The 57671-nt window shown below is 62.7% G+C and carries 51 protein-coding genes (2 of these 51 running past the window's edge); 12 read left to right on the forward strand and 39 right to left on the reverse strand.

What is annotated here, in order from left to right; genetic code table 11:
• Positions 1-2657 carry the 5' portion of a cation-transporting P-type ATPase gene (locus JMJ54_RS01040; RefSeq protein WP_203536093.1) on the reverse strand. 70 nt of this gene lie to the left of the window's left edge, so the window shows 2657 of its 2727 coding nt (coding positions 1-2657); it begins with the start codon at positions 2655-2657; its stop codon lies off the left edge, out of view.
• Between the two features lie 396 nt (positions 2658-3053).
• Between JMJ54_RS01040 and JMJ54_RS01045 the strand changes: the two genes are divergently transcribed.
• Positions 3054-3446 carry a hypothetical protein gene (locus JMJ54_RS01045; RefSeq protein ID WP_203536094.1) on the forward strand — a complete coding sequence of 131 codons (393 nt, stop codon included), beginning with the start codon at positions 3054-3056 and terminating at the stop codon, positions 3444-3446.
• Positions 3447-3458: 12 nt separating this feature from the next.
• Here the strand turns inward: JMJ54_RS01045 and JMJ54_RS01050 are convergent, their stop codons facing one another.
• The 6 genes from JMJ54_RS01050 to JMJ54_RS01075 all read right to left on the reverse strand — a co-directional run bounded on the left by JMJ54_RS01050 (position 3459) and on the right by JMJ54_RS01075 (position 10436).
• A complete protein-coding gene (locus JMJ54_RS01050; protein ID WP_203536095.1) occupies positions 3459-3734 on the reverse strand; it encodes a hypothetical protein in 276 nt (91 codons plus the stop codon).
• Between the two features lie 190 nt (positions 3735-3924).
• Positions 3925-5301: a cysteine--tRNA ligase gene (gene cysS / locus JMJ54_RS01055; protein ID WP_203536096.1), complete on the reverse strand. Its 1377-nt coding sequence runs from the start codon at positions 5299-5301 to the stop codon at positions 3925-3927.
• 133 nt (positions 5302-5434) lie between these two features.
• A complete protein-coding gene (locus JMJ54_RS01060; RefSeq protein ID WP_203536097.1) occupies positions 5435-7201 on the reverse strand; it encodes a glycoside hydrolase family 18 protein in 1767 nt (588 codons plus the stop codon).
• 145 nt (positions 7202-7346) lie between these two features.
• On the reverse strand, positions 7347-7865 hold the full coding sequence (gene tadA / locus JMJ54_RS01065; RefSeq protein WP_203536098.1) for a tRNA adenosine(34) deaminase TadA: 519 nt from the start codon (positions 7863-7865) through the stop codon (positions 7347-7349).
• The gene (recN, locus tag JMJ54_RS01070; protein ID WP_203536099.1) at positions 7862-9529 is read right to left on the reverse strand and encodes a DNA repair protein RecN; all 1668 of its coding nucleotides are present in this window, start codon (positions 9527-9529) and stop codon (positions 7862-7864) included. Before recN ends, tadA begins: the two co-directional genes overlap by 4 nt.
• A gap of 31 nt (positions 9530-9560) precedes the next feature.
• Positions 9561-10436, reverse strand: a complete 876-nt coding sequence (locus JMJ54_RS01075; RefSeq protein WP_203536100.1) for an NAD kinase — start codon at positions 10434-10436, stop codon at positions 9561-9563.
• Between the two features lie 109 nt (positions 10437-10545).
• On the opposite strand from JMJ54_RS01075, the gene hrcA reads away from it, so the two are divergent.
• Positions 10546-11562 carry a heat-inducible transcriptional repressor HrcA gene (gene hrcA / locus JMJ54_RS01080; protein ID WP_203536101.1) on the forward strand — a complete coding sequence of 339 codons (1017 nt, stop codon included), beginning with the start codon at positions 10546-10548 and terminating at the stop codon, positions 11560-11562.
• 41 nt (positions 11563-11603) lie between these two features.
• Entirely contained in the window at positions 11604-12662 is a 1059-nt protein-coding gene (gene mltB, locus JMJ54_RS01085) for a lytic murein transglycosylase B (protein ID WP_203536102.1), read from the forward strand.
• Between the two features lie 74 nt (positions 12663-12736).
• On the opposite strand, the gene JMJ54_RS01090 is transcribed toward mltB, so the two are convergent.
• The 5 genes from JMJ54_RS01090 to apaG form a co-directional block, all read right to left on the reverse strand.
• Positions 12737-14356: a methyl-accepting chemotaxis protein gene (locus tag JMJ54_RS01090; RefSeq protein WP_203536103.1), complete on the reverse strand. Its 1620-nt coding sequence runs from the start codon at positions 14354-14356 to the stop codon at positions 12737-12739.
• Between the two features lie 185 nt (positions 14357-14541).
• Entirely contained in the window at positions 14542-15912 is a 1371-nt protein-coding gene (locus JMJ54_RS01095) for an L-serine ammonia-lyase (protein ID WP_203536104.1), read from the reverse strand.
• Between the two features lie 89 nt (positions 15913-16001).
• Complete coding sequence (locus JMJ54_RS01100; protein ID WP_203536105.1) at positions 16002-17237, reverse strand: amino acid permease; 1236 nt, start codon at positions 17235-17237, stop codon at positions 16002-16004.
• Between the two features lie 198 nt (positions 17238-17435).
• Positions 17436-19217, reverse strand: coding sequence for an ABCB family ABC transporter ATP-binding protein/permease (locus JMJ54_RS01105; protein ID WP_203536106.1), 1782 nt, complete (start codon positions 19215-19217; stop codon positions 17436-17438).
• 86 nt (positions 19218-19303) lie between these two features.
• The gene (apaG, locus tag JMJ54_RS01110) at positions 19304-19687 is read right to left on the reverse strand and encodes a Co2+/Mg2+ efflux facilitator ApaG/CorD (RefSeq protein ID WP_203536107.1); all 384 of its coding nucleotides are present in this window, start codon (positions 19685-19687) and stop codon (positions 19304-19306) included.
• A 100-nt stretch (positions 19688-19787) separates the two neighbouring features.
• Here apaG and rpe point away from each other — a divergent pair, with 100 nt between their 5' ends.
• The 9 genes from rpe (at position 19788) to JMJ54_RS01155 (ending at position 27681) form a co-directional block, all read left to right on the forward strand.
• A complete protein-coding gene (gene rpe, locus JMJ54_RS01115; RefSeq protein ID WP_203536108.1) occupies positions 19788-20474 on the forward strand; it encodes a ribulose-phosphate 3-epimerase in 687 nt (228 codons plus the stop codon).
• 127 nt (positions 20475-20601) lie between these two features.
• Entirely contained in the window at positions 20602-21201 is a 600-nt protein-coding gene (locus tag JMJ54_RS01120) for a CDP-alcohol phosphatidyltransferase family protein (RefSeq protein ID WP_203536109.1), read from the forward strand.
• A complete protein-coding gene (locus JMJ54_RS01125; protein WP_203536110.1) occupies positions 21198-22145 on the forward strand; it encodes a phosphatidate cytidylyltransferase in 948 nt (315 codons plus the stop codon). Before JMJ54_RS01120 ends, JMJ54_RS01125 begins: the two co-directional genes overlap by 4 nt.
• A 2-nt stretch (positions 22146-22147) precedes the next feature.
• The gene (locus JMJ54_RS01130) at positions 22148-22843 is read left to right on the forward strand and encodes a lysophospholipid acyltransferase family protein (RefSeq protein ID WP_308437950.1); all 696 of its coding nucleotides are present in this window, start codon (positions 22148-22150) and stop codon (positions 22841-22843) included.
• Positions 22830-24677 (forward strand): bifunctional alpha/beta hydrolase/class I SAM-dependent methyltransferase, encoded by a 1848-nt coding sequence (locus tag JMJ54_RS01135; protein WP_203536111.1) that lies wholly within the window; start codon positions 22830-22832, stop codon positions 24675-24677. Before JMJ54_RS01130 ends, JMJ54_RS01135 begins: the two co-directional genes overlap by 14 nt.
• Positions 24649-25149 carry a hypothetical protein gene (locus tag JMJ54_RS01140; RefSeq protein ID WP_203536112.1) on the forward strand — a complete coding sequence of 167 codons (501 nt, stop codon included), beginning with the start codon at positions 24649-24651 and terminating at the stop codon, positions 25147-25149. The genes JMJ54_RS01135 and JMJ54_RS01140 overlap by 29 nt, the downstream gene beginning before the upstream one ends.
• A gap of 32 nt (positions 25150-25181) precedes the next feature.
• Complete coding sequence (locus tag JMJ54_RS01145) at positions 25182-26519, forward strand: phosphatase PAP2/dual specificity phosphatase family protein (RefSeq protein ID WP_203536113.1); 1338 nt, start codon at positions 25182-25184, stop codon at positions 26517-26519.
• Entirely contained in the window at positions 26510-26944 is a 435-nt protein-coding gene (locus tag JMJ54_RS01150) for a hypothetical protein (protein ID WP_203536114.1), read from the forward strand. The genes JMJ54_RS01145 and JMJ54_RS01150 overlap by 10 nt, the downstream gene beginning before the upstream one ends.
• 74 nt (positions 26945-27018) lie before the next feature.
• On the forward strand, positions 27019-27681 hold the full coding sequence (locus JMJ54_RS01155) for a phosphoglycolate phosphatase (RefSeq protein WP_203536115.1): 663 nt from the start codon (positions 27019-27021) through the stop codon (positions 27679-27681).
• A gap of 57 nt (positions 27682-27738) precedes the next feature.
• Here JMJ54_RS01155 and JMJ54_RS01160 read toward each other — a convergent pair whose 3' ends face one another.
• The 27 genes from JMJ54_RS01160 to JMJ54_RS01290 all read right to left on the reverse strand — a co-directional run.
• Positions 27739-28218, reverse strand: a complete 480-nt coding sequence (locus JMJ54_RS01160; RefSeq protein ID WP_203536116.1) for a dihydrofolate reductase — start codon at positions 28216-28218, stop codon at positions 27739-27741.
• Complete coding sequence (locus JMJ54_RS01165) at positions 28218-29012, reverse strand: thymidylate synthase (protein ID WP_203536117.1); 795 nt, start codon at positions 29010-29012, stop codon at positions 28218-28220. The genes JMJ54_RS01160 and JMJ54_RS01165 overlap by 1 nt, the downstream gene beginning before the upstream one ends.
• Before the next feature lie 45 nt (positions 29013-29057).
• Complete coding sequence (locus tag JMJ54_RS01170) at positions 29058-31133, reverse strand: sensor histidine kinase (RefSeq protein ID WP_203536118.1); 2076 nt, start codon at positions 31131-31133, stop codon at positions 29058-29060.
• Between the two features lie 102 nt (positions 31134-31235).
• Positions 31236-31805: a transcription elongation factor GreB gene (gene greB, locus JMJ54_RS01175; protein WP_203536119.1), complete on the reverse strand. Its 570-nt coding sequence runs from the start codon at positions 31803-31805 to the stop codon at positions 31236-31238.
• Between the two features lie 7 nt (positions 31806-31812).
• A complete protein-coding gene (gene rluB / locus JMJ54_RS01180) occupies positions 31813-32910 on the reverse strand; it encodes a 23S rRNA pseudouridine(2605) synthase RluB (RefSeq protein ID WP_203536120.1) in 1098 nt (365 codons plus the stop codon).
• Positions 32911-33027: 117 nt separating this feature from the next.
• Positions 33028-33483: a hypothetical protein gene (locus JMJ54_RS01185; protein ID WP_203536121.1), complete on the reverse strand. Its 456-nt coding sequence runs from the start codon at positions 33481-33483 to the stop codon at positions 33028-33030.
• 100 nt (positions 33484-33583) lie between these two features.
• Entirely contained in the window at positions 33584-36103 is a 2520-nt protein-coding gene (mutS, locus tag JMJ54_RS01190; RefSeq protein ID WP_203536122.1) for a DNA mismatch repair protein MutS, read from the reverse strand.
• Between the two features lie 272 nt (positions 36104-36375).
• Positions 36376-36591, reverse strand: coding sequence for a hypothetical protein (locus JMJ54_RS01195; RefSeq protein ID WP_203536123.1), 216 nt, complete (start codon positions 36589-36591; stop codon positions 36376-36378).
• Positions 36592-36668: 77 nt separating this feature from the next.
• Positions 36669-37226: an SMC-Scp complex subunit ScpB gene (scpB, locus tag JMJ54_RS01200; protein ID WP_203536124.1), complete on the reverse strand. Its 558-nt coding sequence runs from the start codon at positions 37224-37226 to the stop codon at positions 36669-36671.
• Positions 37216-38049 carry a segregation and condensation protein A gene (locus tag JMJ54_RS01205; RefSeq protein ID WP_308437951.1) on the reverse strand — a complete coding sequence of 278 codons (834 nt, stop codon included), beginning with the start codon at positions 38047-38049 and terminating at the stop codon, positions 37216-37218. Before JMJ54_RS01205 ends, scpB begins: the two co-directional genes overlap by 11 nt.
• On the reverse strand, positions 38046-38552 hold the full coding sequence (locus JMJ54_RS01210; RefSeq protein ID WP_203536125.1) for a GNAT family N-acetyltransferase: 507 nt from the start codon (positions 38550-38552) through the stop codon (positions 38046-38048). Before JMJ54_RS01210 ends, JMJ54_RS01205 begins: the two co-directional genes overlap by 4 nt.
• A gap of 9 nt (positions 38553-38561) precedes the next feature.
• Positions 38562-39764 carry a tryptophan--tRNA ligase gene (locus JMJ54_RS01215; RefSeq protein ID WP_203536126.1) on the reverse strand — a complete coding sequence of 401 codons (1203 nt, stop codon included), beginning with the start codon at positions 39762-39764 and terminating at the stop codon, positions 38562-38564.
• A 26-nt stretch (positions 39765-39790) separates the two neighbouring features.
• Entirely contained in the window at positions 39791-40444 is a 654-nt protein-coding gene (locus tag JMJ54_RS01220; RefSeq protein WP_203536127.1) for a site-2 protease family protein, read from the reverse strand.
• A gap of 23 nt (positions 40445-40467) precedes the next feature.
• The gene (locus JMJ54_RS01225) at positions 40468-41097 is read right to left on the reverse strand and encodes an L-threonylcarbamoyladenylate synthase (protein WP_203536128.1); all 630 of its coding nucleotides are present in this window, start codon (positions 41095-41097) and stop codon (positions 40468-40470) included.
• A 52-nt stretch (positions 41098-41149) separates the two neighbouring features.
• Positions 41150-42007, reverse strand: a complete 858-nt coding sequence (locus JMJ54_RS01230; RefSeq protein ID WP_203536129.1) for a 3',5'-nucleoside bisphosphate phosphatase — start codon at positions 42005-42007, stop codon at positions 41150-41152.
• Complete coding sequence (locus tag JMJ54_RS01235; protein WP_203536130.1) at positions 42004-42273, reverse strand: SemiSWEET transporter; 270 nt, start codon at positions 42271-42273, stop codon at positions 42004-42006. Before JMJ54_RS01235 ends, JMJ54_RS01230 begins: the two co-directional genes overlap by 4 nt.
• Positions 42270-43160 carry a cysteine synthase CysM gene (gene cysM / locus JMJ54_RS01240; RefSeq protein WP_203536131.1) on the reverse strand — a complete coding sequence of 297 codons (891 nt, stop codon included), beginning with the start codon at positions 43158-43160 and terminating at the stop codon, positions 42270-42272. Before cysM ends, JMJ54_RS01235 begins: the two co-directional genes overlap by 4 nt.
• A 67-nt stretch (positions 43161-43227) precedes the next feature.
• Positions 43228-43797: a hypothetical protein gene (locus tag JMJ54_RS01245; protein ID WP_203536132.1), complete on the reverse strand. Its 570-nt coding sequence runs from the start codon at positions 43795-43797 to the stop codon at positions 43228-43230.
• 99 nt (positions 43798-43896) lie between these two features.
• Positions 43897-46032 (reverse strand): penicillin-binding protein 1C, encoded by a 2136-nt coding sequence (gene pbpC, locus JMJ54_RS01250; RefSeq protein ID WP_238999824.1) that lies wholly within the window; start codon positions 46030-46032, stop codon positions 43897-43899.
• Positions 46022-51709 (reverse strand): alpha-2-macroglobulin family protein, encoded by a 5688-nt coding sequence (locus tag JMJ54_RS01255; protein ID WP_203536134.1) that lies wholly within the window; start codon positions 51707-51709, stop codon positions 46022-46024. Before JMJ54_RS01255 ends, pbpC begins: the two co-directional genes overlap by 11 nt.
• A gap of 116 nt (positions 51710-51825) precedes the next feature.
• On the reverse strand, positions 51826-52821 hold the full coding sequence (gene rfaD, locus JMJ54_RS01260; RefSeq protein ID WP_203536135.1) for an ADP-glyceromanno-heptose 6-epimerase: 996 nt from the start codon (positions 52819-52821) through the stop codon (positions 51826-51828).
• A 1-nt stretch (position 52822) separates the two neighbouring features.
• Complete coding sequence (locus JMJ54_RS01265) at positions 52823-54514, reverse strand: glycoside hydrolase family 9 protein (RefSeq protein ID WP_203536136.1); 1692 nt, start codon at positions 54512-54514, stop codon at positions 52823-52825.
• A gap of 31 nt (positions 54515-54545) precedes the next feature.
• Positions 54546-55433 carry an ROK family protein gene (locus JMJ54_RS01270; RefSeq protein ID WP_203536137.1) on the reverse strand — a complete coding sequence of 296 codons (888 nt, stop codon included), beginning with the start codon at positions 55431-55433 and terminating at the stop codon, positions 54546-54548.
• The gene (gene ung, locus JMJ54_RS01275) at positions 55430-56119 is read right to left on the reverse strand and encodes a uracil-DNA glycosylase (RefSeq protein ID WP_203536138.1); all 690 of its coding nucleotides are present in this window, start codon (positions 56117-56119) and stop codon (positions 55430-55432) included. Before ung ends, JMJ54_RS01270 begins: the two co-directional genes overlap by 4 nt.
• On the reverse strand, positions 56116-56652 hold the full coding sequence (locus JMJ54_RS01280; RefSeq protein ID WP_308437972.1) for a PilZ domain-containing protein: 537 nt from the start codon (positions 56650-56652) through the stop codon (positions 56116-56118). The genes ung and JMJ54_RS01280 overlap by 4 nt, the downstream gene beginning before the upstream one ends.
• Positions 56636-57430 carry a TrmH family RNA methyltransferase gene (locus tag JMJ54_RS01285; protein ID WP_238999825.1) on the reverse strand — a complete coding sequence of 265 codons (795 nt, stop codon included), beginning with the start codon at positions 57428-57430 and terminating at the stop codon, positions 56636-56638. Before JMJ54_RS01285 ends, JMJ54_RS01280 begins: the two co-directional genes overlap by 17 nt.
• Positions 57427-57671, reverse strand: partial view of an HDOD domain-containing protein gene (locus JMJ54_RS01290; RefSeq protein ID WP_203536140.1) — the 3' portion only. Its footprint extends 1066 nt past the window's final position; the window shows 245 of its 1311 coding nt (coding positions 1067-1311); the start codon falls outside the window, past its right edge; its stop codon occupies positions 57427-57429. Before JMJ54_RS01290 ends, JMJ54_RS01285 begins: the two co-directional genes overlap by 4 nt.

Consider the following 57671-nt stretch of genomic DNA (forward strand, 5'->3'; position numbering starts at 1 on the left):
ACGAACACGGCCAAACCGATCATCAGGGCAATGCCCCAGTACGCCAGCGGCAACGGTTCGGTGCCGAAAATCCGGTTCATCGCCGGCACATAGCAGATCGCCAGTTGCAGCAGCAGCAAGGTTGCACTTGCCAGCCACAGGCCGGCGTTACGGAACATCGTGGCATTCAGCGAGAACCGGTCCTGAATGCGGCAATTGAACATGTAGACCCACTGCGCGGTGACCAGCGTTTGCAGCAGCACCGTACGGATGAAGTCTTCGCCATAACCGCGGCCGAGCAGGTACGCCTCGAGCCAGAAGGCGCTGCCGGCGATCAGCACGCCGACAAGCCCGATGCGCCACAAGGCATGCAGATCGAGGATGGATTTGCCCGGCACACGCGGCTTGCGCTGCATCATGCCCGCCTCTGCCGGCTCGAACGCCAGACCGAAGGCCAGCGTGGTCGACGTCGCCATGTTCATCCAGAGGATCTGCAGCGGCGTCAGTGGAATCGTCGTGCCGGCCAGCAGTGCGATGACGACCAGCAGGCCTTGCGCCAGGTTGGTCGGCAACGCGAACAGGATGGTCTTTTTCAGGTTGTCGTAGACGCGACGTCCTTCGGTGACCGCGCGGGCGATCGACGCGAAGTTGTCGTCGGCCAGCACCATGTCGGCGGCCTCCTTGGTGACCTCGGTGCCCTTGATGCCCATGGCGATACCGACGTCGGCCTGTTTCAGCGCCGGTGCATCGTTCACGCCGTCACCGGTCATGCCGACGACTTCGCCACTGGCCTGCAGCGCCCGGACCAGCCGCAATTTGTGCTCCGGGCTGGTGCGCGCAAAGATGTCGTGATTCGCGGCCGCCTTGCCCAGCTCTGCGTCGCTCATGTGCTCGAGCTGCGCGCCGGTGATGGCATCCTGCCAGTCGCGCATGCCGAGCATCTTGCCAATCGCCATCGCCGTTTCCGGGTGGTCGCCGGTAATCACCTTCACCCGGATGCCGGCCTGCTGGCAGACCGCAATCGCCTCGATGGCCTCGGGACGGGGTGGGTCCATCATCGCTGCAATGCCGAGGAAGACCACGCCGCCGGGCAGGCCGGCATGATCGATCCGGTGTGCATCATCGGCTGCCGGCTTGCAGGCGGCAGCCACCATGCGCAGGCCGAGTCGGGCGTAGCGGGCCATTTCTGCTTCCCAGAATGCCCGGCGGAACGGTTGCGCCCCGCCCTCGCCCAGCTCGGACTCCGCCATCGCAAACAGCACGTCAGGTGCGCCGGTGATGAACACGGTGTTGCCCTGATCGATGCGATGCAGCGTGGCCTGATACTTGTAGGCCGAATCGAACGGAATCTTGTCGATCAGTTCGGCATCCTCGAAGCGCAGGCCGGTCTTGGCGGCCAGCACCTGCAGTGCGCCGGCCGTCGGCGCACCGACGATCTGCCAGCGGCCGTCGTCACCACGTCGCAGCTGCGCGTCGTTGCACAGATGAATGGCCGCGATGAACTGCTTCAGCGCGGATCGACTGGCTGGCTGGACCGGCTGGCCGGTTGCTTCATCGGACAGCGTGCCAACCGGATCGTAGCTCTCGCCTTCGACCAGATAGCCCCCGTCGGACTGAAGCACGGCCTTGACGGTCATCTCGTTCATTGTCAGCGTGCCGGTCTTGTCGGAGCAGATCACCGTCATCGCACCGAGTGTCTCGACCGTGGGCAGTTTGCGGATGATGGCGTTTTTCCTTGCCATGCTGCGCACGCCCATCGACAGGATGATCGAGATGATGGCCGGCAAGCCCTCAGGCACGGCGGCAACGGCCAGGCTGATCAGCGCGAGCAGCAGCTCGCCAATGGGCAGATCGTGTAGCACGACGCTGAACACGAACAGCAGTGCCATCACGACAAGAATCAGGTAAAGGATGCCCTTGCCCAGTCGCTGCATCTGCAGCAGGAGCGGCGTCTGCTGCGGCTCGACCGCGGCCAGCATGCCGTTGATGTGGCCCAGCTCGGTCTGTTCGCCGCTCGCAATCACCACGCCGGTTGCGGTGCCGGCGCTGACGGTGGTGCCTGAATACGCCAGATTGGTGCGATCGCCGATCATGACTTCGCGGTCGATCGCATCGACCTGTTTGGCCACAACGGTCGACTCGCCGGTCAGGATGGCCTCTTCGACGCGCAGGTTGTGGACTTCGATCAGCCGTAAATCGGCAGGAATCTTGTCGCCGGGGCGCAGGGTGACGATGTCGCCCGGGACCAGCTCCTCGGCATCGATATCGCGTTTTTCGCCGTTCCGGATGACGTAAGCTCGGCTCGACAGCATGCCGCGGATCCCCTGAAGGGATTTCTCGGCGCTGCTCTCCTGATAGAAACCGATCAGCGCGTTGATCACCACCACGCCGAGGATGACTGCCGTATCGACCCAGTGCCCCATGACGCCGGTCAGCACCGCGGCGGCGAGCAGGATGTAGATCAGGACATCGTTGAAATGGGCGATGAACTTGAGCCAGACCGGGCGTCCTGCCCGTTCCGGCAGCCGGTTCGGGCCGTGCCGTTCGTATCGCGCAAGCGCGTCAGCGTCATTCAGCCCGCGCTCGCCGCTTTGCAGCTGTTCCAGAACGGCGCCGGCATCCTGCCGATACCACGTTGCGGTCGTTTCCCCTCTCTGCTGTTTGTCATGACCCTGCATGCGCACGTCCTCCTTGGCTGCCGAAGCGCGGAGGACGCAGGACGAGTTCGAATCAATTCAAAGGACGAGGGGCGACACCCGGGCAACGGAAAAATTAAACGGATGCCGAAGTCTAATTGACGCCTGCTATCGGAGGGCTTGACCCAGCTCAAGCTGCGGACAGCGTCATATGCCGCAGGCAACAATTACCACGGCGAACACCGGTTTCTGATGAAAGCTCGCGTCGCGAGTGCCGACTTACTCCGTCAGGCACGTCCCATCCGCCCCGCAGAATCGAAGGCCAGCCGCTATCGGCACCGGTGAATTCTTTGCTCCGACCCCGATAACGCGACCAGGATCGCACACCCGGTCGACTATCCATTCACAGCCGATCGTTGCTGACGTTATGCTTCGCCCATGAAAAACCGAACCATTCTCAAGGCAGCGGCGGCGCTCGTTGCCACCCAGCTGACTACGCTGGCATTCGCCGCCACGGTGCAGACCTCGGAAGGTCCGCTGACGCAGGCGTTCGTGACCTGCTTGCGGACCATTCCCGCCAACCTCGATCCGGCTGGCAGCGAGTACGCCCGCAAGGCCATCCCTTGTTATCGTGCCGCCAAGCAGGATGCCATTGCCTACGGGCGCCAGCACAAGCTGAGCGAAAAACAGCTGGCCGAGTTCTGGATGAAAGCATCCGCCGACAACAGCACGATGGAAGACGCCTGGACGCTGGGGGATGACTCGGTCGAGCCGGCACAGTTCTTCATCTCGTATGTCGAGCTGGCCGTTCAGCCGTCGCAGCCGGAGTAACTTCGTCCCGGCTTAGCGACGCACCGGTGGTGCGCTGGGCGGAACAAGCTCGAACGCGGGGCGTTTGGCTTCCTCCTGCCGGTGACGCTCGGCAGCGACCATCTGGTCGATCAGTCGGCCTACGGTGGTGTTCTGTTCACGCGCTGCAGTCACGAGGTAACGACGGGTGGACTCGTCGACTACCGCATTCAGTTGGGCCGGAATCTGTGTATTGGCGACGTCCTTGCTTTGCAGGGCACGTTGCAGCTGATTGAAGCGGCTGCGGCGCTTGCGCTCGGCCGGCGTCATGGCTTTGGCGCCGATCGAGGGGCGGCCGCGTTTTTTGGTGACAGGAAGCCCCGGTAATTCGGCGGTTTGGCGGTCGTCTGGGTGGCGCATGGCTGGATGAGTCGCTAGTCACAAAATGCCCGGCGTCATTGTAGTCGAGCACGGGCAGGAAAGAAAACGGCCTCATCGAGGCCGTTTTCACGAGAACACTTTACTGGCGGCGCCAGCTGGTTCCCTGTGGACCATCCTCGATCACGATGCCTGCCGCAGCCAACTCATCGCGCAGCCGATCGGATTCGGCCCAGTTTTTTGCGACTCTCGCCGCCTTGCGCGCAGCAATCGCGGCCTCGACTTTTTCAGCCGTCCACTCCCCTGCATCGCCCCCCTGCAGGAAGGCTTGCGGATCGCGCTCCAGCAGACCCAGCACGGCGGCCAGTGCCTTCAGCTCGCCCGACAACTGTGCCGATTGCTGCCGGTTGGCCTCGTGTGCCAGCTCGAACAGTACGGCCATGGCTTCGACGGTATTGAAATCGTCATCCATCGCGGCCTTGAAGCGCGCCGCGTAGCCCTGCTGCCAGTCCAGGGTGACGGCGGCCGGCGGCACGCTCTTCAGCGCGGTATAAAGCCGGGTCAGCGCGTTCTTTGCATCGTTCAGATGCACGTCCGAATAGTTGAGCGGGCTGCGGTAGTGGGCACGAAGGATGAAAAAGCGCACCACTTCGGCGTCGAATTTCTGCAGAACCTCGCGAATGGTGAAGAAGTTGCCCAGACTCTTGGACATCTTTTCGTTGTCGACGCGGATGAAGCCGTTGTGCATCCAGTAGTTGACGTAGGCGTGGCCGCTGGCACCTTCGGACTGGGCAATTTCGTTTTCGTGATGCGGGAACTGCAGGTCTGCGCCGCCACCATGAATGTCGAAATGACTGCCGAGATGATGGCAGCTCATGGCCGAGCACTCGATATGCCAGCCCGGGCGGCCTTCACCCCACGGCGATGCCCACTTGGCGTCCTGCGGCTCATCCGCCTTGGCGGCCTTCCACAGCACGAAGTCGAGCGGGTCCTGCTTGTTGACGTCGACATCGACGCGCTCGCCGGCGCGCAGGTCCTCGAGACTCTTGCCCGAGAGCTTGCCGTAGCCGTCGAACTTGCGCACTGCGTAGTACACGTCGCCATTCGGTGCCGGGTAGGCCAGGCCGTTCTCGATCAGCTTGCCGATCAGCTGGTGCATCTCGCCGACAAACTCGGTCGCACGCGGCTCGTGGCTGGGTTTTTGCACGCCCAGAGCAGCGGCGTCCTCGTCCATGGCCGCGATGAAGCGTGCGGTCAGGGCGTTGATCGACTCGCCGTTTTCCAGTGCGCGCTTGATGATCTTGTCGTCGATGTCGGTAATGTTGCGGACGTAGTTGACCTCGTAACCCGATGCGCGCAGCCAGCGCGCCACCATGTCGAACACCACCATCACCCGCGCATGCCCGAGATGACAGTAGTCGTACACCGTCATGCCGCAGACGTACATGTCAACCTTGCCGTCGTGGATGGGGGTGAAGACCTGTTTCTCGCGCGCGAGCGTGTTGTAGAGGCTGAGCATGTTTGGGTGCGTAAGGTGGAACGAACCTGTGATTCTAACAGACTGCACGCCGCTGTTCTAAGGCACCCGAAATCCGGCCGGGCGTAAAAAAGGGCGCCACACGGGCGCCCTTTCAATCCAGCGGGATGCGTTCTTACTTTTTCAGCGCATCGGAAAGCGTCTTGCTCAGCTCGCCATCGGCGGTGTCGTTCGACAGCTCCCAGAACATCACGCCACCGAGCTTGTTCTTCTTCACGAACTCGACCTTTTCCTGCAGCGCCTGCGGATCGTCGTAGTTCCAGACTTCGTTGCCGTTGAGCTTCCAGACGGCACGGGTCTTGTCGTCACGGAACACCTTGCCCGGCGCGGTCTTGATCTGCGCATACGGCTTGCTGCCCTGCTCCACCGGTCCCTTGGCAGGGCCACTGCTTGGCTGGTACATGCCGTTGTTGTCGCTGCTCTTGACCAGCCAGCCGTAGCCGTAGAACGGCACACCCAGCACCAGTTTCTGCGACGGCACTTTTTCGAGGTAATCCTTGACCGTGTAATCGATCGCGAACTGATCCTTCTTGCCGCCGTACAGGTTGGCGTGCGGCTGGCTCTGGTTGGCCCAGCCATTGCTGAAGTCGTAGGTCATGATGTTGATGAAATCGAGCGACGGATGGATTTTGTCCAGCTCCATCATCGACGACTTGTCGCTGGCCGCGGGGCTGGCGATCGTCAGCAGCAGACCGGGCTTGACGGCGTCGAGCTGCTTGCGGAATTCGGCGAGCAAGGCGGTGTAGTTCTTCGTGTCTTCCTTGCGGACGACATTGCCCTTCTCGCCTTCGGCCGCCGGGTATTCCCAGTCGATGTCGATACCGTCAAAGACGCCGGCAGCCAGAGCCGGGGCGACCTTGCCCTGCCTGTCCGGCACGTTGCCCTTGATGTAGGCGTCGACGCAGGATTTGACAAAGGCTTCGCGGTTTTGCGGCAGCGCGGCGTCGGAGAAGTACTTCGACCAGCTCCAGCCGCCAAGGCTGATTACGACCTTGAGGTTCGGATTGGCCTTCTTCAGTTGCTTGAGCTGATTCCAGTGGCCGAACAGACCCTTGTCACCCTTGTCATCCTTGCCGTCGAGGGTGTGTTCCTTCGGCACCGGATCCCAGTAGTCATCTGCCGCGGCGCCGACGCCCTTGGCTTCGACCCCGACCACACACTTGTTGTCCTTGACGTTGCCGAAGGCGTAGTTGATCACCGTCAGGCGCTTGGCCGTGCCCGACGTCTCGATATCCTTCACCCAGTAGTTGCTGTTGTGCTTGGCCCACGCCGGGAAATAACCGACCACTTGCGGCGTTTTCGGTGCCGGTACGCCGGTGACGGCAACGGCTGCAACGGCCTTGGCGCCGGCCGACACCGCGGCGTCGCCCTTCTGCACCAGCTTGATGTTGTCGAAATAGATATCCTTGCCTGCGCCGGCCGAGCTGGTCCACTGTTCCAGCGCCAGATGGAAGTCGAAACGCCCCTTGAAATCGAGGTCGTAGTGCTCCCACTTGCCGGTGTCCTTGATCCGGTCCGGGAAGCCCGAGTTGGCCGTACCGGCCAGCCACTGGTCGCGGCCCGGGAATTCGGCGGTCACGCCGATGACGCCGCCGCAATTGCCGCCGCAGGTGCCGAGGTAGTCGAACGAAAGGACGTACTTGCCTTCGGGGAATTGCTGCTTGGTGAAGATGTCGCCGCCGTATACCGGCTTGTCGAAACGCGCGACCTTGTTGCCGGGCTTGAGCGGATCTTCAATCAGCGTGACGTTCATCGGCACGGTGCCGTCGCCGCGCTGGCCGACCCACTTGGCCAGATCGCCTTCGAAGTTTTCCTCGAATACCACGCTGTCCGCGTGCGCAAACGCCGCTGCGAGCAAGAGCGGCAATACCAGACGTTTCATTTTCGACCCCCACCTTCGTTTTTGTGAATACTGGTGCGGCAGCTTGCGCCGCCGCGGATGGCGGGGTCAGTGTAGCGTCGGAATGGTTGACTACAGGCGATGCCGTATTGCAATGACGTGCAAATGTCACACGTTGCGCGGACGGTCAGTTTGCTGCGGCCCGGCGCGCCTTTTCGGCTTCGCGGCGCTCGCGGAAAAACGCCCGCAATTGCGCCGCGGCTTCGTCGGCCAGCAACCCGCCGACGACGTCGGTCTGGTGGTTGAGGCGCCGGTCCGGAAACGGATTGATTACACTGCCGGCAGCGCCGGTTTTCGGGTCGGTGGTCGCGTAGACGATGCGTGCCAATCGGGCGTGCAGCATGGCGCCGGCACACATCAGGCACGGCTCCAGCGTCACATAGAGTGTGGCGCCGGGGAGCCGGTAATTGCCGAGCCGGCTTGCCGCATCGCGCAGCGCCAGCATTTCGGCGTGCGCACTCGGATCGTGCAGCGTGATCGGCTGGTTGCAGCCCCGTCCGACGATTTCACCATCGACCACGACAACGGCGCCGACCGGCACTTCGCCGAGCGCGTAGGCCCGTCCCGCTTCGGTCAGCGCCTCGCGCATGAATGCGGCATCGGCGTCGGTCCAGTCCGGCGCCGGCGAAATGACTGCATCACTCATGCCGACTGGACCAGCCCGAGCAGCTCGGCCGCATGACGGCGCGTGGTTTCGGTGATTTCCACGCCGCCAAGCATGCGGGCGATTTCCTCGATGCGCTCGTTGCTCGCCAGCGGGCGTACCGCGCTGACGATGCCGGCAGGTGTATTGGCCTTGCTGACCTGCAGGTGCTGGTGTCCGCAGGCCGCCACTTGCGGCAGATGGGTAATGCAAAGCACCTGGCGGTTGGCGCCAAGATCGGCCAGCAGACGGCCGACGATTTCGGCGACCCGTCCGCCGATGCCGACATCGACTTCGTCGAACACGAAAGTCGAAATGCCGCCCTGGGTCGCGGCGATGACCTGCAGCGCCAGGCTGATCCGCGACAACTCGCCACCGGAAACGATCTTGGCCATCGGTTTTGCAGGCGCATCGCCATGGCCGACAAGAAACTCGATGCTTTCAGCACCATGTGCCGTGAGTTTGTCGAGTGGCGCCAGCGCGATTTCGAAACGGCTGTCGGCCAGCGCCAGCGGCCGCATTTCCTTCGTCACGGCCTCGGCCAGCTTCGTTGCCACCGCCCCGCGCTTGGTGCTCAGTGTCTTTGCCAGCGCACGCGTCGCTTTCTCGGCACGGGCAACGTCGGCTTCGAGCCGGGCCAGACCATCGCGCCCGCCCAGTGTATCGAGCCGGGCCTGCCAATCGGCCAGCAACCCCACGAGCTGATCGGGCTCGCAACGGTACTTGCGCGCGGCACGCCAGATCGCATCCATACGGGCTTCGACATCGGCCAGCCGTTGCGGGTCAAGTTCGAGTCCGTCGGCGTAGCGGCGCAACGTATTCACCGCCTCGGTCAGTTGTGCATCGGTCGACGCCAGCAATTCGCGCGCCTCGGTCAGTCCGTCGTCGTAGCCGGCCAGTTCGTCGACCCTGTGCTGCGCACCGCCCAGCCAGCCCTGGCAATTTTCGTCACCGTCCGCGAGCGCAAGCAAGGCCGCCTGTACGCCATCGATCAGGCTGGCTGCATGGTGCAAGCGCTTGTGTTCCGACTGCAGTGCTGCCCACTCGTCTTCGCCAAGCGACAGTGATGAAACTTCATCGATTTGCCACTGCAAGCGTTCGCGCTCGGCCTCGAAGGTCGCCGCATTGCGGTGCGCGGCGTCGAGTTCATCGGCCAGTCTGCGCCAGCCACGCCAGGCGTCGGCCAGTTCGGATGCCAGCGTTTCGGCGCCCGCGTAGGCGTCGAGCACCTGCCGTTGCACTTCGGCACGCAGCAGGCGCTGGTGCGCGTGCTGACCATGGATGTCGACCAGCAGTTCGCCGACGGCCTTGAGCTGTGCCAGCGTCGCCGGACTGCCGTTGATGAACGCGCGGTTCTTGCCGTGGATGTCGATGGCCCGCCGCAGCACCAGCCGTGCCGGATCGGCATCGACCAGATCCGCGTCGACCAGCCACTCGCTCGCGGCCGGCACGTCGCCCAGCTCGAATTCGGCAGCCAGTTCGGCGCGTTCGCAGCCATGACGGATGATGCCGCTTTCGGCCCGATCGCCCAGCAAAAGGCCGAGTGCGTCGAGCACGATCGATTTCCCGGCACCGGTCTCGCCGGTCAGCACCGTGAGCCCGGCCGTAAAGTCGAGCGCGAGCTCGTCGACAATGACGAAGTTCTTGAGCCTGAGCGAAAGCAGCATGCGTTCTGGACGTCCCGAGTCGTTGTAGCGGTTATTGCAGCTTGTGGCCCCAGTGCAGCTTGGCCCGGAGCATGTCGTAATAGTTGTATCCCACCGGATGCAGGATGCGCAGTGTATTGCGGTAGCGGCGGATGCGGACGCGATCGTGTTCGCGCAGCTCGAAGTCCGACTGGTTGTCGAAATACACCCGCGCGTCGTTGGCGCGCGTCAGCAGGAATTCGACCTCGGCATCGTCGCTGACGACGATCGGCCGGTTGGACAGCGACTGCGGGCAGATCGGCACCAGCGTCACCGCCGGTAGGCTCGGATGCAGGATCGGTCCGCCCGACGCCAGCGCATACGCGGTGGAACCGGTCGGCGTGCTGACAATCAGCCCGTCCGAACGCTGGCTGTAGACGAACTGGCGATCGATGATGATCTCGAACTCGATCATCGAGCCGGTCGAGCCACGGCTGAACACCACGTCGTTGAACGCCAGTGACGGGCCGAACTCCTCGTCGCCACGACAGATCGTCGTTTCGAGCAGGATGCGCTCTTCGGGCACGAAGGCGCCGGCGAGCATGTCACCGATCACCTTTTCCATTTCGCCCAGCGGCACGTCGGTCATGAAACCCAGTCGCCCCTGGTTCACGCCGATCAGCGGAATCCGGTACGGTGCCACGAGCCGGGCCACGCCGAGCATGGTGCCATCGCCGCCCATCACGATCACGAGGTCGGCCAGCCGGCCGATCATGTCGCGTGCAACGGTCGGGTGATCGGCAATGCCGTGTTCGGCAGCGGCTTCTTCGTCAATCAATACACTGGCGCCACGTTCGGCAAGCATTGCAGCCAGGCGGGCCATCGGCTCGGCGATGGTCGGGGTGTTGCGACGACCGACCAGCGCCACGGTCTTGAACAGAGTTGTCATGGCTTTTCCATCTGGGCAGCCGGATACAAGACGCCGGCCGCCACGCATGCCCGGAATTAAACCATAGCCACCCCGGGCACGCACACGGCAACAGCGTTAGAATCCGAGCATGCTCAGCGAACGCGCCCAACTCCTGCTTACCACGCTTGTCGAACGGTATATTGCCGATGGCCAACCGGTCGGCTCGAAGACCCTTTCGCAGGCCAGCGGCCTCGTCGTTAGTCCGGCGACGATCCGCAACGTCATGGCCGAACTCGAGGATCTCGGATTCATTGCCAGCCCGCACACGTCGGCCGGCCGGATTCCGACCGCGCGCGGTTACCGGTTTTTCGTCGATTCGCTGATGGTCATGCAGTCGCTGGACCGGCTCGAACGGCATGCGCCACCCGAGGTCGGCGGCCTGCCCAAGGGCAATCCGCAACGCTCGATCGCCGCCGCGTCGCAGCTGGTGTCACAGCTGACCCACTTCGCCGGCGTCGTCATGCTGCCCAAACGGCAGGAAGCCATCCTGACGCACATCGAGTTCCTGCAGCTCGGTGAAAACCGCGTCCTGCTGATTCTGGTCACCGCCGACGGCGACGTGCAGAACCGCATCCTGACCACGCAAACCGCCTATTCGCCCGCGCAGCTGACCGAAGCCGCCAACTTCCTCAACGCGCATTGCGCCGGCAAGACCTTCGGCCATTTGCGCGGCGTGGTCGAGGCCGAAGTGCATGCGCTGAAAGGCGAACTCGTCACCCTGCTCAACGCAGCAGCGCAAGACGCAATGGCCTCGCCCGGCAACGAGACGGTGCTGATCTCCGGCGAGCGCAACCTGCTCGACAGCGATGATCTGGCGTCCAATATGGGTCGGCTGCGTCAGTTGTTCGAGTTGTTCGATCGCAAGACTGCACTGCTGCAGCTGCTCGACGTCGGCAATCGCGCCGACGGCGTGCAGATCTACATCGGCGGCGAATCCGGGCTCGAGCCACTGGGCGACTGCTCGGTCATTACCGCACCGTACCGCACCAACGGCGAAATCGTCGGCACGCTGGGCGTCATCGGCCCGACCCGGATGGCGTACGAACGCGTCATCCCGATCGTCAATGTCACCGCCAAACTTTTGTCGAGTGCACTGTCACAATAATTCCAGCACCCCCCTAGCCCGGCCCGCCGGTTGAGGACCTCATGCGCATTACCCTGCTCAGCACCCTGCTCTCCTTCGCCCTTGTCGCACCGGCGGTTGCCGACGACGCCCTGATCACCCGTCCCGACGTCAAGCAGTACCTCGACGAAGTGGCTGCCAGCGAAAACCTGTCGCGCGACAAGCTCGACACCCTGTTTGCCAACGTTCAGCTCAAGCCGAACATCATCTCCATCCTCGATCGCCCGTCGACCAGCCGGCCGTGGTACCAGTTTCGCGGCAACTTCGTGAATCCGACGCGAATCAAGGCTGGCGCGAAGTTCTGGCGCGCGCATGCCGATACGCTCGCTGCGGTATCGGCGCGCTATGGTGTTTCGCCCGAGGTGATCGTCGCCATTCTTGGCGCTGAAACCAATTACGGCAGCAATACCGGCAGTTTCCGGGTCATCGACGCACTGTCGACCGTTGCCTTCGACTATCCGCGCCGCGCCGACTTCTTCAGGAAGGAGCTGACGCAGTTCCTGCTGCTGGCACGCGAGGAAGGCGAGGATCCGCTGTCGTTCAAGGGCTCGTACGCCGGCGCGATGGGCTGGCCGCAGTTCATGCCGTCGAGCTTCCGCCAGTACGCGGTCGACTGGAACGGCGATCACCATCGCGACATCTGGAACAACGCCGACGACGCAATCGCCAGCGTCGGCAACTACCTGGCCGCGCACGGCTGGGAGAAAGGCGGCCCGACGATGGATGCCGTCAACGTGGACAGCGATCAGGTCGAAGCCTTGCTGGCGGACAAATTCAACCTGCACTACACCGTAGCCGAAATGCTGGCCAAGGGCATCGCACCGCTGACCGAGGTCGATCCGCAGCGCAAGGCGGTGCTGTTCGCACTCGATACCGAGCCGGACTTCACCCGCTACTACCTCGGCTATACCAACTTCTACGTCATCACCCGCTACAACAAGAGCACGCTGTACGCGAGCGCGGTGCTCGAGCTGGCCGACGGAATCAAGTCGGCCTATCTGAGTGGCGACGATGCAGGCGCGGCGCCGAAAAAGGCCGCGCCGGTCAAAAGCAGCGGCAGCTGGGGCAAGCCCAAGCCTTAGTCTCGACAGTGAATCAGCCAATAAAAAATCGGCCCTGGATCGGGCCGATTTTCATTCATGCCTGCTGCCGGCACTCAGATTCGGTACTGCGCCGTCTCGCGCTGCATGTTCGAAGCCAGTTCGCCCAGCTGCTTGGCCGAGCTGTTGGTCTGCTCGGCAATCGCGCTGTTTTCCTCGGTCATCTGCGCAATACGTTCGACCTGCTGGGCAATATTCGCGCTGGCCAAAGACTGTTCGCGCAGGGCGGCCGAGATGTCGTTGACCATCTGCACCGTCTGCCCCGCCTTGTCGCCGATCTGGCCGATCACGTCACGCGCGACATCGGCTTGCGCCACGCCGGTCTTGACCAGATCGACGGCCTGATTCATCCCGGCGACCGAGCGCTGCGCGCGCTCGCCCACTGCCTCAATGATTTGCGAGATTTCCGCTGTCGAATTGGCTGTCCGCTCTGCCAGTTTGCGCACTTCGTCGGCGACGACGGCAAAGCCGCGTCCTTGCTCGCCGGCACGCGCTGCCTCGATGGCGGCGTTCAGCGCTAGCAGGTTGGTCTGGTCGGCGACATCGCGGATCACGCCAATGACCGACGAAATCCGCTGCGTCTGCTCTTCCAGCTCGGACAGCCGTGTCGCCGCTTCACCGACGCCCTGGGCGATCTGTTTGATTTCATCGACAGTGCGGCCGATCACCTCGCGTCCCTGCTGAACCAGCTGGCCCGATTCGCGCGCCAGATTGTGTGCTTCGCTGGCGCGATCGGAGACGTGGCTGATGCTCACCGTCATCTGCTCGACCGACGATGCCATGCTCGCGGTCGCATCACTCTGGTAGTTGGCACTCTTGGCGACCTGACCCGATGCATCGGACAACTCGCCCGCCGAACCGGAGACGTCACCGGCTGCGCGCTGCAGCTGGCCCAGACTGCCATGGACACGATCCATCAGCCGGTTGAAGGCGGTGATGGCCTCGCCGACCTCGCCCTTGCCATCGGTCTTGGCGCGACGCTTGAAGTCGAGATCCTGCTCGACACCGCGAATCGCATCGCGCATGCCGTTGAGCGGTCCCACGATGGCACGGTAGCTGATCAGGCCGAAGACGCCGGCGCCAATCAGGCCCACCAACAGGCAGGCAGTTGACTGGAAGACCGCGCTATTGAAGGTTTCGGCTGCCGCCTTGACCTGCTTTTCGGACCACTCTTCGTTGTATTTGGCGTGCGTATCGAGTGCGACGGCAACCCGCTGCGAATCGTCATAGCTCTTGGCCAGCAGCGCATTCGCTTCGTCACGCTGCGCCAGCCTCGATAGCGCCAGCGCCTTGTCCTGAATCTGCAGATAGTTCTGCATGCTCTCGCGGTCGGCCGCCAGCAAGCCGACGTCTTTTGCGTCATTGGCGTCGAGGACGTTCTTCTCGTAATCACCAAACGCCTGATTGATTTTGTCCTTGTAGCTCGAAATCCGCTTTTCGAGTTCGGCCTGGTCCTGCGTGCTCATTGAATTGAGATGCCGGAATGTTGTGACCCGCATCCGTTGAAAGGAAACGTTTGCTTCGTTCAAATACCGGAGACTGGGAATGACGTTCCGGTTGATTTCATCGATATGGTTATTGATGCGATTCAATTGATAGATGCCAAGCCCGGAAAGCAAGGCCAGTACTGCTGCGAACGCCGCGATCAGTGCGATCAATCGTGTTTTAACTGTCATGGAATCCACCCACTAGAATCAAGCTGCCTTAAAAGTATCTCGTATTATTCATGCAAGTATTATGTAATTGTTTTGCCCGCACTACTGCTTTTGCATGATATTAGGGATTGATGATGTGCGCAAAAAAAATGCCCCCGGAATGCGGGGGCATTTGTATTTCTGGCAATTCTTATATCAAGCTTAAATCAACACGCTGGAATGCCGACAGTCAATGCAAGACCACCCAAGGATGTTTCCTTGTATTTGTTTTGCATGTCCATGCCGGTCCGGTACATGGTGTCAATGACCTGATCAAGGCTGATCTTGTGGCGACCATCCTCGATGATGGCCAGCTGGGCGCACTTGATGGCTTTTTCCGCCGCCACGCCGTTACGTTCGACGCACGGAATCTGCACCAGCCCGCCAACCGGGTCGCATGTCAGCCCGAGATGGTGCTCCATGGCGATTTCAGCGGCATTCTCGACTTGCGCCAGATTGCCGCCACTGACCGCGCAATAGCCGGCTGCAGCCATCGAACACGCGACGCCAACCTCCCCCTGACAGCCGACTTCGGCACCGGAAATCGAGGCGTTCATCTTGTACAGCATGCCGACCGCAGCGGCGGTGAGCAGGAAGTCGACAATGCCCTGATCGTTCGCCTGCGGATGGAAGTTGCGGTAGTACTGCAGCACCGACGGAATGATGCCGGCTGCGCCATTGGTCGGCGCAGTCACGATGCGCCCGCCCGCGGCGTTCTCTTCCGACACGGCAATCGCATACAGCATCGGCCAGAGCATCACGTCGGTCCGCCCGGCCAGCTGCAGCGAGACGATGCGGCGGAAAATGGCCGGCGCGCGACGCTTGACGCCGTAACCGCCCGGCAGATCCCCCTCCTGACGGCAGCCGCTCTCGACGCAATCCTTCATGACTGCCGCGATTTCCAGCAAGCCGTTGCGGATCGTCGCCTCATCCTGCCAGGTCGTCTCATTGGCCATGACAATCTGGGCAATCGACTTGCCTTCACGCTCGCAGTGCGCCATCAGCTCTTGCGCATTGGCGAACGGATACGGCGGCGCAGCGCGCTCGCCGACCGGCAGGCCGAACTCGTCGTCCGTAACGATGAAGCCGCCACCAATCGAGTAAAACACCGTTTCGGCAATCAGCGCGCCGTCTGCGCTTCGGGCACGGCAACGCAAGCCGTTGGCGTGCCTGGGCAGGAATTCGTGCATGTGCAGCACGACATCCCGACGCCCATGGAACGGCACGGGCTGCGATCCGCCAAGCAGTAGCGTCGCGCCTTCCTGCATCAGCGCTTGCGCACGCGGCAGCACCGACGCCGGGTCGACGGTTCTGGGCTCCTTGCCCTCCAGGCCATTGAGCATCGCCTCGATGGTGCCGTGCCCCTTGCCGGTGAGTGCCAGCGAGCCGTACAGATCGATCGTGACGTGCGCGATCCGCGCGCGATCGGGATGGATCAGCAAACTGTCGGCAAAGCGTTTGGCGGCCAGCATCGGGCCGACGGTATGCGAGCTGGACGGCCCGATGCCGATTTTGAACATGTCAAAGACGCTGAGCATGGCAAGCTCCGGTCGGGCAGGATCGCTACCCGGCAGCAGTATGGAATAAGGCCGCACGTGTAGCGCGGCCTGCATTCACGATCGCAGGATCAGAGGTAGCTGCCGACGAAGTCGCCGGCGATCCCCACGAGGCCCATCACGAAGACGAAGCTGGCGAACGACGAGCGATAGATCGTCAGGCGCGGCACGCGCTTCATCAGCATCACTGGCATCAGGTAGGCATAAATCGCGATAATCGGTGCCGACAGCGCGCCGATGATCTTCAGGATCGGCGGGTTGTACACGGCGAGGAACCACAGGCCGATCATCATCAGCACGGTCACGACCATGTTGATGCGCTTCTTGTCGAGCTTCTCTTCGTCGGCCGGGCGACTCCAGGTCATCAGCCGGGTAATGATGCCGACCAGACCTTCGCGGGTACCGACGAAGTGGCCAAAGTACGAGCTGGCAATGGCAAGGAAGGCGATCAGCGGAATCATGTACTTGAGGAAGGGCTGCTGCACGGCCAGCGACAGCACGGTCAGGATGTCGACGTTCTTGGCTTGCGCCTCGGCCAGCATCGCCGGTGTCGTCGTCAGCAGCATCGACAGCACGAAGAACATCACGAACACCAGCAGGATCAGCGACGTCCACTTGATGATGCCATCAGTGCGCTTGACGGCCTCTTCAACCGGGTACTGCGCACGGTACGACGCGCCCAGTGTCGAGCACACCGGCGAAAAGTTCATCGCGAACACCAGCACCGGGAACAGCAGCAGCAGGTTCTTCATCACGTCGCCACCTGTGGTCGGCGCGGTCACGACCGCACTGTTCCAGTACGGAATCATGTACAGCGACAGCACCGCCAGCAGGATGATCAGCGGGAAGGTGATGATCGACGTCACCCGCACCATGATTTTCTCGCCGGCGAGAATCACGCTGGTCAGGCCGACCAGCAGCAGGAAGGTCAGCACCGGGCGGGAGACTTCGCCGACACCCATCTGGTTGGTCAGGAACGACGAGACGATATTGGTGATCCCGGTCGCGTAGCCGACACAGATCGTGATGATCGACAGGAAGTACAGCACCGACACGGCAAAGCCGACGTTGCGGCCCAGGTCATGCTCGACCGCGCCGACGATGTCGGTCGCCTTGCTGCACGACGCCACCACCCGGGTGATGCCGCGGTGCGCGACATAGGTCACCGGGAAAATGATGGCGGTCAGAATCAGCGTCGGCCAGATGCCGCCGAGGCCGGCGCGAATCGGGAGGAAAAGAATTCCGGCGCCCACGGCGGTGCCAAAACACGTCAGCACCCACTCCCAATCTTTACGATCCAGTTTCATGCGACCCTCCTGAGGCCTGTTTTGTTGTTGGCGCGCGCGGGGTACCGCTGACGCCATGGCGACCTTTTTAAGGCCATCAGGAGGATGACGGTTGTGACTTAGTTACGCTGTCCGCACTTTCCCTTACGCGTTTTGAGCTGGAGCAAGGTAATCGTCCGACATAAGACAATATAATTGTCTTAATTGTGCCGGTCACAATCAGGCCACGTGATCCGCCGGCTCCTCATGCTGCTGCAACGCCCACAGGCGGGCGTAGTGTCCGTTCTGGGCCAGCAGTTCAAGATGCCGTCCACGCTCGACAATCCGGCCGTCTTCCATGACCGCGATCTCGTCAGCGTCGGCAATCGTCGAGAGTCGATGCGCGATGATCAGCGTCGTGCGGTCCGCGGAGATGGCCTTGAGCTCGGCCTGGATGCCCTTTTCGGTTTTCGAGTCGAGCGCACTGGTGGCCTCGTCGAAAATCAGGATCGGCGGATTCTTCAGGATGGTCCGGGCAATCGCGACGCGCTGCTTTTCACCGCCGGAGAGCTTGAGTCCGCGCTCGCCCACCATGGTGTCGAAGCCTTCCGGCAGCTTTTCGATAAAGTCGTAGATGTGCGCTGCCCGTGCCGCCTCGATCACTTCTTCGCGGCTGGCGCCGGTTTTGCCGTAGGCAATGTTGTAGTAGATCGTGTCGTTGAACAGCACCGTGTCCTGAGGAACGATGCCGATGTGCGCACGCAGGCTTTCCTGCGTCATGTCGCGCAGGTCGATGCCGTTGATCGTGACGCGCCCCTGCCAGACGTCATAGAAGCGGTACAGCAGCCGCGACAGCGTCGATTTGCCGGCGCCGCTGGCGCCGACCACCGCAAGCGTTTTGCCGGCCGGAATCTCGAAGCTGACGTCGCGCAGGATCTGCCGGTTGCGCTCGTAGCCGAAGTCGACCGATTCGAAGCGGATGGCAGCGCTGCTGGCCTGGAGCGTGCGCGCATCAGGCGTGTCCTTGACCTCGGCGTTCTGCCGCAGCAGCTTGAACATCTTTTCCATGTCGGCGAGCGAGTGCTTGATCTCGCGGTAGACAAAACCGAGGAAGTTCAGCGGCGCGTACAGCTGCAGCAGGAAGGCGTTGACGAGCACCAAATCGCCCAGCGTCATCCGGCCGGTGACCACATCCCGGGAAGCCAGCCAGACCAGCGCAGTCACGCCGGAAGCGATGATGACGGCCTGCCCGGCGTTCAGCAGCGACAGCGAGACCTGATTCTTGACCGATGCACTCTCCCACTTGGACAGGCTCCGGTCATAGCGCTCGGCCTCCCAGCGCTCGGCGTTGAAGTACTTGACGGTTTCGTAGTTCAGCAGGGCGTCGATCGCGCGGGTGTTGGCCTTCGAATCGAGTTCGTTCATCTGCCGGCGGAACGCCATGCGCCACTCGGTCACGCCAAGGGTGAAGCCGATGTAGATGACGATGGTGCCGAACGTGATCGCGGCGAAGTACCAGTCGTACTTCTTCAGCAGGATGATCGCCACCAGCGCGATTTCGACCAGCGTCGGCAGGATGTTGAACAGCATGAAGTTGAGCAGGAAGGCGATGCCCTTGGTGCCGCGATCGATGTCGCGACTCATGCCGCCGGTCTGCCGCTCAAGATGGAAACGCAGGCTGAGCGCGCTGAGGTGTTCGAACACCTGCAGCGCGACACGCCGGATCGAACCCTGCGTTACCTTGGCGAACACCGCATCCCGTAGCTCGCCGAAGACTGACGAGCACATCCGCAAAGCACCGTAGGCGAACACCAGCGCGACCGGCATGACGATGATGCCCTTGCTGCCGTCGAGCGAATCGACAATGTCCTTCAGGACCAGCGGCACGGCCACGTTGGCGAACTTGGCCGCAATCAGCAGGCTGAGCGCGATCACGACGCGATTCTTGTAGCGCCAGAGATAGGGAAACAGGGTGCGCAGCGTGTGCCAGTCGTTGCGCGGGGCGGAATCGGGAGTGGCCATGATGGTGTTCTTGTTCTACGGACGACAAGACCAGATGAGGCCTGAATCAGCGGATTACAAGCCCGGCCGCGGACGGGATCGGGCCATCAGTGCAGTGTGCGCGGAATCGACAGTACGAACTCGGGAATATCGACATGGAACTCAGTGCCGTCCAGCGTACGCATCAGGTAGCTGCCACGCATGGTGCCCACCGGCGTTTCCAGCGTTGCGCCGCTCATGTATTCAAACGACTGGCCGGGCTCGAGCACCGGCTGTTCGCCCACCACACCCAGGCCGCGCACCTCCTGGATGCGGTCGGCCATGTCACGAATCACCCAGTGCCGGGAAACCAGCTGCGCAACCGCGTCGCCGTGGTTGGTGATGCGGATGTGATACGAAAAGACGAAGCGGCCTTCCTCTTCGTCCGACTGCTCGGCAACGAAGCTGGCGCGCGGCACCACGTCGATCCTGAACTTGGGATTATCGCCCATGCACGTTCCCCCATTGATGGAGGACAATCTTAACAGGCTGTCCCGGTCGTGGCAGGGTCAGCAAACGGTACAATCTAGTCATTCGTCCTGGAGTTCGTCCATGAGCCAGTTCCGCATTGCCCCGAGCATCCTGTCCGCCGACTTCGCCCGCCTCGGCGAAGAGATCAGCAACGTCATCGCCGCCGGTGCCGGCCTGATCCATTTCGACGTGATGGACAACCACTACGTTCCCAATCTGACGATCGGCCCGCTGGTTTGCGAGGCGATCAAGCCCTATGCAACCGTGCCGATCGATGTTCACCTGATGGTCAAACCAGTGGACCGCATCGTCCCCGACTTTGCCAAGGCCGGCGCCAACATCATCACCTTCCACCCGGAAGCCTCCGACCACATCGACCGGACGCTCGGCCTGATTCGCGAGCATGGCTGCCAGGCCGGGCTGGTTTTCAATCCGGCGACCTCGCTCGACCATCTCGACTACGTGCTGGACAAGGTCGACATGGTGTTGCTGATGTCGGTCAACCCGGGTTTTGGCGGCCAGGCCTTCATTCCGGCCATGCTCGACAAGGCCCGTGCCGCACGTGCCAAGCTTGATGCCTACAAGGAAAAAACCGGCCGGCACATCAATCTGGAAATCGATGGCGGCGTGAAGATCGACAATATCGGCGCGATTGCCGCAGCAGGCGTCGACACCTTTGTCGCCGGCTCTGCCGTCTTCGGCCATCCGGACTACAAGGCGGTGATCGACGCGATGCACGCCGAAATCGGCAAACATTGTCAGCACTGATACAAGCACGCACTCGGACAAGCCGGCATTCGCCGGCTTTTTTATTGCGCAGAAAAAATGAACGAGGAAAGTATTGCGAAAGTATGTCGGGGGTCGCACTATGCGCCATCACGTACCGCTCCTCGCCATGACGCTCTACGACCTCAAACCTGCGTTCCAGTCGCTGTTGCGCCCGGTGCTGCGCACCCTTCATCGCGCCGGCATCACGGCCAACCAGATCACGCTTCTCGCCTTGCTCGCATCAGTTGCGCTGGGACTCTTGCTGGCCCTGAACCCGGTCCCGCCCCTGTTCTTGATGCTGCCGGCCTTTCTGCTGGTTCGAATGGCGCTCAATGCCATTGACGGCATGCTGGCGCGCGAGTTCAAACAGCAATCCAGACTGGGCGCCCTGCTCAACGAAGCCGGTGACATCCTCTCCGATTCCGCGCTTTACCTGCCCTTTGCCCTTTTGCCCGGTGCCGACCCCGTTGCCGTGGTGGTGATGGCGCTGCTGGCCAATCTCACCGAGTTCCTCGGCGTCGCGGCACAGACCGTGGGCGCCAGCCGGCGTTATGACGGGCCGCTGGGAAAGAGCGATCGCGCCTTCGTACTCGGCGCCTATGCTCTGCTGGTTGGTCTCTACACGCCCGCACTGGCCTGGAGCCCCTGGCTGTTTTGGACTCTGGCCCTGCTGTGCGCATTCACCTGCCTGAACCGCGCCCGGCGCGCATTGCGGGAGGCCGCATGAATCCGTTCCCGATCTCCGACGTGCTGTTCTACGCGCTGTGCGTGATCGTTGCAGTGCTGGTATTTGCCAGCGGCACCATTGCGGCGCTGGGCTGGCATTTTCCGCAGAAGGACTGGCTGGAACTGCGCCAGCGCGTACGTACCTGGTGGTGGATCGTCGCCGTGTTCGTACTGGCCATTTCGGTCAATCGTGAAGTGTCGCTGGTGGTGCTGGGCTTCGTCAGTTTCCTTGCCTTCAAGGAATACCTGACGCTGGTGCCGACGCGCCGAGCCGACCACCTACCGCTGCTGTGGGCTTACCTTGCCATTCCGATCCAGTACTTCTGGATCTGGTACGGCTGGTACGGCATGTTCATCATCTTCATCCCGGTGTACGCCTTTTTGTTCCTGCCGATGCGCATGGTGCTGATCGGCGAGACGCAAGGTTTTCTGCGTGCAGCATCCACCCTGCACTGGGGGCTGATGACTACCGTGTTCAGCCTGTCGCACATGGCCTATCTGCTGGTGTTGCCCACCGACGTGACCGGCAGCATGAAAGGCGACGGCGCGCTGCTGGTGCTGTTCCTGGTCGTGCTCACCCAGTTCAATGATGTGGCCCAGTATCTGTGGGGCAAGGCGGTTGGGCGGACCAAGGCCATCCCCAAGGTCAGTCCGAACAAGACCGTGGCCGGCATGCTGGGCGGCGCGCTGACCACCACGCTCCTTGGGCTGATACTGGGGCCGGTACTGACGCCGATGGGCATGGCGCATTCGGCCATGGCCGGCTTGCTGATCGGCGTGACCGGCTTCGTCGGCGACGTGGTGATGTCCGGGGTGAAGCGCGATCTCGGCGTCAAGGACAGCGGCGATCTACTCCCGGGCCACGGCGGCATCCTCGATCGGCTCGACTCGCTGACCTACACGGCACCGCTCTTCTTCCACTACTTGCGCTACTTGTACTACTGATCGTGGCCGACTCCCGACTCTCCCGGCTCTGGCACAACGCCTTGCGGCTCGCCTTCATCATCGGCGTAGCCTGGCCGGTGGTACTGGTCTGGCTCGGGCTGACGCTGCGCCACCGCGAACGACTGCCGCTCAAGGGGCCCGCCATCGTGGTGGCCAACCACAACAGCCATCTCGACATCCTCACGCTCTACACGCTGTTCCCGCTTTCAAAAGTACTGAACGTGCAGCCGGCCGCCGCTGCCGACTATTTTTTGCGCCACCGGCTGCTCGCCTGGTTCGCAACCCGGGTGATCGGCATCATCCCCGTCGTGCGCGGCGGCGCCAGCAAGCAGACCGACCCGCTTGAAAGTTGCTATGCGGCACTGAAGGCCGGTCAGGTGCTGGTGCTGTTTCCGGAAGGAACGCGTGGCGAGCCCGAGCGCATGTCCGAACTGAAGTCCGGCCTCTGGTATCTGGGGCGCCGCTTTCCCGACATTCCCATCGTGCCGGTTTTCATGCACGGCTTGGGGCGCGCAATGGCCAAGGGTGCGCACATTCCGGTGCCCTTTTTCGTCGATGTCCATGTCGATCGTCCACTGCTCTGGCAGGACGACAAACCGGCCTTCAAGGCAGAGCTGCAAGCCCGTTTTACCGCACTGCAGCGCAAGGCCGCCGTGCTGGCCGAAGACCCCCAAGGAGCTCCCGATGCGCCACGCTGAAGAACACCAATTCCAGACCTTCGATCAACAGGCGCTGTTTTATCGCCACTGGCCGGCGGTTGAAGGCGGTCGGCCGGGCCGAGTCATCGTGCTGTTCCATCGTGGCCACGAGCACTCTGGCCGGCTGCAGCACATCGTCGACGAACTGGATCTGCCCGACGTTCCGATGTTCGCCTGGGATGCACGTGGCCATGGCCGATCGCCGGGCGAACGCGGCTTCAGCCCCAGCCTCGCCACCTCGGTGCGTGATGTCGACGAGTTCGTTCGCCATGCGGCCCGTGTCGCGGGTGTGCCACTCGATGCTGTAACGGTCATTGCGCAGAGCGTCGGTGCCGTGCTGGTCTCGACCTGGGTGCACGACTATGCACCGAAAATCCGCGGCATTGTTCTGGCTTCGCCGGCGTTCAAGGTCAAGCTCTACGTGCCGTTGGCGCGGCCAGGCCTGCGCCTGATGGAAAAGCTGCGTGGCAATTTCTTCGTCAACAGCTACGTCAAGGCCAAATTCCTTACCCACGACCCGGAGCGCATTGCCTCCTACGAGAGCGATCCGCTGATTACCCGACCGATTGCCTCGCACATCCTGCTGGCACTCTACGAGGCGGCCGACCGTGTGGTAGCCGACGCTGGCGCCATCACGGTATCAACGCAGTTGCTGATTTCCGGTGCGGACTGGGTCGTGCACCACGGCCCGCAGCACGAATTCTTCGACCGGCTGGGCAGCACGGTGAAGGAAAAGCACGTTCTCGGCGGGTTCTACCACGACACGCTGGGAGAAAAGGACCGCCACCTCGCCTTCGACAAGATACGTGTCTTTCTCGACCGGCTGTACGCCACGATGCCGAGCGTGCCCGATCTGCTTGCTGCCGACCGCCAGGGCTACACGGCCAGCGAGTACCGCGCGCTGCAGCAACCGCTGTCGCCACTCTCGCCCAAGGCGCTGTACTACGGCGCCACACGGCTCAACATGCGCACGCTGGGCAGCCTGTCGCGCGGCATCAAGCTCGGCTTCGACACCGGATTCGATTCGGGCAGTACGCTGGACTATGTGTACCGCAACAGCATCGAAGGCACGACGCCGCTGGGCAAGCTTGCCGACAGAATCTATCTCGACAGTGTGGGCTGGCGCGGCATTCGCGTACGCAAGCAGCATCTGCAGCAACTGATTACCCAGGCTGCCGATGCGCTGCGCGAGGCGCACACGACGATCCGCGTAGTCGACATCGCCGCCGGCCACGGCCGCTACGTGCTCGACGCGCTCACCGGCATTCCCGATGCCGAGCATATCCTGCTGCGCGACTACAGCCCGATCAACGTCGAGGCAGGCGGCCGCCTGATCGCCGAGCGTGGGCTGACCGCCAAAGCACGCTTCGTACAGGGCGATGCATTCGACCGCGACAGCCTCTCCAGCCTGACGCCGCGCCCCACGCTCGCCATCGTCTCCGGCCTGTACGAGCTGTTCCCGGACAACCCGCCCATTCTTGCCTCGCTCAAGGGCTTGGCCGATGCGGTCCCCGAAGGCGGCTACCTCGTCTACACCAACCAGCCGTGGCATCCGCAGCTGGAACTGATCGCCCGCTCGTTGACCAGCCATCGCAGCCACCAGCCATGGGTGATGCGTCGCCGGACCCAACAGGAGATGGACCAGTTAGTCGAGGCCGCCGGCTTCGAAAAGCTGACGCAACGCATCGACGAATGGGGGGTTTTCACCGTTTCGCTGGCACGGCGAAAAAGAGAAGATGCGTTGCCGACCGCAACGACACACGATGCGGCCACGGCCTGCCCCTCTGACCCTCCGGACCCGACCCATGCAACAACGTATCCACGAACTCTTTGACCTCCTTGCCGATGGCGGGCTTGATGCCGCCGACCTCGATGCCATGGCCACGGAGGTCGACCAGGCCGCCGCCGATGCCGAGACCTACCTCGCTGCCGACGCTGCCAGCGGCTACCCTGCGTTCAAGGCGCAACTGGGCGAAGCGGCCATGCCGCTGTGGCAGTGGGTGTTGCTGGAGCAACTGGAAGGCGGTCTGGTATTCCGCGGCCACACGGCGGTGGAACTGTACGCCGAGATCGTTGACGCCTTCGGCGAGGACGAGCTCGAACTCGCCCCTGACGCACTGGCAGGTCTCGACGAGGCCGGCGCTTGGCAACAGGTTTCTGCAGCGCTCGCCCCCGCCTATACACCGGTCGATTTCGCCCAGGCAATTGATGCACGCCGGCAGATCGTACTGGTCCGCAGTGCCAAGCTGGACCGCTTTCTTGCGTTGAGCCGCGAGATAGGGCTGACGGCCCATCCGGCGGTCTGAGAGACAACCCTTCCTGCCCCCAGCCACTCGCCATGACTGCCCCAAGCAACGCTGATTCCGCGGTTCGCCCGAGCTGGCGCTACCGACTACTCTGGCTGATTCTGGCCGGGCCGACCTTTTTCCTGCTCTACGGCCAAGCCAACCAGTACGCAGCCGGTTTGCCGGCCCATGCAGTCGGCAATGTGGCTTTCAGCTGGGAGCGCGACTACATCCCGTTCTGGCCGTGGACCATCCTGCCCTACTGGTCCATCGACCTGATGTACGCGGTCTCCATTGTCATCGGCAGCAGCCGGGCCGAGGTGCGCATTCAGGCCTGGCGACTGCTGCTGACGACGGCGCTTGCCTCGTTGTGCTTCGTGCTGTGGCCGCTGCGTTTCGGCTGGGAACGACCGGAAGTCAGCGGTGTGTTCGGGCAGATGTTCACGGCGCTCGGCATGTTCGACAAACCGTTCAATCAGGCGCCGTCGCTGCATATCGCACTGCTTTATGTGATCTGGCTGCGGCTGATCGCGCACGCCGCGCCGCGATGGCATCTGCTGATCCACGGCTGGTGCGTGCTGATTGGCGTTTCCGTGCTCACGACCTGGCAACACCACCTGCTCGATGTACCTACCGGCCTCGCGCTTGGCATTGCGGTTTGCTATCTGCTCCCCATGCCATCGCGACACTGGGTGCGCTGGCGCACCGCCGATGCGGCACGTGCACGCTCGCTGGCCCTGCGCTACCTGGCTGGCGCGCTGGCATTCGGCACCATTGCACTGATCTGGGGAGGCTGGAGCTGGCTGGCGGCCTGGCCAGCCGCGGCGCTGGCCATGGTGGCGCTCGGCTATGCCCTGCTGGGACCTTCGGTATTCCAGAAAGCCGGCGATGGCAGCAACACACTGGCGGCGACCTTGCTGCTGAGCCCGCAGCGGCTTGGCGCCAGACTCTCGTTCCACTGCTACCGACGCCACATCACCGCCTCCAGTCGGGTCACTGACGAAGTGGCGCTCGGCTGCTGGCCCGACGAAACCTCATTGTCCGGCTACGCTGCGGTGCTCGATCTTGCCGCCGAGTTGCCGCGCAGCCCGGCCACCCGCTCGCTTGCCTATCGAAGCGTGCCCTTGCTCGATCTGCTGCCCCCCACCGTCGACGAACTCACCCGCGCCGTTGCTGCGCTGGAAGACTTGCGTCAACACGGCCCGGTGCTGGTGCATTGCGCGCTGGGGCTGTCGCGCAGCGCCGTGGTGGTCGCGGCCTGGCTGGTTGCGCATGGCGGCAAACCGAGTGTCGAGCACGCCATGCAGCACCTGAAGGAGTCGCATCCCGGCGTGGTCCTGCAGGCCGGGCATCGGGCTGCGCTGCTGAGCTGGAGTGCGGCATGTCGCTGAACGATCTCGACCTCGCCCACCCCTGCGCTGGTGGCACGTTGATTGCACTGCTGGACAGCTGCAGTCGGCTGGGCTGGCTGGCGCTGGCGGTGATGCTCCATGCCGGTCTGCTGCTGGTTCCGGCCACCGGCTGGCTGACAGGCATGATGGTCTGCGTGCTGCTGCTGGGACTCGTCGTGCAGTATCTTGCTGCCCGACTTGCGCTCGATGCCGCGTTGTTTCGTACGCTCTACCGCCCCGATAGCGATGCACGGGTATTCGATCAAGCCATGGCCACGCTGTTGGGCGGCATTGCGCCCGAAACTCCGCGCACACTCGACTCGCGCTGGCGGGGCACGCAGCGGCTGATCCGGCGTTTTGCCATCGGTTTTGCATTGCAACTTACGCTGTGGCTGGCAACCCTACTGGCAACCATCTGGTATTGATTGGCCTGCGATCAAGTCCCGCTCCCGCACTTCTCCCGTATCATGCAGGCTGGTTCATCCCCTTTCCGCCAGCCATGACTATTCGCGCCCTTGCATTCGACCTCGACGGCACCCTCGTCGATTCAATTGCCGACCTTGCCCGTGCCGCCAACGCAGCTCGCGCCGATCTCGACCTGCCACCACTGGCCGAAGCCACTGTCGAGAGCTATGTCGGCGACGGAGCGCACAGTCTGGTTGCTCGCACGCTGGCCGATGATTACACAGCGCAGTGGACCGATTCGGCCGAGCAGCAGCACGCAATGCAGCGCTTTGACCTGCACTACAAGGCCGGCCTGACCATTGCGACGCGTTTCTATCCGCAGGTTCAGGAAACGCTGCATGCACTGCACGAGTTGGGGCTGCCGCTGGCCATCGTCACCAACAAGCCGGAGCGGTACACCCTGCCACTATTGCGGGAGCTCGGCGTGTCCGAGCGGTTTGAAGTCATTGTCGGCGGAGACACCCTGCCTGAGCGCAAGCCGTCGGCGTTGCCGCTCCAGCATGTGCTCGACCGTTTCGGTGTCGCCAAGGACGAAATGCTGATGGTCGGCGATTCGAAAAACGACATCCTTGCCGCGCGCGCGGCCGGTTGCCCGGTTGTTGCGGTGGCATATGGCTACGGCAGCGACGTCAGCGCACTGGGCGCCGACCATGTGATCGAACGGTTCTCGGAGCTGCTCGAATTCGTGGAGTCGTGAGTCGACCCCCAGTAAAAAAACGGGCCCCGAGCCCGTTTTTTTATTGGGCAAGAATCCTCAAGCCCGCTTGTACGTCACGAAAGCAAAGTCGATGCCCTTGCTGCTTCGTTGTGCAACGCGCTCGATCTCACGCCATTCTTCCGTTGGAATCTCCGGGAAAGTCGCATCGCCCGCCGGAGAGAGCGCCACCTCGGTCAGGTAGAGCACTTTCGCCAGCGGCAGCGCTTGCCGATAGATCTCACCGCCGCCGATCACGAACGCCTTTTCGTCGCCAGCGCAAGCGTTTAGCGCCGCATCAATGCTCGTAAAGGCCTCGGCGCCATCCGCCCTCCAATCGGTATTGCGGGTGATCACCAGATGGCGCCGCCCGGGCAGCAGCCCCGGGAGCGATTCAAAGGTTTTTCGCCCCATCAGCATGGGCGCCCCCATTGTCAGTGCCTTGAAGTGCTTGAGGTCTTCAGGGAGATGCCAGGGCAGTTTGTTGTCGATGCCGATGATCCGGTTTTGCGCCATGGCGGCGATGACGGCGAGCTCCATCAGACGGCCACCGGCGCTTTGATTGCCGGGTGAGACTGATAGTTTTCGAGCACGAAATCCTCGTACTCAAAAGCAAAGATGTCCTTGCGCTCCGGGTTCAGCTTCATCGTCGCCAAAGGCAGGGGCTCGCGGCCAAGCTGGGTCTGCACCTGTTCGAGGTGATTCAGATAGATGTGGCAATCGCCGCCGGTCCAGACAAAATCGCCCGGCTCGAGGTCGCAGACCTGCGCCATCATCATCACCAGCAGTGCATACGACGCGATATTGAATGGCACCCCCAAAAAGAGGTCGGCGCTACGCTGGTACAGCTGGCACGACAACTTGCCGTCCGCCACGTAGAACTGGAAAAACGCATGGCACGGCGGTAGCGCCATGTTTTCGATCTCGCCGACATTCCATGCCGAAACAATGATGCGGCGCGAATCCGGGTTGGTTTTCAGCGTTCTGACCACGTCGGCGATCTGGTCGATATGCCGGCCGTCTGCCGTCGGCCAGCTGCGCCACTGGTAACCGTAGATCGGACCAAGCTCGCCGTCCTCGCGCGCCCACTCGTTCCAGATCGAAACGCCACGCTCCTTCAGCCAGTTGTTATTGGTTTCGCCGCGCAGGAACCACAGCAATTCGTAAATGATCGACTTCAGGTGGGCTTTCTTGGTCGTCACCAGCGGGAAACCCTGCGAGAGGTCGAAACGCATCTGGTGCCCGAACACCGACAGCGTACCGGTGCCGGTGCGGTCATCCTTTCGAGTGCCGTGGTCGATAACGTGCTGCAAGAGATCGAGGTACTGCCGCATGAGAGTGCTCCGTCCGGGGTCAATCCGGCCCCGGGTAAAATCGCATCAAACGCCGATTTTACCGCCCGCAGCCATCAACGTCTCGGCCGAATTGCCCGGCGCCGGCAGATCAGACCCGTCCGGCAGCGGAAGCGACACGGTAAATGTCGTGCCATGGCCGAACAGACTGCCACAGCGCACACCGCCACCCATTTCTTCGGCCAGACGCTTGACGATCGACAGCCCCAGACCGGTCGTATGCTCCCCCCCGGTCGGGACCGCCGACAGGCGACCGAATTTGCGGAACAGCTTGTCCATTTCGTGAGGCGCAATGCCCGGACCATGGTCGTTGACCGCGATTTCGACCATACCGAGCGACAACCCGGCGGTGATTTCGATCTTGCTCTGATGCGGTGTGTACTTGGATGCGTTCGAAATCAGATTGTCCAGTACCTGCCACAAAGCCTGCCGGTCAGCCTGAACGACCAAGCCACACGGCTGGTAGCCGCAGTGCTGCTGTTTTTCTTCCAGCCGCCCCTCCCAGCTTGCCAGCAACTCACTCATCAACTCATCAATTGCGACCGGCTCGAGCGTCAACCGGTACTGCCCCGATTCCAGCGTATTGATATCGAGCAGATTGCCCAGAATGCGCTGAATTCGATTGGCCAGCTGACTGATACCGGCCAGACGGTCGCGTACGCGCTCCTTCGGCCAGACATCAAACTTGCTGCCGATCAGATTGGCCATACCGGCAATGCTCGCCACCGGGTTCTTGAGGTCATGCGCGGCAATCGTCAGCAGCTCGTTCTTTTCCTCGTTCAGCCGCGACAATTCGGCATTGACGAGTTCAAGCTGCACATTGCGCTGTGCCAGCTCTTCGGTCCGCGTCGTGACTTGCGCCTCCAGATTCTGCCGATGCTGCGCAATCGTCGTCGCCATGGCGTCGAAGTTGCGCGCCAGTTCGCCCAATTCATCCGTTCGTGCGGTATCCAGCGGGTGGGTGTGACGGCCTTGTGCCAGCGACTGGATCGCGGCCTTCAGGCGCCCGAGCGGCCGGGCGACGTCGACCTTGAGCACCCAGGCCATCAACCCCAGCTCGATCAGCAATGCAACCAGACCAAGCAACAGCACCATGCTGGCCGCCAGCGCCGCCTTTTCCTGCAGCAACCGCTTGGGGTAGACCGTCACGAACAGCCAGTCCGCCCCGCGGATCTGCGCCATGCCCAGCCAGGACTGACCATCGGGGCTCTCGACAAACAGCTGCTTCGGGGTCGCCGCGGCAATGACCGAATACATGTCCCTCAGCGATGCGTCATCCGCGTCACGTAGGTTGTAGTGCCCGCGCATGGCTTCGATCTGCGCCATCCGGTCCGGGTGGGCAATCAGGTCGCCCTGGCGTGTCACGATGAAATTGGTCGTCCCCGGGATGCCAACGCTATTGGTTCGGGCAATCAGCTGGTCGAGCAGCAGATCCTGCCCTGCGCTACCGACATAGCGCCCCAAGTAGTCGATCGGCGTGACGACCGAGACCATCCATTGCATGGCCTGCTTGTCGAAGTAGATGCCGGTCCAGAAAGTCTTGCGCTCGGGGTTACGGGCCGGCGTTGCGCCGACCTCGGTTTCCAGATCGAATTCGAAGTCCGCTACGGAGCCATTCCGGGCGTAATTCAAATCAGGCAGAAACATCAGACTGCCGTCGGATACGTTGAGATCGATAAACGTGTCGTAGTAGCGATTGCGGAACGCCGGGCCGTACTGGCTCAACAAATCGTAGCCCAGCATGACCTGCCGCATGAATTCGGGCGTCAGCTCGACTCGCGGCAACAGCGCAATGGTTGCGCGGTACTCGAAATCGTCGCGCTCGACCCGAACGCGCCACATGCCGTCGCGGTCCTGCTTCATCAATGCATGAAATGCTTCGCTGACATCAACACCCTGCATTTGTGCGTAGCGGCGAATGAACTCGTTGCGCAGCAGCTTGGTATTGGTTTCGGCCTGAAGGAAAGGCTCGCTCTCGATCTGGCTGCGTGCCTTGATGTACTTTTCGAGGTTGCCCAGCGCCTCTTCCTGCAGCCGCATATAGCTGTAGTAGTAGCTGACGGCCGAAATCGCCAACGATACAACGGCGATCCGGAATGCCATATTCCGGAGAACGCGTCGAAACAGGCTGCTGTGTGGAGTGCGCTTCATGCGCGCAGCATATCGAATCGGAAAGCCTTGCGCAAAACAGAAATCAGCTCTGTATCAGCTAGGGTTTTCGGTTTCCAGCGCCAGGTAGCTGACCTCGACGATTTCGATATCTTCGACGCCACCCGGCAGCCGCAAGGCCACCGTCTCGCCCTCGCGTGCGCGCAGCAAGGCTCGGGCGATCGGCGCGGTCCAGCTGACGTAGTGTCGTTTCAGGTCGGTTTCATCGACGCCGACGATCGACACCGTTTCTTCGCTGCCGTCTTCGCGCAAATAGCTGACCGTTGCGCCAAAGAACACCTGATCGGTTGCTTCCCTGCGCTCGGGATCGACAACCTCGGCATTCTCCAGCCGCTTGGTCAGGAAACGGATGCGCCGGTCCGTCTCGCGCAGCTTTTTCTTGCCGTAGATGTAGTCGCCGTTCTCGGAGCGGTCGCCGTTGCTGGCCGCCCAGTTGATGATCTGCGTCAGCTCGGGCCGCTGCTTGGTCACCAGATCATGAAGCTCGGTCTTGAGGCGCCGCCAGCCACCCGGCGTCATGTAGTTCTTGCTACCGACCGGCACCTTCAGTTCGGCCGGCAGCTCGTCGTCATCACGATCGTCTTCCCGGGTGAATGCCTTGCTCATGGGATGCTCAGTGATCCTTGGCTTCACCGTTCAGCTTCAGGTCGGCCCACTTCATCACGGCCAGCACCTCGGTCTCGGACAGCTCGTAGAACTGTCCGCGCTTGAGCCGCCCCGGCAGCGTCAGCGCACCGAAGCGCACCCGCATCAGCCGCGATACGGTGAGGCCGAAGTGCTCGAACATCCGCCGCACTTCGCGATTGCGGCCTTCTTTGAGGACTACGCGATACCAGTGGTTCATCCCCTCGCCGCCTTGCGCCTCGATATGGGTGAATTTGGCAGGACCGTCGTCGAGCGTGATGCCCTTGCGCAGTTCGGCGATCTGCTCGTCCGTAAGTTCGCCGAGTACGCGGACCGCGTATTCGCGTTCCATCTCGAAACGCGGGTGCGTCATCCGGTTGGCCAGATCGCCCGACGTGGTGAAAATCAGCAAGCCGCTGGTATTGAAGTCGAGTCGGCCGACCGCCACCCATTTGCTGGACGACAGTCGCGGCAGGCGATCAAAGACCGTGAGGCGACCCTGCGGATCATCACGTGTCACCAGCTCGCCCTCTTGCTTGTGATACAGCACCACGCGCGCCAGGCGATCCTGCCAGCGCATGGTGACGCGCTTGCCATCAATACGGACTTCGTCGGCCTGCTTGACCTTGACGCCAAGCTCCGCGATCTTGCCGTTGACGCTGACCCGGCCAGCCGCAATCAGCTCTTCCATATCCCGGCGCGAGCCGATACCGCTGAATGCGAGCGCTTTCTGCAAGCGTTCCTCGCCCACCTGGGCCGAGGTCAGCCGCTTCGCGCGAAGCTGCTTTTGCACCGCGACTTCGTGCTGCGAACCGGCGCGCATCTTCATGCGCTTCGCCTTGGTCGCCACACCGCGACCGCCGCGAGGTGCCTCTGCGGCAGCGGCAGCGGCAGCTGCCCCTGTCGTTGTCGCTGCGCGCGGCGATGTCCCCGGCGCAGGCTTGGCATCACGCGGCTTGTAACCACTGGTGAATTCATCCGCAGCGGATGGCGCCGGCTTGCGGCTTTTGAGCCCGGCTCGCTGCTGGTCAGCCGCCTTCTGTTCGCGAATCGCCGGCTGAGGGCGACGGGCACGGGTGGTTTTCATGTATTCAGTAATCCGGAAATAACAGGCGATTATATCGCGGACAGCCTGCAAGCATCACGCCGACCGCCAAACAAACAGGGCCGCGAAAAGGCGGCCCTGTCGTCAGCCCGTGGCCGATCAGACCTCGGTGAAGAAGGCAATGCTGCCGAGGCTGGTCAATCCCAGGTTGAACTGCTGCGATTTGAAGCGCTCGGTCCCGCGCAATTCTGCCTTGCGAAGGATTTCGAACAGCAGCTCGACTTCCTTGAATGTCTTCAGTACACGCGTATCGCCATTGATCCGCGCCTCGATCGCGGCCTTTTCGCCGTGCTCGCTGGCGACCACGATCTGCCCGGCCTCGCCACCAATCAATTGGACGGCCGGCGGGATTCGCACACCGATGGCGTCGAGGTGTGCAATCAGCGCATCACCCAGCGCCTTGAGTTCGGAGGTGGCTTTGTTGCGGACGTCGGCCAGCCGGAAAGTATCCGAACCCGGATCAATCCCCAGAAATCGTGCAATGCCCTCATCGATTTCCGACGGATCGACTTCCCGTTGGTCGTTGTCAGACTGCCCATTCTGTACGGCTTCCACGTTGTTGCTCCTCGTTGCGTTCGCTACTGAATATGGTTTTAGCTTAGTCCGGCGAACGGTATTTGTGATCTGGTTGTGAATATGAACTTTATTGCACAAATCAAAGCATTGCTTTGAGCTCGAACAAAAGCTGCAGTGCGGCACGTGGGGACAAATCGTCCGGATCGATCGCCGCCATTTTTTCGACGAGCGGATGTGTCTCGGGTTCCACAGCCACTTCAATCGGCACGCTGAACAGATCCCCCTGATGCGCATGACCCGGACTCGACTGCTCGAGTTCCGTCAGTTTGCGCTTTGCCTGACGAATCACCTCTCGCGGCACGCCGGCAAGCTGTGCCACGGCAACGCCGTAGCTCTGCGAAGCCGGCCCTTCCTGCACCGCATGCAGGAACACGATGCGGTCCTTGTGCTCGACCGCGTCGAGGTGGACGTTGGCGACCATCGCGTAATCCTGCGCCAGCCGGGTCAGCTCGAAGTAGTGCGTGGCAAACAGCGTATATGCACGATTCTTTTCGATCAGCTGCCGGGCGATCGACCACGCCAGCGCCAGACCGTCAAACGTCGATGTACCGCGACCGACTTCATCCATCAGCACCAGACTGTGCTCGCTGGCGTTGTTGAGGATGTTGGCGGTTTCGGTCATTTCGACCATGAAGGTCGAGCGCCCGCCAGCCAGATCATCCGATGCACCGATCCGGGTAAAAATCCGGTCGACCTTGCCGATCACCGCACTGGTTGCCGGTACGTAGCTGCCGACGTGAGCCAGCAGCACGATCAGCGCAACCTGGCGCATGTAGGTCGACTTACCACCCATGTTCGGGCCGGTGATCAGCAGCAGCTTGCGCATCGGGCCAAAGGCCACGCCGTTCGGAATGAAGTCGTCGATTTGCGCCTCGACCACGGGATGGCGACCGGCGTCGATATCGATACGCACCTCGTCGACAAACACCGGGGCGACATAGCCGCGCGCCTGTGCGTGCGCGGCTAGGCAGGCAAGCACGTCGACCGTCGCTACGGCCTGCGCCGCCAGCCGCAAGCTCGCCAGTTGCGGCTGCAGGCGATCGAGCAAGGCCTCGAACAGCTGTTTTTCCAGCGCCAGTGCACGATCCTGCGCCGACAGCGCCTTCTCTTCGAATGCCTTGAGTTCCGGCGTGATGTAACGCTCGGCATTCTTCATGGTCTGCCGGCGACGATACTCGGGCGGCACCTTGTCGACATTGGCGTTGCTGATCTCGATGAAAAAACCGGCCACGCGGTTGTACTCGACCCGCAAGGTGGGTATCCCGGTCCGTTCACGCTCCAGCAACTCCATCCGCTGCAGATATTCGCCGCAATTGGCCTGAATGCCTCGCAGTTCGTCCAGATCGGCCGAATATCCATCGGCAATCACGCCGCCCTCGCGTAGCACGACCGAGGGCTCAAGCTGGACCGCGGCCGTCAATTGCGCGTGGATCTCGGAATCAGGCAACAGCGCCTGCGACAGTCCTGCAAAGAATTCGGTCTGCGGCAGCGCATCGCGCAACGCCGGCAGCAAGGCCAGGCTGTCACGCAGGCTGGACAGGTCGCGCGGACGGGCGCTGCGCAAGGCAATGCGCGCGGCAATGCGCTCGATGTCGGAAATGCCGCTCAGCGTTTCCCGCAGTACTTCGGCGGCGCCTGTGTCGAGCAAGGCCGTGATCGCCGATTGCCGCTCAAGGATGGCCGCGTGCTGACGCAGCGGATGATGCAGCCAATGCCGCAGGGTCCGCGACCCCATGCTGGTCGCGCACTGGTCAAGCAGCGAGAACAGGGTGGGCGCCACCTCGCCACGGATGGTCTCGGTCAGCTCGAGGTTGCGCCGCGTCGCCGGGTCAAGCTCGATGTACTGGCTGGCATGCTCGACGCGCAACCCTGCCAGCGGAGGCAGAACACCGCCCTGCGTGGTGCGTACGTACTCCAGCAAGGCGCCTGCCCCGCCGATGGCCAGCATGTCGTCACCCACGCCAAAACCGGCCAGATCGTGCGTCGAAAAATGGCGTGTCAGAGTCCGGATCGCGCTGTCGCGATCGAACTGCCAGGGCGGCATCTGCCGTACCGGCACGCCCAGCGTGTCGAACAGGGCCAAGCCCGTGTCGGCGGAGACCACCACCTCGGCCGGCCGCAAGCGCTCCAGCTCGGTCGGCAGACGTTCGACATCCGTGTCCATCAGCGCAAAATCGCCCGACGCCAGCGACAACCACGCCAGCCCGAGTCGCCCCTTCAGTGCGACGATGGCCAGCAGGCGGTTCTCCTGCTTGTCATCCAGCAATGCGGCGTCGGTCAGCGTACCGGGCGTCACGATGCGGACGACCTTGCGCTCCAGCGGCCCCTTGGTCGTGGCCGGATCACCGAACTGTTCGCAGATCGCGACCGATTCGCCCAGCTTCACCAATCGGGCCAGATAACCCTCGCATGCATGGTAAGGGAGTCCGGCCATCTTGATCGGCTGGCCGGCGCTCTGGCCGCGTGTCGTCAGCGTGATATCGAGCAGTTTGGACGCTTTGACCGCGTCGTCGTAAAACAGCTCGTAGAAATCACCCATCCGGTAAAAAACCAGCTTGTCCGGATGATCCGCCTTGAGCTTGAGGTACTGGGCCATCATCGGCGTATGCGCCGAGTCCTTCGTTTTGCTTGTTTTCGTGTCCAATTCTTTAAAACCCGTCTAATGCTTCGCAGTGCTGTTGGCGCTGATTTTAACGCGGCAATCGTCCGGCGTAAGGTAAATACGTAAGAAAAGAGCCGCCCGTGGCAGCTCGACTCGAAACAGCGCCCGACGAAGGGTCGGCGATCGATCTGCGGCGCGCCAATACTGCCCTGAATCTAGGCAATATCGGCACACCCAGGTAGCGCACGTCCTATCTGCTCGTCACGCAATCAGCCTGAGGCAGAGGCCTCGACGTGCGGCAACGCCGGTACCCGGTTGGGGGCAAGAACCCCGACGACCAGCGCCAGTACCACGATGGCGGCAGCGCCGCCTGCGGCGTACTGAACCCAGCGCCGTACGCCTTTCCGGGCCAATTGGGCCATCACCCATTTTCCGACCAGAAACATTGCAACGGCACCGATACCTACCGCGATGGTGTCACTCATTTTCGCTTTTCCAATGTAAGCGATTGATATGCAGCAATCCGCCCGACAGGCGAACACCATTCCGCACATCATCAGTTTCAGACTCCGTCAGTGCCTGCGGCCTCGGGCTCAACCAGTGCGGACAACTCGGACAATGGCGGCAATTCGGATAAAGCCTGCAGTCCGAGGTCATCCAGAAAGCGCTTGTTGGTCGCCAGCAGCTCGGGTCTGCCCGGCACATCCTTGTGACCGACAACATCAATCCAGCCTCGTTCCTTCAGGCTCTGGATGATCGCACTGGAAACCGCCACACCCCGCACCTCCTCGATGTCGCCGCGCGTCACCGGCTGGCGGTAGGCGATGATGGCCAGGGTTTCCATCACCGCGCGCGAATAGCGCGGTGCGCGCTCCAGGCTGAGGCGATCAAGATAAGGCTGCAGCACGGCCCGACTGCGAAAACGCCAACCGGATGCAAGTTGCACCAGTTCAACACCACGCCCGGCCCAATCGTTTTCCAGCTCTGCCAGCAAGCTTGCAATCTCTTTGCTGCCGAGTTCATCGGCGAACAGCTGTCGCAACGCAGGCATGGCCAAGGGCTCCTGTGCAACCAACAGGGCGGCCTCCAGCACCAGCTTCGGCGTCAACTCAATGCTCATTCGCCCCTCCGGACCGGCTCGCACTCACCAACCGTACATAGATTGGCAAAAAACCATCCTCCTGGCTGACGACAATGCATTCTTCTTTCACCAACTCAAGCACCGCCAGAAAAGTCACCACCAGCAACGGGATGCCCGCAACCGGATCGAACAGCACCGTAAATTCATGAGGGCGGCCGTCCTGAAGCACTCGAAGAATGGCGCTCATCTGCTCTCGCACCGAGAGCGACTCCGGGGTAATCTGGTGATGCTGGTTTCGCCTGGCACGCGCCAGAATGGCTTGCCATGCCGTGCGCAGGTCGGCGGCCCCGACCTCGGGCAGGCGCAGCACCATTTCCCGCTCGAACAGCACGGCCACGAACTCGAAATCGCGCCCCACCAAGGGTTGCTGTGACAGCGCGTAGGCAGCCTGCTTGATCTGCTCGTACTCCAGCAGGCGGCGCACCAGCTCGGCACGCGGGTCATCGGCTTCGAAATCCGGCCCGTCGTCCGGATATTCCTCATGCTTCGGCAGCAACAGGCGGGATTTAATCTCGATCAGTACCGCCGCCATCAGCAGGTACTCGGCCGCCAGCTCCAGCCGGCTCGACTGCATGGCGTCGACGTACTGCATGTATTGTCGGGTGACCGAGGCAAGCGGGATGTCGAGAATGTCGAGATTCTGTCGCCGGATCAGGTAAAGCAGCAGATCCAGCGGGCCCTCGAACGACTCGAGCAGTACGCGCAACGCATCGGGTGGTATGTACAGATCGGCCGGCAGCTGATGGACCGGCTCGCCAAGTACATGTGCCAGCGGCAACCCGACCGCGTCGACATCGCTCACAACGTGGCGAACTCCGGCGCGTAGCGCGCAACCCCGGCTGCAAAATCCAGCGCGCCCGGCACCAGCTCCAGCGCCATGAAGTACTCGGGCGGCACTTCGTATTCGCAACTCAGTCCGAAACGATCGGCGCGAACGAAACCGAAGCGGCCGTAGTAGGCCGGGTCACCCAACACCACGGCGGCGACCACGCCCTTGGCCTGCAATTGCGCGAGTCCCGCATCCACCAGCGCCTTGCCCAGCCCCTGCCGGCGCCAGTCTGCCGCTACCGACAGCGGCGCCAGACCGGTGACCGCACCTGCCACACCTTCCACGGTCATCGGCGAGAACAAAACGTGCCCGACGATCAGCCCGCCCGCCTCGGCGACAAGCTCCAGATCGATCCGGCCTGCCGCATTCAGTGCCGCAACGAGACCGGCTTCGCCCGGCTGGCCGAAGGCAGCAGTCACCAGTTCATCAATGGCTGCGGCATCGGCCACGCCAGCAGGGCGAATCGTAAACGTCATTGTCAATCCTCAGCTGTACGCCAGCCCCATGACTTCGCGTACATCGCGCATGGTTTCCCGCGCCAGCTCGCGGGCGCGTTCACAGCCGTCCGCGACGATTTTTTTCACCAGCGTCGGGTCTTCGAGATAGGGCTGGGCCCGCTCGAACATCGGCGCCTGCTCGGCCAGCACGCCGTCGATCACCGGCTGCTTGCACTGGATACAGCCGATGCCGGCGCTCTTGCAGCCTTCGACCACCCAGGCCTTGGTTGCATCATCCGAATACACCTGATGCAGTTGCCAGACCGGGCACTTTGCCGGATCGCCCGGATCGGTACGGCGCACCCGCGCCGGATCGGTCGGCATCTGTTTGATCTTCTTGGCGACCGAGTCTGCATCTTCACGCAGGCTGATCGTGTTGCCGTAGGACTTGGACATCTTGTTGCCGTCCAGTCCCGGCATGCGGCTGGCCGCCGTCAGCAAAGGCTGCGACTCGGGCAGAATCATCTTGCCGCCACCTTCGAGGTAGCCGAACAGGCGTTCGCGGTCACCGTGCGACAGGTTTTGCGTCTCGGCCAGCAAGGCACGCGCGGACTCGAGTGCCTCGACATCGCCATCCTGCTGGTAGCGGGTACGCAGCTCTTCGTACAGTTTGCCTTTCTTGCCGCCGATCTTCTTGATCGCAGCTTCGGCCTTTTCCTCGAATCCGACTTCCTTGCCGAATACGTGGTTGAAGCGACGGGCGATTTCCCGGGTGATTTCAACGTGCGGCACCTGGTCTTCGCCCACTGGCACCAGATTGCCGCGATACAGCAGGATGTCGGCCGATTGCAGCAGCGGATAGCCGAGGAAGCCGTAGGTGCCGAGGTCCTTGTGGCTCATCTTCTCGATCTGGTCCTTGTACGTCGGCACCCGCTCCAGCCAGGACAGCGGCGTGACCATCGACAGCAGCAGGTGCAGCTCGGCGTGCTCGGGCACCCGGCTCTGGATGAAGATCGTCGCATGCGCCGGATCCACGCCAGCGGCAATCCAGTCGATCACCATGTCCCAGACGCTTTTTTCGATCACGCTGACGTCATCGTATGCCGTCGTCAGTGCATGCCAGTCGGCCACCATGAACAGGCACTCGTACTCGCTCTGCAGCTTGACCCAGTTTTTCAGCACGCCATGGTAATGGCCGAGATGCAGCTTGCCGGTCGGGCGCATACCCGAGAGGACGCGATCGGGAAACATGGTACTAATCCTTGTTATTCAGTGAGTTAATGCAGGATGAACATAATGGGCATGGCGGCAATTCGCATCAGCGGCGCCATGATCGTGCTCAGCGTGTTCGTCGCCAGCAACGCAATCAGAATGAAAAAACCGTAGGGCTCGATTCGCGACACCCACATCGCTTGCCGCATCGGCAGCAGCGAAACGAGGATGCGGCCGCCATCCAGCGGCGGCAGCGGCAACAGATTCAGCACCATCAAGGTCAGGTTGATCGAAACACCGGCCTGCCCCATCAGGAACATCGGCTCCTGCAGGCCGAAGCCTTCGAGTCCGAGCGCAATCTTCATCAACAGCGCCCAGCCGATGGCCATCACGAAGTTCGACACCGGCCCGGCGGCAGCCACCCAGAGCATGTCGCGTTTCGGATTGCGCAGTTTTCCGAAATTCACCGGCACGGGCTTGGCCCAGCCAAACAGGAAACCGCCCAGCGCTAGCAGAAACAGCGGCAAGGCAACGGTACCGATCGGATCGATATGCCGGAGCGGATTCAGTGAAATCCGCCCCAGTCGCGACGCGGTATCGTCACCAAAATGGCGCGCCACGTAGCCATGTGCGGCCTCGTGCACGGTAATGGCAAACAGCACCGGAATCGCCCAGATGCACACCGTCTGGACAAAGCTGTTCAGATCAAAATCACCCATTTGTTTTCCCAGTCGTATTTTTGTCAGGCGTCGAGGCCAAACGGTGCCAACGGCCCTTTGCCAGCACGCATCAGGACCGGCGCGCCTTCGGACAAATCGATCACTGTTGTCGGCTCGACGCCGCAATAACCGCCTTCAATGACGAGATCGACGTCGTGTTCGAGCCGGTCACGGATGTCCCAGGCGTCGGACATCGGATCGTCCTCACCCGGCAGCAGCAGCGAACTCGACAGCATCGGCTCGCCCAGCTCTTCGAGCAAGGCCAGCGCCACCGGATGATCCGGCACGCGCAGCCCGATGGTCTGCTTCTTGGGGTGCCAGACGCGTCGTGGCACTTCCTTGGTCGCGAGCAGAATGAACGTGTAATTGCCTGGCGTCGCGCTCTTGAGCAACCGGTAAGTGCGGTTGTCGACGCGGGCGTAATTGCCCAGCTGCGACAGGTCGTGACAGGCCAGTGTGAAATGGTGCTTGTCGCTCAACTGCCGGATACGGCGGATGCGCTCGAGCGCATCCTTGTTGTCGAGCGCACAGCCAAGCGCATAACACGAGTCGGTCGGGTAGACGATCAGCCCGCCCTTGCGGATGATCTCGACCGCCTGCTTGATCAGGCGCGGCTGTGGTGTTTCGGCGTGAATCGAAAAGAACTGGGACATGGATTCGCTTCTTGAAGTGCTGCTGCGACTGTAGCGGACGGCAGCCCGGACGTCAGGGCAAGTTTGTCGTTGACGGCGTCCACCAGCGGGTCCACACCGGCTCGCAGCCGATGGGCAGATCGGCATTCAGGCCCGGCTCGCGGGCACCCTCACCCGTTGCGTGGTAGTCGGTGCCGCAGGATGCGAGAAAGCCGAACTCCTGCGCCAGACGCGAAAACCGGCCGACATCGGCTGCACCGTGGCTCCCCGAGACGACTTCGATCGCCTCGCCACCCAGGCGGCGATACTCGGTCAACAGTACACGCAAGGTCTCGTTGCCCAGCTCGTACCGCCCCGGATGCGCCAAGACCGCGACGCCGCCTGCCTCGCGAATCCATTCGATGGCTTCGTGCAGACGGGCCCATTCGTGCTCGACATACCCCGGCTTGCCACGCACCAGGAATTTCTTGAACACGCTTTTGGTGTCCTTGGCCTTGCCGGCTTCGACCAGATAGCGGGCGAAGTGGGTGCGACTGATCATTTCCGGATTGTCGGCATACTTGCGTGCGCCTTCGAGCACACCTTCGATGCCAACTGCGGCCAGCGATGCGGCCATACGTTCGCCGCGCTCGGCACGGCCGGACCGGACGGCCGCCAACCCCTCGACGATTGCCGGGTGCTCGGGGTCGAACCCGAGGCCGACAATGTGCAGCGTATGCTTGCCCCAGCTGACCGAGATCTCGACGCCGCTGATGAACCGCATACCCAGTCTGGCGGCTTCGTCGGCCGCATCGGGCAGACCGCGCACATCGTCATGATCGGTCAGCGCAAACAGCTGACAGCCCCGTTCAAACGCCTTGCGCACGACCTCGCGCGGCGGCAGCAAACCGTCAGAAACATTCGAGTGACAATGCAGATCGACCGGTGTCATCGTTTTGCCCCAACCGAATACCGAAGTTTCATCGCCAGCACCGAGCCGGCGAGCAGCAGCGTGATCGAGTTCGGAATGATCAGCGGCCACGACGTGATCACCACGCCATACAGCAGCCACAGCGCCACACCGAAGACGAACAGCGAATACATGCCGAGCGAGATGTCATCGACCGATCGCGTTCGCCACACCTTGATCACCTGCGGCAGGAACGCAAACGTCGTACAGACGCCGGCAACGTGGCCGATCCAGTCGAACGGGCTCACGCGGGGAACACGCCGGTCGACAGATAACGATCGCCACGATCGCAGACGATGGTCACGATCACCGCGTTCTCTACTTGGTTGGACAGCTTCAGCGCGGCGGCGAGCGCACCACCCGACGAAATGCCAGCGAAGATGCCCTCTTCGCGCGCCAGCCGGCGGGTCATGTCCTCGGCCTCCTGCTGGCCGATTTCCATGACGCGATCGATCTGCGAGAAGTCACAGATCACTGGCACGTACTCGACTGGCCACTTGCGGATGCCGGGAATCGATGCACCATCGGTGGGTTGCACGCCGACGATCTCGACTTGCGGCGCTATTTCCTTCAAGTAGCGGCCGGTCCCCATGATGGTGCCGGTCGTGCCCATGCTGGAGACGAAATGCGTGATCGTACCCTCGGTATCACGCCAGATTTCCGGCCCCGTGGTCTCGTAATGCGCAAGAGGGTTGTCCGGGTTGGCGAACTGGTCGAGCACCAGCCCTTTGCCCTCGGCCACCATCTGTGTTGCGAGGTCACGCGCGGCTTCCATCCCCTCGACAAGGATGACGTCCGCGCCATAGGCCTTCATGGTCTGGACCCGCTCGACGCTGGAATTGGCCGGCATGATCAGCACCATCCGGTAACCCATCATCGCCGCAGCCATTGCCAGTGCGATGCCGGTGTTGCCACTGGTTGCCTCGATCAGCGTATCGCCGGGGCGGATCGTGCCGCGCGCTTCGGCATGGCGGATCATCGACAACGCGGGCCGGTCCTTGACCGAACCGGCGGGATTGTTGCCCTCGAGTTTGACGAGAACGATATTGCTCGTATCGCCAGGCAGGCGTTTGAGGCGGACCAGCGGCGTATTGCCGATGAAATCCTCGAGCGTTTTGAATCGGGGTGTAGTCATGCGGCGATTATACCTCGCCGCATGACAGGCACGCGAAGGCGCGCACCCCGAATTCATCCTGAATGGCTTACTGCGCCGGTTGTTCAACCCAGATTGCGATCGAGCGACGCAGGATGACGCCGATCTGGTCGCCGACGGCGATCTGCTCAAGCGCGGCCGGGTTCTTCACGTTCGCCTCGACCACCTTGTTGTCGGGCGTTTTGACCTTGATGCGCGATGCCTTGCGGTCGACCGCAACCACGTCGGCCGTCAGCGTCTCGGTCTTCACCCAGCCACCACCCGGACGCTGACCCGGCTCGCTGCGGGCGGAATCGGTCGATTCGGTCGTGCCGCGAACGCCGGCACCACCTTTGATCAGCTCGTAAGCCACCGCGGCGCTGATTTTGGTCGAAATCTTGTCGCCAACCTTGAGCTGGTCGAAGTTGCGTACTTCGGCGCCGACATCGATATCGGCAAGCTCGCCGCTCGGCAGCTGCACTGTCAGTTTGCGCTTGGCCGCATCGATCGCGGTGACCTGTACCGTCAGCTTGTCCTCTTCCTTGAGGGCGAACAGCGGTGCCGATGCGTCGTCGGCAGCAAAAGCCGGAACGGCAGCAGAAATCATCATTGCCAGCAGCAATTTGTTCACGATTTTCACGAAAGCACTCCCTGTAAAAGATATTGGTTTGAGCCTACAGCATACGTCATGCCATTCGATTGAGTCTGTAACGATACGCCGCCGCAACCATTTGCCCACTTACGGCTTGCGCCCCGGTTTGAGCACGGCGCCGCGCACCTCGAAACGGCGCTCTTCGACGAGCGCGCCGCCGGCATTGCGCAACTGCAACAGATGCCGTCCAGGCCATGGAAACCACCCCAGACTTGCCCCGCTGCCGATCCGTTTGCCGTCGAGCCACCAGTTGCCACCGCTCACGCCTTCGGCGCGAAACATGATGCGCTGGCTTTGTGACGGGATATCCGGGTCCAGCGCATAGATCGCGCCATTGGCCGGATTGACGATGCGCGCCGGCGAGGACCGGACATCGGCAGCGGTCGCAAGCCTGACCTCACCCCGCTCCGTCCCCTTGACGAACCACTCCTGCCTCGTCGCCTCGACACCGTTTTCAAACACCACGCGCTGCGCCGTAACCCCAGGCGGCGGCGCAGGCGGGCGCGACGGTGACTGCTGCACCCGGTTCATCACTGCCAGCCACACCGGCGCCGCACCATGCATACCGGAGACGTCCCACATCGGCTCGCCGCTGGCGTTGCCGACCCAGACACCGACGGTGTAGTTGCGCGAAAAACCGACCGTCCAGTTGTCGCGCATATCCTTGCTGGTGCCGGTCTTCACTGCACTCCAGTACCGCGTTGCCAGCGCGCTTTCGAGTCCGAAGGTGCGCGAACGTGCCGTCCTGTCAGACAGGATGTCGGCAATGATGAAGCTCGTCCCCGCGTCGGTGATGCGCTTGCCTGGCGCGACCGGCGCATCGCGTCGCACCCGGGGCGGCGAAACGACACCGCCGTCGGCGAGCGCCCGGTAGGCATTGGCCAGATCGACCAGACGGACATCGGCCGCACCGAGCGACAGCGAATAGCCGTAGTAGTCGCCCGCCTCGGACAGGCTGGTCAACCCGAGCGCATACAGGCGATCGCGCAAACGGTTCGGTGTAACGATCTCAATCGCCCGCACTGCCGGCACGTTCAGCGACGACGCCAGCGCCGTCCTTACCGATACCGGCCCCTTGAAGTCGCGCGCGTAATTCTGCGGCATGTACAGGCCACTGGCCGTCTGCAGATCGAGCGGTGCATCGTCGAGCAGCGAAGCAGCCGTCAGCCAGCGCCCTTCGAGCGCCAACTGGTAAAGGAAGGGCTTGAGCGTCGAGCCGGCCTGCCGCAGCGCGACGACGGTGTCGACATCGCGCGCCCGCGACAGCCCGCCGCTCGACCCGACCCAGGCGAGCACGTCGCCACTCGCGTTGTCGAGTACGATGACCGCACCATCCTGGACGTTGCGCTGCGACAGCTCGAGCAAGTGCCGGCGCAGCGTCTGGTTGGCAAAACGCTGCAAGCCGGCATCGAGTGTCGTCGGGATGCGCTGACCGGCCTTGGCCCCGACCAGTACCTGACGGGCGAAATGCGGCGCCAGCGATTCGGGTTGCACATCGGACACCGCTTTGCGGGCCAGTGCAAGCTGTGTTTCGCCTCGCAACCCGCCACAATCGTCCCGAGCCTTCATGTCCTTGAGGATCACGCAGGCACGATCGGTGACGCGATCGCTTGACGCATTGGGCGCACGGATCAGTGCTGCAGCAATCGCCGATTCGCGGGCATTGAGTCCGGCAGGCAGCTTGCCGAACAGCGTTGTCGATACCGCCGACAGCCCGACGAGCTCGCCACGGAAGCTGACCAGGTTCAGATAGGCCTCGAGAATCTGCGCCTTGCTCCAGTCATGCTCGAGCGAACGGGCAGAGACACTCTGCCCGGCTTTCTGCCAGAAGCTGCGTCGCCCCTGATCACGGCGAAGGTCCTCATCGATCAGGCCAACCAGTTGCATCGTCAGCGTCGATGCACCCCGCGTCTTGCTGCTCCAGAGGTTGCCCCAGGCCGCTGCCGCGACGGCCGACCAGTCGATGCCACTGTGCGCATAGAAGCGTTTGTCTTCCGATACGACCAACGCATGACGTAGCGCCGGCGACGTCTCGACCAGCGTCACCCAGTCGCCCCGTCGCTGCTTCATGTCGACGCGGACGCGCTGAATCTCGACGCCATGCCGGTCGAGCAGCACGGCATCCGACGAGTGCCAGTCGGCCTTGACCGCCTCGAACGTCGGCAGCGCCCACGCCGGCAGTGTCGCCAGCGCAAACACTGCCACCCCCCACTTACTTCGCATCGACAACCTTGAATGCCGCATTCGGGAACACGCCGAACACGTCCGGCGCATACATTGCCTCGACCCGCGTCGGCGGCAGTTTGAACTCGCCGGCGCTGTTGAGCCGCACCGTGTACTCGACCGAGAACGTACCGCGCGGGACGTAACCGTAATAGGCGCGATAGCCCGCGAAACGGCGCTCCTCGTACGCCGGCCACGCCTCACCCTCGCGCTTCTCGCCACGGGTGGCGATCGCCGAATCGCGCCCCAAGCCACCACCCAGCACCGTTGCACCGGCCGGCACCGGGTCGTCGACAACCACCCAGGTCATGTCGCTTTGCGCATCGACATCGAGCTTCACCCGCAGCACGTCGCCACGGCTGTACTGCCCCGCCACCTTCTGCTCGACTGCGCTGACCGTTTTCTTGACCCGGAAACCGGCACCCAGCGGCGCCTTGAGCGGCACTGCGGCCGAAACCTGCACGGTGGCCCATGGCGCACCGGCACCATCGTGCTTCAGGTTCAACACGCCCTTACCGCCAGCCGGCCACGACAGCGCAATCGGCGCCGGCGTTGCTGCAGGCCAGCGCTGTTCGCGGCTGGCATCGCCAAGTGCCACTTTCGTCGCACCGGTCACCGGCGTGGCATCGAACTGTCTGGCGAAAGCCGCCACGGCGAGCGAGCCCCAGACATTGGCCGTCGTGGTCCGCCACGTGCCTTGCGTCTGCCGGCCGATCAGCCCATTGAGGAGTCGCGGCATATCGTCCTTCCAGCCCGGCAGGCTGCGCGTCACCAGCAGCAACCGCGCCGCATTGACGTCGGCACTGCGCATCAGCCACCACCAGTCGTCATCCTTTTCGGTCGAGAACTGCAGCCGGGTACCCTGATACGTAAGCCGGCCGCGCAGCAGCTGTTCGGCCTCGGCAAGCTTCGCCGTACGATCCGGCAGTGCCGGCAGACGTTCGAGCAGCGACAACCAGTCGACCAGCATCGCCGTCGGCCAGGTGTTCGGCTGGATCGCCAGCACTGCCAGTTGGCGCGGCTCGGCGCGGCCGTAACGGCTCAGCGCTTCGAGCGCGGCAAGGCGGCGCGCATCGATGTCCGAGCGCGGCGCCCATGCGTCGCGCTTGAGCTTGCCCTCGACAAAGCGGGTCAGCCCCTGCAGCATCTTCTCGCGGCTGGCGTCGGGAATCGTCCACCCCGCTTCCGACGCAACGGCAAGCAGATAGCCCGTCAGCGTATCGCTGCCGCTGGCAGCATCGCCTTCGCGCGGCGGAAAGTAGTTGGCCAGCCCGTCGGCATCGAGGTAAACGGGCAGCTCGGCCATCAGCGCGTCCCAGCGCGCCCTGTCGGACAGACCGATCGCAACCGACGCCTTCTGTTCAAGGCAGACATACGGGTAGTCGGCAAACCAGCGCCGCACCGCCGGCAACTCGGCCGACAGCCGCGACTGCAGCTGTACCGACACCCCGCCGCGCCCCGGCAATGCTGCTACAGGCAGTGCGAGCGGAATGCTCACCTCGGCATCGATCCGCCGCAGTGTCGCCTGCTGCACCGCGACCGGCACCGCCGGCTCGACCTGCTGAGCGAACGCGAGACGATCCACCGCCTTGCCGCCGACTTCGTTGGCAACCAGCGTCCACTTCAGCGACCTGAGCCCATCCGGCACCGTCATCGGCCAGACCAGTTCGCGCGCTTCACCGGACGGCAGTGCCAGCTTCGTCACCGGCAGCGCCGGCAATCCTTCAGCCTGCGCACTGATCTGGACGTTCATCGCCCGAGTGCTGCCGTTGCGCAGTGTCGCCAGCGCACGGATCTGGTCGCCCTCGCGAACCAGCGGCGCAAATCCGGACGTCAGCTGCAGGTCTTGAGTCACCGCCACGCTGGCCGAACCGGTACCGAAGTAGCCGGTGCCCGCGTCAGCCACCGCAACGAAACGGAAGCGGGTCAGCGCATCGTTGATCGGCACGGCAATCTTCGCCCGCCCATTGGTGTCGAGCACCAGTCGCGGATTCCACACCAGCAGCGTATCGAACAGCTCGCGTGTCGGCGCAAAACCGCCACCGCCGCCCGGTGGCAGTGCCTTGCGGCCGTAGTGGCGCTTGCCGATGACCTCGAGCTGCGCCGTCGCCGTCTCAACGCCGTAGCTGCGCCGCTGCAGCATCGCTTCGAGCAGGTTCCAGCTTGAATTGGGCTGCAGCTCGAGCAGCGCCTCGTCGACCGCGGCAAACGCGATCTCGGTACCGGCCGGTGCCGGCTTGCCGTCGGGCAGCTTCACCTGGACGGTGACTTGCGCCGTTTCTCGAACCCCGTAGCCGGGCTTGTCCGGCGTTACCGTAATGCCCAGCTTGTGGCCTGCCTCGCCGACGCGGATCTCGGCGATACCGTACTTGAATGCCGGCTTGGCCAGATCGACCGTTGCCGTTGGCGCCTGATAGTCCTTGCCTTCGTTCCAGTACGCGTCCCACCACGACACCGGTGCCTTCCAGCCCCAGGTGAAGAACGAATACCACGGCACATCACGAACGCGGCCGCGCACCGCCAGCACCGACACATAAACGTTGGGCGCCCAAGCCGCACTGACCGGCACTTCGATCATCGGCGACTTGCCTTCAAGCTCGACCACGCGCGTTTCGATCACGCCTTCGCGCTCGATCGCCACCCAGGCGGTCGCTTTGCGGAACGGCATCCGGACCTGGAAGCGGGCGGTTTCGCCGGGCTTGTAGCTTTCCTTTTCGGCGAGCACGTCGATCCGGTCGTTGTTGTCGACATCGAACCAAAGCTCGTCCTGCTTGCTGACCCAGACCGACTGCGCCGCGCGGGCGCTGTGGCCCTCGCCGTCGTCGGCACTGGCAACGAGTTCGATACTGCCGGCGTCTTTCAGCGCCAGATCGCAGAACACCAGACCACGCGCGTCGGTTTCACCGCTGCAGACCTTGCCCAGATCGTCGACCTGCTCGTCATGGTCGTAGGCATAGAAGCCGCCGACCAGCCGCTTGCGCGTCGACTGATACGTGTGGCGAACGGCGTTGACGACCACCTTGCGGCCGGCCACCGGTTTGCCGCCGGTGTCGAGCACGACCGCCTTCAGTTTCGCCTCGCGCCCGACCGACACCCAGTCGTCGACGGTGACGCCGACCTGCACTGCGGCCGGCCACAAAGGCACCGTACGCGACAGCGTCTGCACCTCGCCGTTCGGATCGGCGTAGGTCGCCTCGGTCACCATGTCGTACGACCGGTCGATGACCGGCAGCCCCTTGACCGCCACCTTGCCACCGCCATTGGCATCGAGCGTCAGCGCGGCCTTGTCGAGCATCACCTTGCCGTCGAGCGACACCTGCGCCTCGTTGCGCTTGGCCTCGGGCGGGCTGAAGGAGTAGCCGTCATAACCTTGCGGGCGTGCATAGCGTTCGCGCAGCATTGCCGATACCTGTACCGGCAGGCCCTTGGCCGCACCGCCATTGACATAGGCCAAGGAGACATTGAGCGGCACGTCTTTCGGCGCGATGCCGGCCTTCGCCGGCACGGTAAGCGAGCCGGTCATCACCGGCAGCCGGAACTCCTCGACGCGGAACGTCCCGGTGTACAGCGTCACGCCGTTGCTGCCATAGCCGTCGTCGTCGCTACGCGTCTTGCTCGCGGCTTTTTCCAGCACGATCGAGTATTCGCCGAGCTTGGCATCCTTGGGTAGTTTGAAGCTCGAATCGGCGTAACGCCCCTGACGCCAGCTCAGCGGTTGACGATATTCCTGGCCACTGCCTTCGTGGACGATGCGCAGCTGGTCCGGCAACTGCCCCGCCTTCGGCAATGCAAAGCCCTTGCTGGTCTCGACGCGCAGATAGTGTTTCATCGACACCGTTTCACCGGCACGGAACAGCATCCGGTCGAGCACCGAATGTGCCTGCACCGATGGCCGGTCGGAGGCACTGGTCGGGAACGGGAAGCGCCACGATTCGATGCCGCGGTTCCAGCCCGAACGCACGAAGGACACATCGGTCACGCCCTTGTCGGTCTTGCGCGCAGTCACGAAGTAGCCATCCAGCGTTGCACTGCTACAGTCGGGCTGCCCCAGCGCCTGCGGCACGGCCGCAACGCCGTTGGCGCCTGTCTTGCCGTGCCAGCGGGCAACGCCCTTGCAGTCGTAGATGCTGACGTCGGCCTGCGGCACCGGCACGCCACGATCGAGCGTAGTCACCCACACAGCCGCATTGTCGCGCCCCTGCTTGAAATGCACCGCCAGATTGGTCACCAGTACCGCGCTGCGCACGTACATGGGCTTGTTGGCGCCCAGCAGCGCCTTGCCGAGCAGGCGCGACTCGATCTCGACCACGTGCAGGCCCGGGGTCTTGAGCGGAATACCAACCACTTCGAACGGCCACCGCCCCTTGGCATCGGGCTTGCCCGGCAAGGTCAGCGGCGTGACCCCTTTCTGCCCCTTCAACAAACTCAACCGCCGCGTTTCGACCTGTTCGGTCTTGCCGCCACGGGTCACCGGCACGACGCTTTCGTGGTAGTCGAGCACCTTGGCCAGCCACGTCATCATGCCCTTGTCGTCGTTGACCGACAGTGTTTCGGCACCGACGCGCACTTCACCGACCTTGAGGTCGGACTCGACGTTGCGCAGGGTCACCGGCAGCGCCGCGTCGTCGCCGAGTTCGATGATGCCGAACGGTGCGGCGGCAAACTTTGCCAGCGGCGGATAGTCTGTCGTCTTGAACGCCAGCGGAAACGCCGACGCATTGGTGAGCTTGCGGCCGGTGTCGTCAACCAGATCACCGGGGAGTTTGATCGTGAACGCACCAAGCGCAGCAAAGGGCGGTTTGAACTGCACCGAGTCGACCGTGCCGTTGCGTGCATCACGATCGGGTTCCGGAGCCCGCTCGCCCTCGGGCGTCACCAGCCGGATCTTGTCGGCGAGTTTTTGCGGCACTGGCGCGCTGAACGACAGCGTCACCGGCTTGAACGGAATACACGCGGCCTTGGCATTCTCCCGCGCGCAACTGAAGGACGCACTGAATTCGGGTCGGACATCGAACTCGCGCACTTCGGCCTTGCCACTGCGCGGCTGGACCAGCACGACCTTCTTGCCCGCCGGCAGCCGTTGCGCACAGCGCACGGCCTCGATCGTTGCCGCCCGCTTCTGCTCGCCGAGGTGCTTGACCAGCGTCGCCGTGTCGGCCGCCGGCAAGCGCGTTACCGGCACACGTTCGGGCAGACCTTCGATCTTGCAGAAAAGCTGGGGCTGCTTACCCGCCAGCGCGCCGCTGTAGCGCAGCACGAAGGCTTGGTCTTCCTCGATGGCTTCGCCTCGATCCGGCCAGCTCTCCGCGATTGCCAGCGCGCCGGTCGAGAACTGGAATGCTTTCTTGCCGTCAACCACGCCACCGTCAATACCCTTGAGACCCGGCTTGAGCGTGAAGCGGCAGGTCGTCTCGGCGGGCAGGTCGCCGCTGATGTCGACCACCCAGCTTCGGTCGTCGATCCAGCGCCCCTTGCCGGGCAGGTTGCAGGAAACCGAAAACGGCGCGGCGGCCGACACGTCGCCCATCCGCACCATCGGCGCCGAGAAGGTGGCGCGGACCTGTTCGACCTGCCGGACTTCGCCCTGTGGCGAGAAGGTCGTGACATTGACGGCCGCCTGGGCCGCACTCAGACCCAGTGCCAGTACACCGGCAGAAAACAGATGAAAGACACGCATCGGGGCGCCCCGGAAAATGGCAAGTCGATATTCTTACATAAAATTTTCATCCAGCTCGAGCAGCGGAAAGCAAAAAGCCGGCTTTCGCCGGCTTTTTGTTCGTGCATTGCGTCGGATCAGCCCTGAAGCAGCGATTCCACATAACGCGACACGCCTTCCTGCACGGTCAGGAACGCTTCGGTATAGCCGGCTTCGCGCAGCAGCGTGAGGTCCGCCTCGGTATGGCACTGGTATTTGCCCTTGAGCGCGTCCGGGAAATCGATGTACTCAAGAATCCCGTTGCCGACCATCTCGTCGAGCGTCAGGATCGACTTGCCCTCGGCGGCACGGCAAGTATTGACCACGGTCGACGCAACGTCGTTGAACGGTTGCGCCTGACCCGAACCGAGGTTGTAAATGCCGCAGACTTCATCATTGTCGAGGAACCACAGGTTGGCCTTGACGATGTCCTCGACCGACACGAAATCGCGCAGATGGCCGCCCGGCACATAGCCGCCGTACTCGCCGAACAGCTTGACCTTGCCCGACTCGCGATACTGGTTGAAGTTGTGGAACGCCACCGACGCCATCCGGCCCTTGTGCCATTCGCGCGCGCCGTAGACGTTGAAGTAGCGGAAGCCGACTGCCTGTGCGGAAAGCTCCTCCCAGCGGCGACGCAGCACCTGATCGAACAGCAGCTTCGAATAGCCGTAGACGTTGAGCGGGCCTTCGCACTCCGGATCCTCGCGGAAGCCGTTGTCGCCGTTGCCGTAAGTCGCCGCGCTCGACGCGTAGATGAATTGCGCCTCTTCGGCCTGGCACCACTCGAACAGCCCCAGTGTGTACTGGTAGTTGTTCTCCATCATGTACTTGCCGTTGTGCTCCATCGTGTCGGAGCACGCGCCCTGATGCAGGATGGCGGTGATCTCGCCGTCGTACCGGCCGCTGGCGAGTTCGGCGATGAAGTCGTTCTTGTCGACGAAGTGGCTGATCTGCGTGTCGGCCAGATTGCGGAACTTGTCGCCACGGGTGAGGTTGTCGACGGCGATGATGTCGGTTTCGCCGCGGGCATTCAGGCCCTTGACGATGTTCGAGCCGATAAAGCCGGCTGCGCCGGTCACCACGATTGCCATATCAGTTTTCCTTTTTCAGTCGGGTGCACAGCGCGAGGAACAGCCACGCGCCGTGCGGCATCCATTGTTCGGTCCAGCGCCAGCTGTTTGCCATCGTCGCGATCTCGGACTTCTTGAAGTCGATATCCTGGTCGTCGTCGAAGCCGCCGGTAATGCCGTTGCACACGCCACCAGGCGCATTGTAAAACCCAGGCTCGTAACGCGGGTTGTTTCGCCCCCAGCCTTGCAGCATGCAGGCGTCGTACGGATTGGCACCGAGCACCCAGTCGAGCGCGTTCTGGCCATGCGCGGCAATGCGCCCGGCCAGTTCGGGCTCGCCCGCAAACAGGGCAGCAGCCCGGCCGGCCGACGCGGCCACCGAGCCGAGCCGGGCATTTTCGCCCTGCCACCAGTAGCCGGTGCCGTTATCGTGCGGAATGAAGAACTGCGTCTTGGCGTCCTGCCCCGGCAGTTTGACGTACTGGCGCGGATAACCGAACGGATTCGTCACCTCACCGGTAATGCGCAGCTCGTACTCGTACGCACTGCGCAGTGCTTCGCGAATGCGGCCGGCCAACGGGCTTGCCGGCACCACTTCCAGATAACGCATCAGCGCAATCAACGGCAGGCCGGACTCGGCGGCATGGAAATAGCTGCGCTGGCCCAGCGCATCGGCTGCAAACCAGCCTTCGGCCTGCTGACGCTCGAGCAGATTCAGGACGCGACGGGTCGCGGCATCGGCATAGACGCCGTCACCGGTCACCGCCAACAGCTCGGTTGCGGCCAGCAGCGCACAGTAGTCGTCGATGATGTTCTCGACGCCGTCTTCCAGATAGGCGACGTTGTTGACTTCGAGATGGGCAAAACCGGTCTGTGCCACTTTCAGGTAATCGGCACGGGCAAAGCCTTCGCCGTCGCGCCCCAGCGTCGACGCGCGAGCCAGTGCGGCGATCGCACTGCCGGCACCATGACGGTACGCAGACTGGTAGGTCTCGTACTTGTCGCCCTTCTGCGTCTTGTATTCGCAGATGTCGCGACGGTTTTCGTCCTTGCTCCACTGGTCGAACACCGTCATGTAGAAATAGCCGGCCGGATCCTGCATCCGGACGAGGAAATCGGCACCGTGCAGGGCCTCATCGACGATGCGCTCGTTGAACCACTTCGATTGCTGCGGCAGCTGCGCCAGCCCGTCGATCAGGTTCCACACCACCTGCGGCGTCTGCTGCGGGTTCATGAACTGCGCGAACGACAAGTGGCTCAGGTATTTGGAGCAGTCGCCCGAGGCGTCGTACCAACCCCCATGAACGTCACGACGCTCGTCCGACCCCCACTTGGGCCGCGAACGGTCGGCCAGATCGTATAGCCCGGTGCAACGCTGACCCTTGATGTAGTGAACGATATCCGACAGCAACAGTTCGCCGAACAGGCCTTCGCCGATCGAGAACGCATGCGACACCAGTGCCGGCGTCACGCCATCAATCACGAGAAAGTATTCACCCGGCGCGGTCAGGGCGCTGAAGTCGGCCGACCAGAAATGCCAGTTTTTCCAGCGGGCCACGCCGCCCTCGGCACGGACTTCGCCGCGATGCACACATTCACGCGATTCGGCACTGTAAACGCCGAAGGTGGACAGCGCAGCCTCGGCCGGGGCCTCGATCAGCGCCTGCTTGCGGGTGCCGGGTTCAAAACCGAGGTGGTTGAACAGGATTTTCATGATCGTTTCTGCCTTTGTCGTTATCGAATGATCAGAACAGTCGTTTATTCAGGAACCAGTTGCGCGCAGCGCCGATCATGCCGGCGTGATTGCCCGCACTGGCGAGCACGACTTCGCTCATCTCGCGAAAGCCCGGCTCGATGCGTACGCTGATTGCGGCATGCAGTTCACTCAGGAAGCGCTCGCCGCGACCACTGATGCCGCCGCCGACGATGACGCGCTGCGGATTCAATACGTAGATCAGATTGACGATGCCAGTGGCCAGCAAATCGAGCCACTCATCCACCACTTTGGACATGTGTTCGTCACCGGCATCGCGTGCCGCAAATACCGATCGACCGTCCCAGTCGCTGCGACCACTGACACGGATCGCTTCGGTGACGAGGCCACGCATCGATGCGTGGTTTTCCCAGCAACGGTCAGCGATGCGCATGTAGCCCCACTCACCGGCCGCCGAGCGTGCCCCCTGATACAGCTTGCCATCGATGACGATGCCGCCGCCAATGCCGGTGCCGATCGCCAGCGCGATGTAGTGCTTCACGCCTTTGGCCGACCCCTGCCAGCCCTCTGCGAGCGCTACGCAATTGACGTCGTTCTCGATCGTGACCGGCAGGCCGAACGCCGCCTCCAGCGCCAGCTTCGGCGACAGCCCCACATAATCGGGCACGGCTTCGGCCGCGCCGAGAATCCGGCCGCTCTCGGCATCGACCAGACCGAGCGTACTGATCGCAATGCCGGACACCTCGTTCTGCGCAACGACCGGCTGCGCCAGCGCGACCAGCCGGTCGAGCAAGGCCGCGGCACCCTCCTGCGCCTGCGTCGGCACCGTATGGGCCAGCAACACTTCGCCGCTATCGCTGACGATGCCGTACTTGATCTGCGTACCGCCGATATCAAAACTCAGTAGTTTCTGGCTCATTCGACTCGCGCCCAATCGATGGGCGCCTTTCCGTGTTGTTCGAGATAGGCGTTGGCCGCCGAAAAGTGGCCGTTGCCGAGGAAGCCGCGATAGGCCGAGAGCGGTGACGGGTGCGCTGACGCCAGCACGCAATGCCGGCTTGCGTCGACATGGGTTGCTTTCTTTTGCGCGTACGCCCCCCAGAGCATGAACACGAGACCATCGTGGCGCTGCGCCAGCTCGGCGATCACCGCATCGGTCAACGCCTCCCAGCCGCGCTTGGCATGCGAGCCAGCCCTGTCGGCCTCGACGGTCAGCACACTGTTCAGCAACAATACCCCCTGTTTCGCCCAGCCCTTCAGGTTGCCGTGCTGTGGTGGCGTGACGCCGAGATCGCGTGCGATCTCCTGCCAGATGTTGCGCAGGCTCGGTGGTGTTCTCACGCCCAAAGGCACCGAAAAACTCAACCCGTGAGCCTCGCCCTCGCCGTGGTAGGGATCTTGCCCGAGAATGACGACCCGGACATCCTCGGGCGCCAACTCGGCAAGTGCGGCAAACCAGTGTTCACGTGGCGGATAGATCGCTTTTCCGGCGACCAGTTCGGCATCCAGAAACCCGGACAGCTGTGCAAACCGTTCGCTTTCCGAAACTGTCGTCAGCTTCGGCCGCCACGCCTCGGGAATCTGTATTGCGAGGGATGAACTCATGGCTTCGTCCCGCGCTCTTGGCGGATTTGCTCGCGATGACACCGGAAAACGTAACGCTCGAACGCGTCGCGTGCCGCTGCATGATCCAGCTGCCAGCGCGCCGTGACGACGGTCTCCATGCCATCCGGCTCGACAGCAATGACTTCGACCGGCAGAGACAGCAAGTGTGGCAAGGCTTCATCCGGCACCATGGCCAGACACCCCTTGGCACCAAGGGCAACATCATTGGCGGACCAGCGCACGTATTCAAGCCCGATGGTCACAGGGGCCGGCAAAGGCAACGAGGGGTTCATCAGTCGCGCCAGCCACAGCAACTGCAAATCGAGCTTTGCCTGCTCGCCCGTCACTGCTTCGGCACGTTCGGCCGTATCGAAATCGGCCAGCACATCAAGATAACGGGCCACCTCGAAAGGCTGCCAACTAACTTGTGGTTGCCAGACCAGCGGCAAAACGGCGTCGAAGTGGACGCCCTCGGGGAATGCGCTCATGGCCTTGGACCGGAACTCAAAACCGGGATTATACCCGCGACGCACCGCCAAGCTGCCGGACCCGCTCGTACAGGCAGATCGCCGCGGCAGCGCCGACATTCAACGATTCGACGCCAGCAGCCATTGGAATGCGCAAGCGCCGGCTCGCACGTGCGGCAAGCTCGGGAGAAACACCCTGCCCTTCGGCCCCGAGTACCAGCGCGAGATCGCCGGTCAGATCCGCCTGGTACAGGTCGACCGCGCCATCAAGCAAGGTGGCCGCCAGCTCGCCCGAAAAGCCGTCCAGCAACTCGCCCAACGATACCCGCTCGATCAACGGCAATACGAAATGCGCCCCCATCGCTGCGCGCAACACCCTGGGCGACCAAACGTCCGCGCACCCCGGGGACAGCCAGGCCTGATTCACACCGGCAGCTGCAGCCGTGCGCAGCAACGTACCGACATTACCCGGATCCTGAATGCCATCGAGCAACAGGACGAACCCGTCACTTCGCGGCAAAGGCGCAGGCGGTATCGCCGTGAGCGCCAACACGCCGGTCTGGCTCGGCAACTCGGTCAAGGTCGCAAAAAGCATGTCGGCGATCGGGTGCACCGGCACGCCGGCGCGGGCCAGCAAACCGCTCACTTCCGGCCGTGCCATGCCCGCCTCCGTCACAAGCAGCCGCTGCAGTGGCCAGCCGGAAGACAATGCCGAATCGATCAGGTGCGGCCCATCCAGCAGCGTCATGCCGAGCTTGAGGCGGTCGCGGCGCTGCGTCGCAAGTTTGTGCAGCTGCTTGTACAGCGGATTCTGGGGAGACTGGATTGGATCTTGCAGCATCATGAAGCCGTTCGACTGGCCAGCGCACGACTCGTGAGCTGGCAGATCTGTTTGAAGTGTTGATAGGCCTGCGCATCGATGGGCGCCGAAGGCGCACGATCTGCAAACAGCATGCCGACGGCCTTGTCGCCGACGAAAAGCGACATCGCACAAAAATCCTCGACCCCAACAGCACCGATGACGACCGGAGACAATTGCGGCTGCAGCTGAGCACGACTTTCGCCATTGAGCCACACCGCCTGCG

This window comes from Jeongeupia naejangsanensis, assembly GCF_016865585.1.
GTDB lineage: Bacteria > Pseudomonadota > Gammaproteobacteria > Burkholderiales > Chitinibacteraceae > Jeongeupia > Jeongeupia naejangsanensis.

What these genes read in the sequence shown, in the direction of transcription:
- JMJ54_RS01145 (WP_203536113.1), top strand. Translation starts at nt 25,182, where the DNA reads ATGACTGCCCCAAGCAACGCTGATTCCGCGGTTCGCCCGAGCTGGCGC.
- mltB (WP_203536102.1), top strand. Translation starts at nt 11,604, where the DNA reads ATGCGCATTACCCTGCTCAGCACCCTGCTCTCCTTCGCCCTTGTCGCA.
- cysM (WP_203536131.1), bottom strand. Translation starts at nt 43,160, where the DNA reads ATGACTACACCCCGATTCAAAACGCTCGAGGATTTCATCGGCAATACG.
- JMJ54_RS01210 (WP_203536125.1), bottom strand. Translation starts at nt 38,552, where the DNA reads ATGACGTTTACGATTCGCCCTGCTGGCGTGGCCGATGCCGCAGCCATT.
- JMJ54_RS01160 (WP_203536116.1), bottom strand. Translation starts at nt 28,218, where the DNA reads ATGGAGCTCGCCGTCATCGCCGCCATGGCGCAAAACCGGATCATCGGC.
- cysS (WP_203536096.1), bottom strand. Translation starts at nt 5,301, where the DNA reads ATGCTCAGCCTCTACAACACGCTCGCGCGCGAGAAACAGGTCTTCACC.
- JMJ54_RS01215 (WP_203536126.1), bottom strand. Translation starts at nt 39,764, where the DNA reads ATGTTTCCCGATCGCGTCCTCTCGGGTATGCGCCCGACCGGCAAGCTG.
- JMJ54_RS01270 (WP_203536137.1), bottom strand. Translation starts at nt 55,433, where the DNA reads ATGAGCCAGAAACTACTGAGTTTTGATATCGGCGGTACGCAGATCAAG.
- JMJ54_RS01150 (WP_203536114.1), top strand. Translation starts at nt 26,510, where the DNA reads ATGTCGCTGAACGATCTCGACCTCGCCCACCCCTGCGCTGGTGGCACG.
- JMJ54_RS01140 (WP_203536112.1), top strand. Translation starts at nt 24,649, where the DNA reads ATGCAACAACGTATCCACGAACTCTTTGACCTCCTTGCCGATGGCGGG.
- JMJ54_RS01075 (WP_203536100.1), bottom strand. Translation starts at nt 10,436, where the DNA reads ATGACAACTCTGTTCAAGACCGTGGCGCTGGTCGGTCGTCGCAACACC.
- rpe (WP_203536108.1), top strand. Translation starts at nt 19,788, where the DNA reads ATGAGCCAGTTCCGCATTGCCCCGAGCATCCTGTCCGCCGACTTCGCC.
- JMJ54_RS01220 (WP_203536127.1), bottom strand. Translation starts at nt 40,444, where the DNA reads ATGGGTGATTTTGATCTGAACAGCTTTGTCCAGACGGTGTGCATCTGG.
- JMJ54_RS01095 (WP_203536104.1), bottom strand. Translation starts at nt 15,912, where the DNA reads ATGCTCAGCGTCTTTGACATGTTCAAAATCGGCATCGGGCCGTCCAGC.
- JMJ54_RS01285 (WP_238999825.1), bottom strand. Translation starts at nt 57,430, where the DNA reads ATGATGCTGCAAGATCCAATCCAGTCTCCCCAGAATCCGCTGTACAAG.
- rfaD (WP_203536135.1), bottom strand. Translation starts at nt 52,821, where the DNA reads ATGGCAATCGTGGTGACCGGCGCAGCCGGCTTTATCGGCTCGAACATC.
- greB (WP_203536119.1), bottom strand. Translation starts at nt 31,805, where the DNA reads ATGAGCAAGGCATTCACCCGGGAAGACGATCGTGATGACGACGAGCTG.
- JMJ54_RS01135 (WP_203536111.1), top strand. Translation starts at nt 22,830, where the DNA reads ATGCGCCACGCTGAAGAACACCAATTCCAGACCTTCGATCAACAGGCG.
- JMJ54_RS01265 (WP_203536136.1), bottom strand. Translation starts at nt 54,514, where the DNA reads ATGAAAATCCTGTTCAACCACCTCGGTTTTGAACCCGGCACCCGCAAG.
- JMJ54_RS01120 (WP_203536109.1), top strand. Translation starts at nt 20,602, where the DNA reads ATGACGCTCTACGACCTCAAACCTGCGTTCCAGTCGCTGTTGCGCCCG.
- JMJ54_RS01125 (WP_203536110.1), top strand. Translation starts at nt 21,198, where the DNA reads ATGAATCCGTTCCCGATCTCCGACGTGCTGTTCTACGCGCTGTGCGTG.
- JMJ54_RS01170 (WP_203536118.1), bottom strand. Translation starts at nt 31,133, where the DNA reads ATGGCATTCCGGATCGCCGTTGTATCGTTGGCGATTTCGGCCGTCAGC.
- JMJ54_RS01230 (WP_203536129.1), bottom strand. Translation starts at nt 42,007, where the DNA reads ATGACACCGGTCGATCTGCATTGTCACTCGAATGTTTCTGACGGTTTG.
- JMJ54_RS01225 (WP_203536128.1), bottom strand. Translation starts at nt 41,097, where the DNA reads ATGTCCCAGTTCTTTTCGATTCACGCCGAAACACCACAGCCGCGCCTG.
- tadA (WP_203536098.1), bottom strand. Translation starts at nt 7,865, where the DNA reads ATGAGTGATGCAGTCATTTCGCCGGCGCCGGACTGGACCGACGCCGAT.
- JMJ54_RS01100 (WP_203536105.1), bottom strand. Translation starts at nt 17,237, where the DNA reads ATGAAACTGGATCGTAAAGATTGGGAGTGGGTGCTGACGTGTTTTGGC.
- hrcA (WP_203536101.1), top strand. Translation starts at nt 10,546, where the DNA reads ATGCTCAGCGAACGCGCCCAACTCCTGCTTACCACGCTTGTCGAACGG.
- JMJ54_RS01165 (WP_203536117.1), bottom strand. Translation starts at nt 29,012, where the DNA reads ATGCGGCAGTACCTCGATCTCTTGCAGCACGTTATCGACCACGGCACT.
- JMJ54_RS01045 (WP_203536094.1), top strand. Translation starts at nt 3,054, where the DNA reads ATGAAAAACCGAACCATTCTCAAGGCAGCGGCGGCGCTCGTTGCCACC.
- pbpC (WP_238999824.1), bottom strand. Translation starts at nt 46,032, where the DNA reads ATGCGAAGTAAGTGGGGGGTGGCAGTGTTTGCGCTGGCGACACTGCCG.
- ung (WP_203536138.1), bottom strand. Translation starts at nt 56,119, where the DNA reads ATGAGTTCATCCCTCGCAATACAGATTCCCGAGGCGTGGCGGCCGAAG.
- JMJ54_RS01155 (WP_203536115.1), top strand. Translation starts at nt 27,019, where the DNA reads ATGACTATTCGCGCCCTTGCATTCGACCTCGACGGCACCCTCGTCGAT.
- scpB (WP_203536124.1), bottom strand. Translation starts at nt 37,226, where the DNA reads ATGAGCATTGAGTTGACGCCGAAGCTGGTGCTGGAGGCCGCCCTGTTG.
- JMJ54_RS01105 (WP_203536106.1), bottom strand. Translation starts at nt 19,217, where the DNA reads ATGGCCACTCCCGATTCCGCCCCGCGCAACGACTGGCACACGCTGCGC.
- JMJ54_RS01060 (WP_203536097.1), bottom strand. Translation starts at nt 7,201, where the DNA reads ATGAAACGTCTGGTATTGCCGCTCTTGCTCGCAGCGGCGTTTGCGCAC.
- JMJ54_RS01195 (WP_203536123.1), bottom strand. Translation starts at nt 36,591, where the DNA reads ATGAGTGACACCATCGCGGTAGGTATCGGTGCCGTTGCAATGTTTCTG.
- rluB (WP_203536120.1), bottom strand. Translation starts at nt 32,910, where the DNA reads ATGAAAACCACCCGTGCCCGTCGCCCTCAGCCGGCGATTCGCGAACAG.
- mutS (WP_203536122.1), bottom strand. Translation starts at nt 36,103, where the DNA reads ATGATGGCCCAGTACCTCAAGCTCAAGGCGGATCATCCGGACAAGCTG.
- JMJ54_RS01050 (WP_203536095.1), bottom strand. Translation starts at nt 3,734, where the DNA reads ATGACGCCGGCCGAGCGCAAGCGCCGCAGCCGCTTCAATCAGCTGCAA.
- JMJ54_RS01255 (WP_203536134.1), bottom strand. Translation starts at nt 51,709, where the DNA reads ATGCGTGTCTTTCATCTGTTTTCTGCCGGTGTACTGGCACTGGGTCTG.
- apaG (WP_203536107.1), bottom strand. Translation starts at nt 19,687, where the DNA reads ATGGGCGATAATCCCAAGTTCAGGATCGACGTGGTGCCGCGCGCCAGC.
- recN (WP_203536099.1), bottom strand. Translation starts at nt 9,529, where the DNA reads ATGCTGCTTTCGCTCAGGCTCAAGAACTTCGTCATTGTCGACGAGCTC.
- JMJ54_RS01090 (WP_203536103.1), bottom strand. Translation starts at nt 14,356, where the DNA reads ATGACAGTTAAAACACGATTGATCGCACTGATCGCGGCGTTCGCAGCA.